Origin of the sequence: Streptomyces sp. NPDC059989, assembly GCF_042736975.1 — a bacterium.
Classification (GTDB): Bacteria; Actinomycetota; Actinomycetes; order Streptomycetales; family Streptomycetaceae; genus Streptomyces.
Window position 1 is genome coordinate 1 of record NZ_JBHWUO010000053.1, and the last position, 47973, is coordinate 47973.

At 73.8% G+C, this 47973-nt stretch carries 44 protein-coding genes; 21 read left to right on the top strand and 23 right to left on the bottom strand.

All coding sequences use genetic code 11. The annotated features are described in order from the left end of the window. Window positions 1–370: 370 nt before the first annotated feature. A complete protein-coding gene (locus tag ACFWBN_RS32590) occupies window positions 371–883 on the bottom strand; it encodes an NUDIX domain-containing protein (protein ID WP_385182949.1) in 513 nt (170 codons plus the stop codon). 44 nt (window positions 884–927) lie between these two features. Here ACFWBN_RS32590 and ACFWBN_RS32595 point away from each other — a divergent pair, with 44 nt between their 5' ends. From ACFWBN_RS32595 to ACFWBN_RS32610, 4 genes are all read left to right on the top strand, one after another. Then, entirely contained in the window at window positions 928–1596 is a 669-nt protein-coding gene (locus ACFWBN_RS32595) for a M15 family metallopeptidase (RefSeq protein ID WP_385183058.1), read from the top strand. 13 nt (window positions 1597–1609) lie between these two features. Then, window positions 1610–1948 (top strand): Mpo1-like protein, encoded by a 339-nt coding sequence (locus ACFWBN_RS32600; protein WP_385182952.1) that lies wholly within the window; start codon window positions 1610–1612, stop codon window positions 1946–1948. A 70-nt stretch (window positions 1949–2018) separates the two neighbouring features. Further along, complete coding sequence (locus tag ACFWBN_RS32605) at window positions 2019–2474, top strand: Zn-ribbon domain-containing OB-fold protein (RefSeq protein WP_385182955.1); 456 nt, start codon at window positions 2019–2021, stop codon at window positions 2472–2474. Further along, window positions 2471–3661, top strand: a complete 1191-nt coding sequence (locus ACFWBN_RS32610) for a lipid-transfer protein (protein WP_385182958.1) — start codon at window positions 2471–2473, stop codon at window positions 3659–3661. The genes ACFWBN_RS32605 and ACFWBN_RS32610 overlap by 4 nt, the downstream gene beginning before the upstream one ends. 182 nt (window positions 3662–3843) lie before the next feature. On the opposite strand, the gene ACFWBN_RS32615 is transcribed toward ACFWBN_RS32610, so the two are convergent. The 4 genes from ACFWBN_RS32615 to ACFWBN_RS32630 are packed head-to-tail and all read right to left on the bottom strand — an operon-like array spanning window position 3844 to window position 8170. Further along, on the bottom strand, window positions 3844–4470 hold the full coding sequence (locus tag ACFWBN_RS32615) for an ATP/GTP-binding protein (RefSeq protein WP_385182961.1): 627 nt from the start codon (window positions 4468–4470) through the stop codon (window positions 3844–3846). Next, on the bottom strand, window positions 4451–4891 hold the full coding sequence (locus ACFWBN_RS32620) for a DUF742 domain-containing protein (RefSeq protein WP_385182964.1): 441 nt from the start codon (window positions 4889–4891) through the stop codon (window positions 4451–4453). The genes ACFWBN_RS32615 and ACFWBN_RS32620 overlap by 20 nt, the downstream gene beginning before the upstream one ends. A 10-nt stretch (window positions 4892–4901) precedes the next feature. Continuing rightward, on the bottom strand, window positions 4902–5339 hold the full coding sequence (locus ACFWBN_RS32625; RefSeq protein WP_385182966.1) for a roadblock/LC7 domain-containing protein: 438 nt from the start codon (window positions 5337–5339) through the stop codon (window positions 4902–4904). Next, on the bottom strand, window positions 5336–8170 hold the full coding sequence (locus ACFWBN_RS32630) for a nitrate- and nitrite sensing domain-containing protein (protein ID WP_385182968.1): 2835 nt from the start codon (window positions 8168–8170) through the stop codon (window positions 5336–5338). Before ACFWBN_RS32630 ends, ACFWBN_RS32625 begins: the two co-directional genes overlap by 4 nt. Window positions 8171–8542: 372 nt before the next feature. Here ACFWBN_RS32630 and ACFWBN_RS32635 point away from each other — a divergent pair, with 372 nt between their 5' ends. After that, the gene (locus ACFWBN_RS32635; protein WP_385182971.1) at window positions 8543–8965 is read left to right on the top strand and encodes a hypothetical protein; all 423 of its coding nucleotides are present in this window, start codon (window positions 8543–8545) and stop codon (window positions 8963–8965) included. A 132-nt stretch (window positions 8966–9097) separates the two neighbouring features. Here the strand turns inward: ACFWBN_RS32635 and ACFWBN_RS32640 are convergent, their stop codons facing one another. The 3 genes from ACFWBN_RS32640 to ACFWBN_RS32650 form a co-directional block, all read right to left on the bottom strand. Further along, a complete protein-coding gene (locus tag ACFWBN_RS32640; protein ID WP_385182974.1) occupies window positions 9098–13786 on the bottom strand; it encodes a hypothetical protein in 4689 nt (1562 codons plus the stop codon). Window positions 13787–13838: 52 nt separating this feature from the next. Next, a complete protein-coding gene (locus tag ACFWBN_RS32645) occupies window positions 13839–14738 on the bottom strand; it encodes a hypothetical protein (protein ID WP_385182976.1) in 900 nt (299 codons plus the stop codon). Window positions 14739–15066: 328 nt separating this feature from the next. After that, entirely contained in the window at window positions 15067–16572 is a 1506-nt protein-coding gene (locus ACFWBN_RS32650; RefSeq protein WP_385182979.1) for a hypothetical protein, read from the bottom strand. A 100-nt stretch (window positions 16573–16672) separates the two neighbouring features. On the opposite strand from ACFWBN_RS32650, the gene ACFWBN_RS32655 reads away from it, so the two are divergent. From ACFWBN_RS32655 to ACFWBN_RS32675, 5 genes are all read left to right on the top strand, one after another. Continuing rightward, on the top strand, window positions 16673–17467 hold the full coding sequence (locus ACFWBN_RS32655) for a LamB/YcsF family protein (RefSeq protein WP_385182982.1): 795 nt from the start codon (window positions 16673–16675) through the stop codon (window positions 17465–17467). Then, a complete protein-coding gene (locus ACFWBN_RS32660; protein ID WP_385182985.1) occupies window positions 17464–18081 on the top strand; it encodes an allophanate hydrolase subunit 1 in 618 nt (205 codons plus the stop codon). Before ACFWBN_RS32655 ends, ACFWBN_RS32660 begins: the two co-directional genes overlap by 4 nt. An 8-nt stretch (window positions 18082–18089) precedes the next feature. Next, window positions 18090–18986, top strand: coding sequence for a biotin-dependent carboxyltransferase family protein (locus ACFWBN_RS32665; RefSeq protein WP_385182988.1), 897 nt, complete (start codon window positions 18090–18092; stop codon window positions 18984–18986). 120 nt (window positions 18987–19106) lie between these two features. After that, window positions 19107–19691, top strand: a complete 585-nt coding sequence (locus tag ACFWBN_RS32670) for an RNA polymerase sigma factor (protein ID WP_385182991.1) — start codon at window positions 19107–19109, stop codon at window positions 19689–19691. Next, complete coding sequence (locus tag ACFWBN_RS32675; RefSeq protein ID WP_385182994.1) at window positions 19688–20413, top strand: hypothetical protein; 726 nt, start codon at window positions 19688–19690, stop codon at window positions 20411–20413. The genes ACFWBN_RS32670 and ACFWBN_RS32675 overlap by 4 nt, the downstream gene beginning before the upstream one ends. A gap of 98 nt (window positions 20414–20511) precedes the next feature. Here the strand turns inward: ACFWBN_RS32675 and ACFWBN_RS32680 are convergent, their stop codons facing one another. Beyond that, entirely contained in the window at window positions 20512–21909 is a 1398-nt protein-coding gene (locus ACFWBN_RS32680; protein ID WP_385182996.1) for a HEAT repeat domain-containing protein, read from the bottom strand. Window positions 21910–22241: 332 nt separating this feature from the next. Continuing rightward, window positions 22242–22664 (bottom strand): ankyrin repeat domain-containing protein, encoded by a 423-nt coding sequence (locus tag ACFWBN_RS32685; RefSeq protein WP_385182999.1) that lies wholly within the window; start codon window positions 22662–22664, stop codon window positions 22242–22244. 303 nt (window positions 22665–22967) lie between these two features. Between ACFWBN_RS32685 and ACFWBN_RS32690 the strand changes: the two genes are divergently transcribed. Beyond that, window positions 22968–23162, top strand: coding sequence for a hypothetical protein (locus ACFWBN_RS32690; protein WP_007262923.1), 195 nt, complete (start codon window positions 22968–22970; stop codon window positions 23160–23162). A 72-nt stretch (window positions 23163–23234) separates the two neighbouring features. Next, window positions 23235–24878: a hypothetical protein gene (locus ACFWBN_RS32695; RefSeq protein WP_385183002.1), complete on the top strand. Its 1644-nt coding sequence runs from the start codon at window positions 23235–23237 to the stop codon at window positions 24876–24878. Window positions 24879–25060: 182 nt separating this feature from the next. On the opposite strand, the gene ACFWBN_RS32700 is transcribed toward ACFWBN_RS32695, so the two are convergent. Beyond that, window positions 25061–26563 (bottom strand): PLP-dependent aminotransferase family protein, encoded by a 1503-nt coding sequence (locus ACFWBN_RS32700; protein WP_385183004.1) that lies wholly within the window; start codon window positions 26561–26563, stop codon window positions 25061–25063. A 193-nt stretch (window positions 26564–26756) separates the two neighbouring features. Here ACFWBN_RS32700 and ACFWBN_RS32705 point away from each other — a divergent pair, with 193 nt between their 5' ends. The 3 genes from ACFWBN_RS32705 to ACFWBN_RS32715 all read left to right on the top strand — a co-directional run bounded on the left by ACFWBN_RS32705 (window position 26757) and on the right by ACFWBN_RS32715 (window position 29657). Next, window positions 26757–27527 (top strand): glycerophosphodiester phosphodiesterase family protein, encoded by a 771-nt coding sequence (locus ACFWBN_RS32705; protein WP_385183007.1) that lies wholly within the window; start codon window positions 26757–26759, stop codon window positions 27525–27527. Window positions 27528–27595: 68 nt separating this feature from the next. Next, window positions 27596–28969: an MFS transporter gene (locus ACFWBN_RS32710; protein ID WP_385183010.1), complete on the top strand. Its 1374-nt coding sequence runs from the start codon at window positions 27596–27598 to the stop codon at window positions 28967–28969. A gap of 313 nt (window positions 28970–29282) precedes the next feature. Further along, window positions 29283–29657: an RNA polymerase-binding protein RbpA gene (locus ACFWBN_RS32715; protein WP_007262928.1), complete on the top strand. Its 375-nt coding sequence runs from the start codon at window positions 29283–29285 to the stop codon at window positions 29655–29657. 115 nt (window positions 29658–29772) lie between these two features. Here the strand turns inward: ACFWBN_RS32715 and fxsA are convergent, their stop codons facing one another. The 4 genes from fxsA to ACFWBN_RS32735 all read right to left on the bottom strand — a co-directional run bounded on the left by fxsA (window position 29773) and on the right by ACFWBN_RS32735 (window position 33766). Then, the gene (gene fxsA, locus ACFWBN_RS32720; RefSeq protein ID WP_385183013.1) at window positions 29773–30357 is read right to left on the bottom strand and encodes an FxsA family membrane protein; all 585 of its coding nucleotides are present in this window, start codon (window positions 30355–30357) and stop codon (window positions 29773–29775) included. Between the two features lie 101 nt (window positions 30358–30458). Further along, window positions 30459–31298, bottom strand: a complete 840-nt coding sequence (locus tag ACFWBN_RS32725; protein ID WP_385183015.1) for a polyprenol monophosphomannose synthase — start codon at window positions 31296–31298, stop codon at window positions 30459–30461. A 302-nt stretch (window positions 31299–31600) separates the two neighbouring features. Beyond that, on the bottom strand, window positions 31601–33226 hold the full coding sequence (locus ACFWBN_RS32730) for an amidohydrolase (protein WP_385183018.1): 1626 nt from the start codon (window positions 33224–33226) through the stop codon (window positions 31601–31603). Between the two features lie 99 nt (window positions 33227–33325). Beyond that, the gene (locus ACFWBN_RS32735; RefSeq protein ID WP_030011705.1) at window positions 33326–33766 is read right to left on the bottom strand and encodes an Lrp/AsnC family transcriptional regulator; all 441 of its coding nucleotides are present in this window, start codon (window positions 33764–33766) and stop codon (window positions 33326–33328) included. Window positions 33767–33983: 217 nt separating this feature from the next. Here ACFWBN_RS32735 and ACFWBN_RS32740 point away from each other — a divergent pair, with 217 nt between their 5' ends. Beyond that, window positions 33984–34442 carry a hypothetical protein gene (locus tag ACFWBN_RS32740; RefSeq protein ID WP_385183021.1) on the top strand — a complete coding sequence of 153 codons (459 nt, stop codon included), beginning with the start codon at window positions 33984–33986 and terminating at the stop codon, window positions 34440–34442. A gap of 32 nt (window positions 34443–34474) precedes the next feature. On the opposite strand, the gene ACFWBN_RS32745 is transcribed toward ACFWBN_RS32740, so the two are convergent. The 5 genes from ACFWBN_RS32745 to ACFWBN_RS32765 all read right to left on the bottom strand — a co-directional run bounded on the left by ACFWBN_RS32745 (window position 34475) and on the right by ACFWBN_RS32765 (window position 39962). Then, window positions 34475–35566, bottom strand: coding sequence for a phosphotransferase family protein (locus ACFWBN_RS32745; protein WP_385183023.1), 1092 nt, complete (start codon window positions 35564–35566; stop codon window positions 34475–34477). A 44-nt stretch (window positions 35567–35610) separates the two neighbouring features. Beyond that, window positions 35611–36744 carry a hypothetical protein gene (locus ACFWBN_RS32750; protein ID WP_385183026.1) on the bottom strand — a complete coding sequence of 378 codons (1134 nt, stop codon included), beginning with the start codon at window positions 36742–36744 and terminating at the stop codon, window positions 35611–35613. An 822-nt stretch (window positions 36745–37566) separates the two neighbouring features. Further along, complete coding sequence (locus ACFWBN_RS32755; protein ID WP_385183029.1) at window positions 37567–37947, bottom strand: GNAT family N-acetyltransferase; 381 nt, start codon at window positions 37945–37947, stop codon at window positions 37567–37569. Next, window positions 37948–39120, bottom strand: coding sequence for an acyl-CoA dehydrogenase family protein (locus tag ACFWBN_RS32760; RefSeq protein WP_385183032.1), 1173 nt, complete (start codon window positions 39118–39120; stop codon window positions 37948–37950). A gap of 146 nt (window positions 39121–39266) precedes the next feature. After that, window positions 39267–39962, bottom strand: a complete 696-nt coding sequence (locus ACFWBN_RS32765; protein ID WP_385183035.1) for a TetR/AcrR family transcriptional regulator — start codon at window positions 39960–39962, stop codon at window positions 39267–39269. A 168-nt stretch (window positions 39963–40130) separates the two neighbouring features. Between ACFWBN_RS32765 and ACFWBN_RS32770 the strand changes: the two genes are divergently transcribed. The 3 genes from ACFWBN_RS32770 to ACFWBN_RS32780 are packed head-to-tail and all read left to right on the top strand — an operon-like array spanning window position 40131 to window position 42576. Further along, window positions 40131–40679, top strand: a complete 549-nt coding sequence (locus ACFWBN_RS32770) for a DUF6230 family protein (protein ID WP_385183062.1) — start codon at window positions 40131–40133, stop codon at window positions 40677–40679. Beyond that, window positions 40670–41653: a DUF6114 domain-containing protein gene (locus ACFWBN_RS32775; RefSeq protein ID WP_385183038.1), complete on the top strand. Its 984-nt coding sequence runs from the start codon at window positions 40670–40672 to the stop codon at window positions 41651–41653. The genes ACFWBN_RS32770 and ACFWBN_RS32775 overlap by 10 nt, the downstream gene beginning before the upstream one ends. Beyond that, window positions 41650–42576 carry a hypothetical protein gene (locus ACFWBN_RS32780; protein ID WP_385183041.1) on the top strand — a complete coding sequence of 309 codons (927 nt, stop codon included), beginning with the start codon at window positions 41650–41652 and terminating at the stop codon, window positions 42574–42576. The genes ACFWBN_RS32775 and ACFWBN_RS32780 overlap by 4 nt, the downstream gene beginning before the upstream one ends. On the opposite strand, the gene ACFWBN_RS32785 is transcribed toward ACFWBN_RS32780, so the two are convergent. The 3 genes from ACFWBN_RS32785 to ACFWBN_RS32795 all read right to left on the bottom strand — a co-directional run bounded on the left by ACFWBN_RS32785 (window position 42554) and on the right by ACFWBN_RS32795 (window position 44725). After that, window positions 42554–42703, bottom strand: a complete 150-nt coding sequence (locus ACFWBN_RS32785) for an SCO1431 family membrane protein (protein WP_385183044.1) — start codon at window positions 42701–42703, stop codon at window positions 42554–42556. The genes ACFWBN_RS32780 and ACFWBN_RS32785 overlap by 23 nt on opposite strands. A 141-nt stretch (window positions 42704–42844) precedes the next feature. After that, complete coding sequence (locus tag ACFWBN_RS32790) at window positions 42845–43279, bottom strand: SPW repeat protein (protein WP_385183047.1); 435 nt, start codon at window positions 43277–43279, stop codon at window positions 42845–42847. A gap of 84 nt (window positions 43280–43363) precedes the next feature. Continuing rightward, a complete protein-coding gene (locus ACFWBN_RS32795) occupies window positions 43364–44725 on the bottom strand; it encodes a peptidase C39 family protein (RefSeq protein ID WP_385183049.1) in 1362 nt (453 codons plus the stop codon). A gap of 187 nt (window positions 44726–44912) precedes the next feature. Here ACFWBN_RS32795 and ACFWBN_RS32800 point away from each other — a divergent pair, with 187 nt between their 5' ends. Then, window positions 44913–45548: a uridine kinase gene (locus ACFWBN_RS32800; RefSeq protein WP_385183052.1), complete on the top strand. Its 636-nt coding sequence runs from the start codon at window positions 44913–44915 to the stop codon at window positions 45546–45548. 391 nt (window positions 45549–45939) lie between these two features. Further along, entirely contained in the window at window positions 45940–47859 is a 1920-nt protein-coding gene (locus ACFWBN_RS32805) for an AAA family ATPase (protein ID WP_385183055.1), read from the top strand. The last annotated feature ends 114 nt before the right edge of the window (window positions 47860–47973 follow it).

Genomic DNA, 47973 nt, shown 5'->3' on the forward strand with positions numbered 1-47973 from the left:
ACGTACTTGCGTGGTCCGACAACGCGGCGAGGTGCCGTGCCTGGGGGTACCTCCCAGCGGTAGCTGGGGGAGCGCCGCAACCCGGTGAACCTTCCGGTCACAGCACTAGCGGCGGGCCGGGCGGGGCTCGGGGTGGCTGGGCCGGGTGGGCAGGTGCGGCTTCGCGATCGGGGCTCCGCCTCGCGCCCCGCGCCTCAAACGCCGGCGGGGCTGAGAAGTCGCCCGGCGGGGCTGAGGGGTGGCCCGGCCGAGGGGGCGGGTGCGGCTTCACGATCGGGGCTCCGCCCCGGACCCCGCGCCTCAAACGCCGGCGAGGCTGGATTTGCCCCCGGCGGGGCTGAAGGGTGGCGCGGCGGGGCTGACGGGTGCCCTAGGCGGTGTACTGGCCCGCGAACCAGGCGTTGGCGGCCTGGGTGTGGAGGGGGAAGGCCAGTTCGGTGGGGGCTCGGAGGATGTGCCAGCCCGTGGTTTCGTCCGTGGGGACCGGAGTGGGGAGGGTGGCGGTCGGGCGGGGTGGGAGGAGGCCGAAGAGGAGCAGGTGGCCGGCCGGGGAGCTCAGGGCGTCGGCCAGGGTGACCTCCGAGGCCGGGGCGGTGATGCCGGTTTCCTCGCGGAGTTCGCGGACGACCGCTTCGCGCCAGTCCTCGCCGAAGTCGATGAAGCCGCCGGGCAGGGCGACACCGCCGAGGGCCGGCTCGATGGTGCGGGTGATGACCACGAGGCCGGTGTCGTCCGCGTCCTCGACGGGGAGGAGGGCGATGGCCACCGGGAGCGGGTTGCGGTAGGCGGTGGCGCCGCACGCGGGGCAGGTGCGGGGCCACGTGGGGGTGGAGTACAGCGCTCCGCAGGTGGAGCAGTGCGAGTCCTTGAGTTGTGCCGGCATGGGGGGATGGTATGCCAAGGGGTATGAGGACAGCGGCTGTTGTGATGTGTGTGGGGCTCCTGACCGGCGGGGCGGCGGCTCCGCCGGAGTTCAGGGCTTTGGCGGATGTGGATCCGACCGTGCGGCAGGACATGCGGTATGCGGGTGCCCGGAATTTCATGGGCAGGCCGGTCGAGGGGTACGAGGAGCCGGTCTGCCTGCTCGCGCGGCCCGCCGCCGAGGCGTTGCGGCGGGCGCAGCGGCGGCTGCTGCGGCGCGGGCTGTCGCTGAAGGTGTACGACTGCTACCGGCCGCAGCGGGCCGTCGATCAGTTCGTGCGGTGGGCGAATGACGCCTCCGATCAGGGGACCAAGGCGGAGTTCTATCCGGATGTCGACAAGGACCGGCTGATTCCGGAGGGGTACATCGCCGAGAAGTCGGGGCATTCCCGCGGGAGCACCCTCGACGTGACGCTCGTGGCGCTCGTCGGTGGCCGGGAGCTGGACATGGGGACGGCTTTCGACTTCTTCGATCCGCGGTCGCACACCGACAGCCCCGCCGTGTCGGAGGCGGCCCGTGCGAACCGGCGGCTGTTGCGCGATGCGCTCGGCGACGCGGGTTTCGTCAACCTCCCGGAGGAGTGGTGGCACTTCACCTTCAAGCCCGAGGCGTTTCCCGATACGTATTTCGACTTTCCCGTCTCCCGCGCGTCTGTCGGCTCGGTGTGGCCGTGAGTAACGTGCCCGCATGACTTTCAGCTCGTACGAGGAATTCTGGCCCTACTACGTCGCCATGCACTCCCGCGCCGCCACCCGCTGGGTGCATCTCACCGGCACCCTCACCGGGCTCGCCCTGACCGTCTACGGGGTGGTGCGGGGGCGTAAGCGGTATCTCGCCGCACTGCCCCTGATCGGGTACGGGACCGCCTGGCCCGCGCATTTCCTCATCGAGAAGAACAATCCCGCCACCTTCGGACATCCCGGGTGGTCGCTCCGCGGGGACGCTCAGATGATCCGGATGATGCTGGCCGGGCGGGACGCGGAGCTGGCGGAGATCGCGCAGAAGTGGCTCGCCGAGAACCGGTGACCGCGCAGCCCGCCCGTGCCAGACTTCTGACGATCCGTCAGTTACTCGATCGTCTGGCTTGGGAGGGGTTTTGGCACGCACACGCACACCCGTCGTGAGCGGGTGGTTCACCGAGGACGGGCCGGGTGGCGGCTTCCGGCTGCTCGGCACCCGGTGTTCCGCCTGCACCGCGGTGTTCTTCCCGCGCGAGGACGCGTACTGCCGCAATCCGCACTGCCCCGGCGGCGGCGAGCTCGCCGAGGTGCCGCTGTCCCCGCGCGGGCGAGTCTGGTCCTACACCGACGGGCGCTACCGGCCGCCCGCGCCGTACGTGTCCGATCCGGATGCGCCCTGGGAGCCGTACACCCTGGTCGCGGTGGAGCTGGAGGCCGAGGGGATGGTCGTGCTGGGGCAGGCGGCGCCCGGGGTGGGGGTCGCCGATCTCGCGGTCGGGATGGAGGTCGAGGTGGTCGGCGGCGTGCTGAACGAGGACGCCGGGACGGCCTGGACCACCTGGCGGTTCAAGCCCGTGGGAGGGGTCGCGTGAGCGCCGACATCGCCGTGCTCGGCGCCGGGATGCACCCGTGGGGCAAGTGGGGCCGCAGCTTCGTCGAATACGGGCGGGCCGCCGCGCGGGCGGCGCTCGAAGACGCCGGACTGGACTGGACGGACGTGCAGTCCATCGTCGGCGCGGACACCGTGCGCTCCGGCTACCCGGGCTACGTCGCCGGGGCGACCTTCGCGCAGGCGCTCGGCTGGCAGGGCGCGCGGGTGACCAGCGTGTACGCGGCCTGCGCGTCCGGGGCGCAGGCGATCGGGGCCGCCCGGGCGCAGATCCTCGCCGGTCTGGCCGACGTGGTGCTCGTGGTGGGCGCGGACGCGGCGCCCAAGGGGTTCTTCGCGCCGGCGGGCGGCGACCGGCCCGACGACCCGGACTGGCTGCGCTTCCGGGTGCTGGGCGCCACCAACCCGGCGTACTTCGCGCTGTACGCCCGCCGCCGGATGGCCGTCCACGGGGACACCCCGGAGGACTTCGCCCAGGTCAAGGTGAAGAACGCGGCGGCCGGCGTGCTCAACCCGCATGCCCGCTACCGGAAGGCCGTCACGGCCGAGGAGGTCGCGGCCTCGGCGGTCGTCGCCGATCCGCTGCGGCTGCTCGACATCTGCGCCACCTCGGACGGGGGCGCGGCCCTGGTGCTCTCCAGCATGGATTTCGCCCGGTCGCGGGGCGTCGCCGACCCGGTGCGGATCCGGGCGGTGTCGACGGTGACCCCCACCTATCCGCGTACGGTGCTGGACCTGCCGGACATCGCCACCGATGCGGCGGTGGCGGTGGAGCCGGCGGCCGGGTCCTTCCGGGCCTCGATCGCGCGCGCCGCCTACGAGGAGGCGGGGCTCGGGCCGGACGAGCTCTCGCTCGCCGAGGTGTACGACCTGTCCACGGCGCTGGAGCTGGAGTGGTACGAGGACATCGGGCTCTGCGGGGAGGGCGAGGGGGCCAAGCTCGTACGGGAGGGCGCGACGGCCCTCGGCGGACGGATCCCCGTCAACACGAGCGGCGGCCTGGCCTCCTTCGGGGAGGCGGTGCCGGCGCAGGCCATCGCGCAGGTGTGCGAGCTGACGTGGCAGTTGCGCGGTACGGCCGGGGACCGGCAGGTGCCGGGGGCACGGGCCGGGATCACCGCCAACCAAGGGCTGTTCGGGCACGGCTCGGCCGTCGTCGCGGTGCGCTGAGCGGCGGCTACCGGCGGGTGTTGTCCGAACGCTTGACGGCCCCCTGTGCCGGGTTCACACTCGCTCCACAGTCCCGCGCCGCGACCGGGACCCCGAATCCCCCCATGAGAGCTGCGGCCCGTACCCCAGTCGGCGGGGGTACGGGCCGCCTCCATGTCAGGCCTCTGCGCGGGGCCTCCGTGTCAGGCGCCCGCCGTGAGGCTCCGGCGGCGTTCCCGGGCCATCGACATCGCGTGTTCGACGACCCCGACCAGCACGTCCTTCACGGACTCCCGGTCGCGCGCGTCGCACAGCAGCACCGGCACCTCGGGGTCGAGGTCGAGTGCCTCCCGTACGGTCACCACGGGGTGCCGGTCGGCGCCGTCGAAGCAGTTCACGGCGACGACGAACGGGATCTCGCGCCGCTCGAAGTAGTCGATCGCGGCGAAGCAGTCGGCGAGGCGGCGGGTGTCCGCGAGGACCACCGCGCCGAGCGACCCCTGGGCCAGCTCGTCCCACAGGAACCAGAACCGGTCCTGCCCGGGCGTGCCGAACAGGTACAGCACCAGGTCCTCGCGGAGCGTGATGCGCCCGAAGTCCATGGCCACGGTGGTGGTGCTCTTGCCCTCCACTCCCCCGGTGTCGTCGATGGCGGCTCCCGGCTCCGAGAGCCGTTCCTCGGTCCGCAGTGGTCTGATCTCGCTTACCGCACTGACCAGGGTGGTCTTGCCCACCCCGAAGCCGCCCGCGACCAGGATCTTCAAGGTCAGCGGTTCGACCGGTGACACGGCGTGCATGGCACCGGTGCGGCTAGAGCGCCCGAAGGCCATCGATCACCTCACGCAGAATGGATTCGTCGGGCAGTTCGGCCGGCGGTACCGGCCGGGTCACATGGACCAGTTCCTCGTCGACCAGGTCCCCGATCAGGACCCGTACGACTCCGACCGCGAGGTCGAGGTCGGCCGCGAGTTCGGCGACCGACTGCGGCCGCGCCAGGCACAGGCCGAGGATGTGGGTGTGTTCCGGGGACAGGGTCATGTCCCAGACCGGATCGTTCGCCGCCGCTTCGGCGACGACGAGGGCGATCAGGTCGAGTCGGTGCTGGCCCGCGTGGCTGGTCCGGCCGCGCGTCATGGCGTACGGGCGTACGACGGGACCCGCGTCGTCGTCGAACCAGTGCGTGGGGTCGGGGGCGGGGGCTCGGTCTGCGACCGGGGTGTCGGCGGGGTGGTCCTGGCCTGGATCGCTCATGCCTTACGACTCACCCTCCGGCTGGCAGCCCGGTGCGCGGGGCGGTCGCCAGGTGGTCGCCGACGCGCTTGACCATCAGCGTCATCTCGTACGCGACCTGGCCGACGTCGGAGTCGGCGTCGGCGAGCACGGCCAGGCAGCTGCCGTCGCCCGCGGCCATGACGAACAGGAAGGCCTCGTCGAGCTCGACGACGGTCTGGCGGACCTTGCCCGATTCGAAGTGCCGGCCGACGCCCTTGGCCAGGCTGTGGAAGCCGGAGGCCACCGCGGCGAGGTGCTCGCTGTCCTCGCGGGTCAGGTCCTTGGAGCTGCCGGTGGGCAGGCCGTCGCCCGAGAGGACCACCGCCTTGCGGATGGATCCGACCTTGTCGACCAGCTCGTCGAGGAGCCAGTTGAGCGGGCCGGAGCCGCGGCCCCTGGTGTCGTTGCCGGTCTGCGGTGCGGTCATCGACCGTCCCCTTCGTTCTCGATCGCGGGACCCGTGGCGGCGGAGGTGCCGGCCGCGGTCTCCGACTGCTGCTGTGCGTGCTGGTTGCGGCCCGCGGTCCAGCCGCGCTGGAGGGCGGACATGCGCGTCCGTACGTCCTCCGCGTCCCGGTCGGCCACCTGGTCGGCGGCGGCGTCGTCGGGAGCGGGGGCCGGGGGGTTCTTGAGCTGCGGGGCCAGGTTGGCCTGGCGGACCCGGCGGGGCAGGCCGCCCGGGCCGGTGCCCGTGCCGTTGCCCGGCACGGGCTTCGAGAGGGCCCTCGGCGCCGGGGCCGGCGCCGGGGCGGGCTGCGGCGGGACCACGTGCACCGGGCGCGGCTCCACCCGGCGGCCGTGTTCGGCGACCAGGGTCGGGGTGGGGCGGCGGCGGGGCAGCGGCACGGCTCCCGAGGAACGGGAACCGTCGGGGCGCGGGGTCTCCAGGCGCTGGGTGTCCAGGCGGACCGGGCCGGTGGGGGCCAGCGGCTCGCGGTCGCGGTCCCGGTCGCCCTTGCGGGCGCCGTGGCGCTCGGTGTGCCGGTCGGTGTGCGGCCGGTCCGCCGGGCGCAGCCCGAACAGGGCGCTGCGCGGGGTGCCGTTGGGCGGGGTCTCGTCGTCCAGCGTCGCCATGGCCGGACGGCCGCCGATGCCGTCCAGGACGGCGGGGTCGTCGAGGCCGTCGAGGACCTCGACGACCTCCGTGCCGTCGAGGCCGAGGACGTCGAGCGGGGCCTCCAGCTCGACGGGGCCGCGCAGTTCGGCGGCGGGCAGCGAGCGGCCGATGGGCGCGCGCTCCACGGCGGCGGGCGCGGGCCGGTCGGTGGGGATCGCGCCGGACCGGGCGGCCCCGGCGCCGGTCCCCGTCCCGGCGGCGCCGGCCTCGGGCCCGTCGAGCCGGATGCCGGTGCCGTTGGTCTCGGGGGCCTCGGTGAGGAGCTCCACGGGGAGGAAGACCACCGCGGTCGTGCCCCCGTACGGGCTGGGCTGGAGGGCGACCTTGACGCTGTGGCGCTGTGCGAGGCGGCTGACGACGAACAGGCCGAGGCGGTCGGTGTCGGAGAGTTCGAACTCGGGGGTCTCGGCGAGCCGGAGGTTCGCGTCGAGCAGTGCGTCCGGGTTCATGCCGAGGCCGCGGTCGTGGATCTCCAGGGTGAAGCCGTTGGCCACGCGCTCGCCGTGCACCTGGACCGCGGTGTGCGGCGGCGAGAACACGGTGGCGTTCTCCAGGAGTTCGGCGACGAGGTGGGTGATGTCGGCGACGGCGGGTCCTGCGATGCCCAGGCGCGGCAGCCGGCGGACCTCGATGCGCTCGTAGTCCTCGACCTCGGCGACCGCGGCGCGTACGACGTCCATCAGCTGGACGGGCTTGCGCCACTGGCGGGAGGGCGCGGCGCCGGAGAGGATCACCAGGCCTTCGGCGTGGCGGCGCATGCGGGTGGTCATGTGGTCGAGGCGGAAGAGGTCGGCGAGCTCCTCGGTGTCCTCGGTGCGGCGCTCCATGGTGTCGAGGAGGGTCAGCTGGCGGTGCAGCAGGACCTGGTTGCGGCGGGCCAGGTTGACGAATACTTCGGAAACGCCGCGACGCAGCTCCGCCTGCTTGACCGCGGCCTCGACGGCGGCGCGCTGAAGGGTGTTGAGGGCCTGGCCGACCTGGCCGACCTCGTCCTTCTCGAACTCCAGGCGGGGCGCCTCGGTCTCCACGTCCACGTGCTCGCCGGCGGCGAGGCGGCGCATCACGGCGGGCAGCCGGACGCCGGAGACCTCGTGGGCCTCCTTGCGGAGGCGGGACAGGTCGCGGACCAGGTCGCGGCCGATGCGGACGGAGAGGATCAGGGAGACGACCAGGGCGATGAAGCCGAGGATGCCGGCGACGGCGGCCTGGACCAGGACGTCCATGGCGACGGGCTCGACGCGCTTCTGGTAGCGGTCGCCGGCGTCGGTGCCCATGGTGGCGAGGTCGTCGAGGACCTTGGTCGAGGCCTCGTCCCACTGGGCGGTGGTGAGGCCGCGCGGGTTCCTGACGGCTCCGGCGTTGAGGAAGCGTTCCTCCGCGTCGCGCAGGGCCTTGGAGTCGACGCCGCCCCAGTACTGCTCGAAACGCTCGCGGTCGGCGGCCGGGAGGATCGCGAGGTTGAAGTCGTAGAGCAGCTTGCGGTTGGCGACGAAGTCGGAGACGTGGCGGATGTCGGCCGTGCTGGTGTTGCGGGCGGCGAGGGCGGAGGCGATCACGGCGTCCTCGCGGGAGAGCGCCTCGCGGGCCCGGGTGATGCCGACGAGGGCGCGGCCCTGCTTGTCCATCTCCACGTTCTCCAGGGCGTGGAGGTTCATGAGGAACTCGTAGCAGGGGTCGACGAGCCGGCCGTAGAGGTCCAGGGCCTGGCTGGGGTCGAGGCTGTTCGAGTCGACGGAGTGGCGCAGGGCTCCGACGCCGCGGAAGGCGGCAAGGATGGAGCGCAGGCGCTCGGCGTTCTGCGGGCTCAGCTCGTCGAGGACTTCGGGTTCCCGGGCGCTGGCGCTGATCTGCTCCACGACGGCGTCGGTCTCGGCGCGGCGCTTGGCGAGTTCGGCGGTGGCGTTGGCGGCGCGGGGGTCGCCGATGACGACGAGGGTCTGGCGGCGTTCCTTCTGGACGACGCGGACGACGTCCTCGATGGGGTAGCCGACCTTGTCGATGACGTAGGCGACGTCGAGGAGTTGGAGGGCCTGACGGCCGGTGATGACCGTGGCGAAGCCCCAGAGGGCGGTCAGGGAGACGAGCGGCACAAGGAGCAACGCCACGATCTTCCGGCGGATGGACTTCCCGCGAAAGCGCATGGCCTCCCCAGCCTCCCCCAGCTCAACCCCGTTGTCGGGGGTCGGTGTTCCGTCATTTAAACGGCGTGAGCCTACTACTGCCACGGAGCGGGATCGAAGGCGTGTCCGGACGTTTTCGGCCGGACCCCTGGACGAAGATCACGAGTTGTCCGATACTTCCGGTGATTAGCGGCCCGATATGTGGCAGATGACACCTGGTGAGGCGTCAGTTCCCGCAACCCGATGGATGGCTGGAATTATTCGTTCCGCGATCAACGGGGGCGGCGGAAGCGTCCGGGATCCGGGAATCTCTCGGCCGTGCGGATCGTCTCCTGTTTGGGGTAGACGTGAGGGGTGGGCACGGCCGACCGCGCGGTGGGGAGGGAGCGGACCATGAGCGGATACGAGGGCGGTGGCGGCGGGGGCCGGAGCGGGCTGTGGGTGGAGGAGCCGGCGCGCCGGCGCCGGCTGCCGGACCCGGTGCGGGCGTCCGCGGTGCGGGCGGTGGTGATCGTCGCCGTGACGCTCACCCAGGCGACGATCACCTTCTTCCTCTCGGTCACCGGCTCGTGGCTGGCCTTCCCGATGGCGCTCGGCGCGGTGGCGGGGACGATCGTGGCCACGTGGGGGGTCCTGGACGTGGTGATCACCCGGCAGACGTGGAACCAGCGGTACGGGGTCTTCTCGGAGCCGAGCAGCACGGCGCGCCCCCGCCGCCGCGACGCGGGTCGCTCGGCGCGTGCGGGGCGGGAGTCCCGTGGCCCCGGCCGCATACGCCGCGAGGACGGCCCCCTCACGGCGTTCGGCCGCCGCTAGGCCTTACGGGACCACCCAGGCGTGCACAGCACCGCTCCTGGGGCTCCGCCCCAGACCCCGCGCCTCAAACTCCCCCAGCTACCGCTGGGAGGGGACCCCAGGTGAGGCTGCATTGTCTGGGGCGGAGCCAGGTCAGGCAGTGGTCGCCCCCCTGCGGAACATGCGGGTTGCCGTGATCTCGCCGTGGATCGCTTCGCCCTCCGGGGACGGCTGCGGCAGGCCCGGGCGGAGGTGTTCCTCGACGCTGATGTACTTCAGGCCCGCCCGCAGGTCCGCGTCGTTGCGCAGGCGGATGACCAGCGGGAACTCCGCCAGGGCCGTGGTGTCGAAGAGGCCCGTCGTGTACAGGAGCTGGACGCCGAGGGCGTCCGAGACGGCCCGCTGGAGCTCCAGCAGGTACGTGGCGTTCGCGCGGCCGATCGGGTTGTCGAGGAACAGCGTGCCCGCGTGGCGGTGCTTGTCGCGGCCGCGGTCGTTGCTGCGCAGCGCCGCCATCGTGCAGTACAGGGCGATGGCGGCGGTCAGCAGCTGGCCGCCGGAAAAGACGTCTCCCATCTGGCCGACGGGGACGCGCTCGGCCCGCAGGACGGCGTCCGGCTTGAGGATCTCCACCGAGATGCCCTTGGGTTCGAGGGCTGCCTGGACACCCCTCAGGAGCAGGGACATGCCGTCGCGGCGGCCCTCGCCGAAGGAGGCGGTGCTGTTCTTCTTCACGGCCGCGCGGGTGGCCTCGTCGATGACCTCGCCGAGTCGTTCCGTGAGCGTGGCCTGGTCCGGCTCCTCGAAGCGGATCCGGAGGAACTCCTGGCCCGACCATTCGCCGAGGCCTTCCGGCAGCTGGGAGAGGCGCTGCGCCGAGCGGAGGGTGGCCAGCGCCGATTCGACCAGGCCGCGCAGGCGGTCGACGATGCTGTCGCGGTTGCGCTCCAGCTGCGCCAGCTCGTCGGTCAGGACGCGCAGGCGCGGGGCGAACGCCGCCGCCCAGGCCGCCGCGTGCTCGGGCAGGGCGGAGGCGGGCAGTTCGCGGATCTGCTGGCGCGCGGGGGTGCGTACCTGCTCGTAGCGGGTGGCGTTGGCGTGCCGGACCAGGATGTCGCTCGCCTCGCGCACGGCGGACTCGGCGGCCGAGAGGTCAGCCGCGCAACCGCGCAGGGCCCGGCGGGCCTCGGTGGCCGACTGGCGGGCCTCCTCCAGCGTCCCGGGGTGCGCCGCCGGCTCCTGTTCGTCGTCGGCGTGGGTGTGGTCGCGCAGGAGGTCCCGCAGCAGGGCCGCGGTCTCGTCGAAGCCGCCGGCGCCGTCCTCCGCCGTGCGGTGGGCGCGCAGCAGGTCCGCGTGGGCGGCCCTGGCGGTCTCCACGGCGGCGGTGTGGGCGGCGAGTTGCGCGGTGGCCGTACGGAGCAGGCCCTGGGCCTGCTCCACGTCCCCGGGGATGAGTTCCTCGGGGAGTTCGGTGTGCGCCTCGCCCTCGGCCGGGGCGTGTCGTTCGGCCTCGCCGCGCAGTCGGCCGAGCTGCTCGCTGGCGGTGGACGCGCGGGTCTCCAGCATCTGGACGAGGGACTCGGCGCGGGCGGCGGCGGCCTGCCGGGAGGGTCCGTCGGCGCCGTCGGTGCCTTCGAGGAGCTGGGCGGCGCGGGTGCGGACCTTGTTGGTGAGGCGGTCGAGTTCGGCGAGGGCGGCGCTCTCGTCGCTCTCGGCGCGGGCCTGTTCGGCACGCAGGTCGGCGCCGACGCCGACCTTCTCGTACAGCTGGGAGGCGGCCCGGTAGGCCTCTCGCAGGTCCGGGAGCGGCGCCTTGAGGGTGCCGTCGCCCGCCGGGAGGGGCTCGGGCGCGCCGGCGATCTCGGCGCGCTCGGCCCGCAGGGCGCGGGCGGTGCGGTGGGCGTCGTCGGCGGCGCGCTGCGCGGCGCGCCGGTCCTCGTCGGCGGCGCGGGCCCGGTCGAGGCAGACCTCGGCGCGGGCCTCGGACTCGGCGGCCTCGTCGGCGAGTTCGCGGAGGCGGGCCTGCCAGCCGGCGCGTTCGCGCAGGCGGAAGGCGAGCCCGGCGAGGGCGTCGGCGACCCGGCGGGCGCGCTGGGCGGTGTCCTGGCGCTCGTCGCGCACGCGGGCGGCGTCGGCGGCGGCCTCGTCGGCCTCGGCGCGTACGGTACGGGCCTCCGCGAGCTCGGCGTCGGCCTCCTCGGCGAACGCCCGGGCGGCCGCGGCCTGCTGCGCCAGCTCGGCGAGGCGGCCGGGCGGGCAGCCGGTGCGCCAGGAGGCGAGGCGGGCGGCGAGCTCGCGGTCGCCGGCGAGGCGGGCGGCCAGGTCGCGGATCTCGGTGTCGCGGGCGGTGGCGCGGGTGCGCAGCGCCTGGCGCTCCTCGTCGGCGGCGTGCTCGTCGTGCATGGCCGGGTTCGGCGAAACGATGAAAATACTGGACACGGCGCTGTCCGGGTCGCCCGCGGGCACCGGCGCCAGCAGGGCGGCGGCCGTGCCGACGGCGACGGTCGAGCGGGGCAGCAGGGCGGCGCCGGAGAGGACCTCGCGGGCGCGGCTGTGGGTGTCGGGGTCGGTGATGACGACGCCGTCGACGAGTTCGGGGCGGGCTGCGAGGACGGCGGCGTGGTCGGCGGGGTCCACGGACTGGGCGAGGTAGCGCCAGCCGGGGAGGGCGGGGATGCCGTGTTCGCCGAGGTACTCGACGGTGGCGAGGACGTCGGGGCCGGGCGGCAGCAGGCCGCCGTCGCCGAGGGCGCCGAGGATGCGGGCGTCGTCGGCGGCGGCGGTGCGCAGCTCGAACAACTGCCGCTCGGCCGCGGCGACTCCGTCGGTCAGCATCTGCCGCAGCTCGTCGGCGCCACGGTCGAGGTCGGCGGGGGTGAGCCCCCCGGGGGCCCCTGCGGAGCCGGGCGCGGGGCCGTCCGTACCCGAATCGGCGGAGCCGGGCACGGAGCCGGAGTCGGACGCCTCCCGCGGGTGGGGGAGGTCGGCGTCCGGGGCGGCCGGGAGGCCCAGGAGGGCTGCCAGGCGGGGGGATTCGGCGAGGAGGGCGGCGGCGCGGTATTCGGCGTCGTGGGCGGCTTCGGCGGCGGCGGTGGCGTCCGCGGCGCGGGCGGCGGTGAGTTCGGCGCGGGATTCGGCGGCCGCGGCCTCGCGGGCGGCTTCAGCGGCGGCCCTGGAGGCTTCGCGGGCCTCGTCCCAGGCGGCCACGGCGGTCTTCTCGGCGTCGGTGGCGGCGAGGGCGGCGCGCGCCGGGTCGGCGTCGGGCGCGGAGTCGTCGAGCCAGCCGGCCCGGACGGCCTCGGCGGTCTCCTGCTGGACCTCGCCGAGCCGGGCCCGGAGGTGTTCGGCCTCGCTGCGGGCGCGCTGGGCGGCCGTGGCGGCGGCGGTGGCGTCGCGGTGTGCGGACTCGCCGGTGGCCTGGAGGACGGCGGACCGCTCCTCCTCCTCGTTGGCCACCCGCTCGCCGTGCTCGGCGGCGGTGTGCAGGGCCCGTACGAGATCGGCGGCGGCCGTCGCGCGGGCGGCGAGCGCCGGGGCGGCGTCCCGCTCGGCTTCCAGGATCGCGGCGGCGACGCGGGCGGAGCGGTCGGCGGCGGCGCGGTGGCGCAGCACCGTCTCGGCGGCCTGCCAGGCGGAGTGCAGCGTGCGGGCTTCGAGGAGCTCGCGGCGCTGGGCGGCGGCGGCCTTGTCGGCGACGGTCAGCGCCAGCGAGGCGTGCCGGTAGGCGAGTTCGGCGGAGACGGCGGCGCTGCGGGTGCGCGCGGACTCGGCGGCGGTGACCTCGTGGGCGGCGCCGGTGACCCGCTGGGCGAGGTCGGCGGCCCGGCCGCGCTCCTCGGTGGCGCGGGCGGACAGCCGCCGGGCGAGGGTGCGCGTACGGCGTTCCGCGCCCGCGTGGACGTCGCGCAGCCGGGAGCGGGTCTCGGCGGCCTCGACGATGCGGGTGAGCAGGTCCACGGAGCCGGCGGTGAAGTCGCGTTCGGCCATGAGCTCGGCGCGGCGGCCGAGCTTGTTGCCGAAGCCGTGGACCAGGTCGGCGAGGCCGTCGGTGTCACGGGTGTCGGTGACGGCGCGCAGCAGGAGGTCGGTGAAGTCGGAGTCCTTCTTGACCGCGAAGAGGCCGGCGGCCTCGCCCTCGTCTGCGTTCATCTCGCGCTGGTAGCGGAAGAGTTCGGGGTCGAGGCCGAGGTCGGTGAGGTGCTCGTTCCAGCGGTCGTGGATCTCCTCGAAGTAGACCTCCAGGTGCGGGTACGCCTTGCCGGCCTCGGTGAGGGCGTCGCGGAAGCCCTTCATGGTGCGGCGGCGGCCCTGGGCGCCGGAGGCGCCTTCGACGGGCGGGCGGACGGCGGTGGCCTCGGCGACGGGGAGGTTGTCGAGGCTCAGGCCCGGGCCGGGACGGAAGGAGTACCAGGCCTCGGCGAACTTGCGCGGGTCGTTGGAGACCTGGCGGCCGCGCCATTCGCTGACCTTGCCGACGACCACGCATTCGCCGGTCTGGGTGTGCTGCCACTCCAGGGCGACGTGGCCGCAGTCGTCGGCGAGCAGGAACTTGCGCAGCACGCCCGAGCTGGCGCCGCCGAGGGTGTTGCGGTGGCCCGGGAGCATGACCGAGAAGATCAGCTTGAGCAGGACGGACTTGCCGCCGCCGTTCTCCAGGAAGAGCACGCCGGCGGGCGCCGGGCGGCGCGGCGGGCCGGTGGGCTCGTCCTCGAAGAACTCCGCCTGGGCGGGCGCCGGGTGGGGCACCGGCTCACCGACTCCGCGCAGGTCGAGCACGGTGTCGGCGTAGCGCGCACCGGCGGGCCCGATGGAGTAGAGGCGGATCCGGGACAGCTCGTACATGGGCGGGGACTCTCGTTGCTTCTCGGTGTGTCTCGGTACGGAGGGCGGTGGCTCAGGCGTGGAACGGGAGTCCGGCGTCGGCCGCGAGCTCCAGGTCGTCGCCCTCGGGCGGCGGCAGCAGGGTGGCGCAGCCGTCGCTGACGGGGACCACGCCCAGTTCGAGGAGTTCGGCCATGGCCGCGCTGCCCGCCATGTCGCGGACCTGCAACTGGTAGCGCGGGGTGGTGCGGTAGGTGCCGCCGGCGTCGTCGCCGGTGCGCTGGAGGAAGCCGGAGTCGGTGAGGAAGGCGGCGGCCTTGCCGACGATGCCGGTGGTGGAGCCGGCGAGACGGCGGGCGTCCTTGGTGGCGCCGGTCGCGCTGCGGCGGGCGTACACGCGCCAGGCGGCCTCCAGGCCGGGGGCGTCGGAGGCGGGGTCGGTGTTCTCGCCGAGCTCGTCGGCGCGCTCCTCCAGGCGGCGGCAGGTCTGGCGGACGAAGGCGTCGACGCCGTTGACGGTGATGCGGCCGATGTAGCCGTCGTCGGCGAGGTCCTCGGGGCGGGGGTAGGCGAGGGCGGCGACGGCGAGGTGGGCGAGGCCGTGCAGGAAGCGGTCTGCGGAGTCGGCGGCGGTGCGGCGGGCGTAGTCGCCCATGCGGACGGCGAAGACGGAGTCCTCGCCGGCGGCCACGGCCATGCCGGCGCGCGGGGACACCTCCAGGACGACGAGGCCGAGGCCGGTGGCGACGGCGTCGGCGAGCCGGCCGAAGGCGGGGTCCTCGCGGTAGCGGCGGAGCAGTTCGGCGTACTCGGCGTCACGGGCGGGGAGCAGCTTGGGCTGCAGCCCGAAGGCGACGAGCCGGGCCGCGTCCGCGGCGTCGGCGGGGGTCACCGCCGGGTTCGCGGCCGCGACGGGGGTGGCGGGAGGCGCGGGCTCGCTCCACGCGGGGGGTTCGGCGTGGTGGTCGCTCACGGGTGGATCTCCTCGGCGGTGCGGGTGGTACGGGCGGTACGGGTGGTACGCCGCGCGGGCGGCTCCGGCCAATTCAGCCTCGCCTGGGGGTCCCTCCCAACGGTAGCTGGGGGAGTTTGAGGCGCGGGTCCGGGCAGAGCCCGATGCCCGGCGGAGCCGGGTTTCCTGGGGCTCCGCCCCAGACCCCGCGCCTCAAACGCCGGCGAGGCTGGGTTTGGCTCCGGCGAGGCTGGGTTCGGCCCGGCCAGCGCTGGGTTCAGCCCGGCCAGGGAAGGGTTCGGCCCAGGCGAGGCTGGGTTCGGCCCGGCCAGGGCAGCGGCAGCGGCGGTCATGCCGCCTCCGCGCGGTCCGCGGCCATGCCGGCCGCGTCGAGGAGGGCGGTGCCGACGATCAGGTCGGCGCCGCCGAACTCCGGGTCGTCGAGCTGGGTGCCGTCGTCCACCGCGAAGAGCAGCCGCTCCTCGCCCTGGCGGTAGGCCGTGCCGACGGCCGGGCTCGCCGCGTGGACGGCGAGCAGGGCCACCAGGTACGGCAGGTCCGGGTCGCCGCGGCGGGCCTGCGCCAGCAGGCCGGACAGCCGGCGCGGGGCGTCGTGCGGAAGGTCCAGGAGCTCCATCGCGGCGGCGAGCTGCTCCTCGCTGAAGCGGCTGTCGTCCGGGGTGGCGATCAGGTCGGGCTCCGGCATCTCCACGCCGAGGTGCTCCCGCTCCACCGGCGGGGTGAGCAGGATGTCCACCAGGTCGGCGACGCGCACCGAGACGGGGGTGCGCAGGCCCGTGCCGGCCGCGAAGAAGGCGTCCGTGACCCGGCGGGCCTGGGCGACCGGCAGCGGCAGCAGGGGCGCCACGAGCTGCCCGTAGAGGTCGATGCCCGAGCGCGGCGCGGGCGCGGCGAAGGCCTGGCGGTCCTGTTCGGCGCGGAAGAGCGGGCCGGCGTCCAGGAGCCGGGACTGGAGCTGGGTGTGGCGGCGGATGCAGTCCTTGACGATGTCGACCAGTTCGGCGGCGCGCCGCTTGCTCTCCGGCTCCTCCGCCTCGTCGCGCGCCTTGCGGATGTTCGTCAGGATCGCGTTCTCGTGCCGGTAGCGGTCGGCGACGTGATCGAGGGCCTCCGCGATCATGTCGGGGACGGCCTGGAGCCAGTCCACCGCCCGGACGTTGCGGCGGGTCGCGTCCAGCGTCCGCCGCAGGGTCTCGGCGTACTGGACCGTGCGGTAGCGGGCCTGTTCCGCGGCGAGCTGGGCGTCGGCCAGCCGGCCCCGGCTGATCAGGACCTCCAGCTTCACCTCGGCCGCGATCTGCGCGCTGGTCACGTCCGTGTCGAGGGCGCCGACCAGGACGTTGACGGCCTCGTCGGTCGTGCGCAGGTACACCGCGCCGCCGTACCCCGGCACCTCTTCGATCAGCTTGAAGTCGTAGTCTCGCCGGACGTAGACGCCGTCCGGGCCGAACGTGCCGTAGATCGCGCGGAATCCGCGGTCCACGCTGCCCACGTTGATCAGGTTCTCCAGCACCCAGCGGGCCACCCGCTCGTGCTCGGCCGCGGGCCGGGCCGGGGCCTGGGCGGCGACGCGCGGCAGCAGCCTGGCCACTATCTGCTCGTGGTCGGCGCCCGTGTCGAAGTCCATGTTGAGCGTGACCAGGTCGATCGCGGCCAGCGCGACCTCCGCCATCGCGTAGACCCCGTACTCGCCCGCCAGATTGGCCTTGCGTACGTCGAGGTCGTGCAGCGGGGCGGTGCAGGCGAGGGCGCGCAGCCGCCGGGCCAGGCCCTCGTCGGCGGCCGGGCCCGGCGCCGGGGACGGAAGGGTCTTCGCCGGGGCAGGGAGAGTCACGGACAAAGACTAGGCGCTGACCCTGACAACATCCCAAACGGCATGGTTCGGCCGGATCGTCCCCGCCTTCGTCGCGGGTGGCCTGTTCTACGCTCGCCGCATGGCTTCCATGATCGCACCCACCCCGGTGATCGACCTCAACGCCGACCTCGGCGAGGGCTTCGGCCGCTGGACGCTCACCGACGACGAGGCGCTGCTGTCCGTGGTGACGAGCGCCAACGTCGCCTGCGGCTTCCACGCCGGGGACCCGTCCATCATGCGCCGGGTCTGTGAGCTGGCGGCCGAGCGCGGCGTACGGATCGGTGCTCAGGTCTCCTACCGCGACCTGGCCGGCTTCGGGCGGCGCTCGATGGACGTGCCGGCCGGGGAGCTGGCGGCCGAGGTGGCCTACCAGATCGGGGCGCTGGAGGTCTTCGCGCGCGCGGCCGGCTCCCGCGTGTCCTATGTGAAACCGCACGGCGCGCTGTACAACCGCACCGTGCACGACGCCGACCAGGCCGCCGCGGTCGTCGCGGGCGTCCGCCTCGCGGCCGGGGCCGGTGCCACCGGAGGCCTGCCGGTGCTGGGGCTGCCCGGGTCGCTGCTGCTCGCCGCCGCCGAGGAGGCCGGGCTGGCCCCCGTCGCGGAGGCCTTCGCCGACCGGGCCTACACGCCCGCCGGAACGCTGGTGCCGCGCGGCGAACCGGGCGCGGTGGTGCACGACCCGGACGCGGTGGTCGCGCGGGCGGTCGGGATGGCCGCGCGGGGCGAGGTGACGGCGGCCGACGGCTCCCGGGTGGCGGTGGCCGCACGCTCGCTGTGCCTGCACGGGGACACCCCGGGCGCCGCGGATCTCGCGGGCCGGGTGCGGGCGGCGCTGGGCGCGGCCGGGGTGCGGGTGGAGGCCTTCGCGTGAGGACCCTGGTGGTGGGCGGCGAGGCGCTGCTCGTCGAACTGGACTCGGCCGCCGAAGTGGCCGCGCTCCACGCCGAACTGCTGCGCCGCCGGGACGCGGGCGAGCTGGGCGCCGTACGGGACCTGGTGCCCGCGGCCCGGACCGTGCTGCTCGACGGCGTCCGCGACCCCGCCGCGCTCGGCGCCCGGATCGCGCGGTGGGAGGTGCCCCCGCTCCAGGAGACGCAGGGTCCGCTGGTGACCGTCCCGGTGCGCTACGACGGCCCGGACCTGGCGGAGGTGGCCCGGCTGTGGGGCGTGGCCCCCGAGGAGGTCCCGGCCGTCGTCGGCGACACCGTCTTCCGGGTGGCCTTCTGCGGGTTCGCCCCCGGCTTCGGCTACCTGACCGGGCTCCCGGAGCGCTTCCACCTCCCCCGCCGCGCCACGCCCCGTACGGCCGTCCCGGCGGGCTCGCTGGCCCTGGCGGGCGAGTACGCGGGGGTGTACCCGCGCTCCTCCCCCGGCGGCTGGCAGCTGATCGGGTCCACGGACGCCGTGCTCTGGGACCCGGACCGGGAACCGGCGGCGCTGTTCGCGCCGGGGGTCCGGGTGCGGTTCACGGAGGCGGGCCGATGACCGGGCCGATGACCGCGCCTGTGACCGGGCCGACGACCGGCGCGTCGCTGGAGGTGGTCCGCCCGGGGGCGCTGACCACGGTCCAGGACCGCGGCCGCCCCGGATACGCGCACCTCGGGGTCCCCCGCTCGGGAGCCCTCGACACGGCGGCGTACGCGCTGGCCAACAGGCTGCTCGGCAACGCCCCGGACGCGGCGGCGCTGGAGACGACCTTCGACGGGGTCGGGCTCCGGGCCCTGGCTCCGGTCACCGTGGCGGTCACGGGCGCGCCCTGTTCCGTACGGGTGTCCGGCCGCCCGGTGGCCTGGGGAGCCGCGGTCAGGCTGCCGGCCGGGGCGGAGCTTGAGGTGGGCCGGGCGGAGTCGGGGCTGCGCGGCTACGTCGCGGTGTGGGGAGGCCTCGGCGTCCCGCCGGTCCTGGGCAGTCGCTCGACGGACCTGCTGTCCGGCCTGGGCCCGCCCGTCCTGTCGGCCGGGATGCTGCTGCCGGTGGGCCCCGCCGGTCCGGATCCGGCCCCCGGGGCGGACGCCTGCGGGCTGCCCGGGGCGCCTTCGGAACTGCTCCTCCCGCTGCGGCTCGGCCCGCGGGCGGACTGGTTCACGCAGGCTTCGCTCGCCGGGCTGTGGCGTGCGGCGTTCCGGGTCTCGGCGATGTCCAACCGCATCGGCCTGCGCACGGAGGCGGGCGCCCCGCTGGTCCGCGGCCGGGCGGGCGAACTGCCGAGCGAGGGCATGGTGCTGGGCGCCGTCCAGGTCCCGCCCGACGGCCTGCCGGTGGTGTTCCTGGCCGACCACCCGGTGACGGGCGGCTACCCGGTGGTGGGGGTGGTCCCGCCGGGCCCGGCCCTGGACGCGGCGGCGCAGGCCCGGCCGGGGGTCCCGGTCCGGTTCGTGCGGAGCCGGTGACGGCCCGCGGAACCGCGACCCGCGGGGCTCGGCTCCGCGGCCGATGAAACGTTTCGCGCGCCGGGCGCCAAGTACGGGTGAACGGGGTCACCGGGGCCCCGCACACAGGGGAGGAACCGGGTGCGCAACCCACCACGGAAGGCCGGGCCACCGGATCTCACCACGCCCGAGGGGTTCGGCAGGTTCTACGAGGAACACGTCGACGCCGTCCTCGGCTTCGTCACCCGCCGGGTCGCCGACCCGCACCTGGCGGCGGACCTGACGGCGGACGTCTTCCTCGCGGCCATGGGCTCGGCGGCCGGCTACCGGCGGGACCGGGGCGTGCCGGTCGCCTGGCTGTTCGGGATCGCCCGCAACGTCCTGTCGGGGCACGCCCGCGGCCTGGCCCGCGAGAGCGGCGCCCTGGCCCGGCTCAGCGGCCGCCGGCTCCTCGACGACGGGGACGTCGCCGCGCTGGAGGAGCGGATCGACGCCGAGCGGGCCTTCCGGGCCGTCGCCGAGCGCCATGCCGCCCTGTCAGAGCCGCTGCGCGCGGCCCTCGACCTGGTCGTCGTCGACGGCCTCACCCCGGCGGAGGCCGCGCAGGCCCTGGGCGTCACCACGACGACGGTCCGCGTCCGCCTGCACCGCGCCCGGCGTGCCCTGCGCGCCGCCGACCCCGCCCCGCGTCCCGCCCGGGACCCGCACCTGGAGGTAGCCCGATGAGCAGCAGGCCCAGCGCGTTCGAGGAGCGGCTCAAGGCCGAGCTGATGGCGATCGCCGCGGAGCAGCCGCCCGCGGCCGCCCCGGTCCGGTCGCCGGCCAGGCGCTACCGGATGCCGCTCGCCCTCGGCGCGGTGGCGGCGGCGGTCGCGGGGCTGGTGGCCCTGCCGGTGCTCGGCGACGGCGGCGGTACGTCGCCCGCCTACGCCGTGTCCCGGAACGACGACGGCACGATCTCGGTGCACATCTACCACCCGGACGGGGTCGCCGGAACGGTCCGGGAGCTGCGGGAGCTGGGGATCACGGTGGCGGTGGTGCCGCGCAAGCCGTCGGAGCAGTGCCCGTCGAGCGTGGCCTACCCGCAGGGGCTCACTCCCGGGGAGGGCGGGGGCGTGTTCGCCGGCGCCCAGGACGAGTCCGCGCAGATGATGATCACCCCGAAGACGGTGCCGCCGGGCCACACCCTGGTGGTGAGCACGCCCGTGGACGCCTCGGACGTGCATCCGGTCGGCTTCGGAGCCGTCGAGACGTCGAAGGTGCCGTCCTGTGTGCCCGTCTACGCCGACCCCGCCGAGGCCCCCAAGCGGACCCTGAGCCCGGAGGAGGCCGCGCTGCTCAAGGACAAGCAGCGGGTCTCGCAGGAGGAGCGGGAGAAGGAGGCCCGGACGGGCGGTTCCGCCACGCCGAGCCCCTCGCCGAGCGCTCCGCGTCCGCGCAAGCCGTAGCCGCCGGTCCGCAACCGACAGCGCGCCCCCGGTCCGTTCTTCGGACCGGGGGCGCGGTGCGTTCCGGAGGGGGCGGTGGCCCCTGGGCGGCTACGCGGCTACACGGCCGATTCCGGGGCGATGCGGCTGCGTACGGCCGACTGCACGTCCTCTTCCTCCGCGGGGTCCGCCGCCAGCCGGCGCAGCCGGGGCGCCACCCGCGCGTCGGCGGTCTCGGCGTGGCGGGCCGCCACCTCGCGGGTGGTCTCCTCGCAGTCCCACAGGCATTCGACGGCGAAGCCCGCCGCGAAGGAGGGGTCGGTGCTGGCCAGGGCGCGTGCGGCCCGGCCGCGCAGGTGGGACGAGGCCGTCTCGCGGTAGATGTGGCGGAGCACCGGGGCGGCGCAGCCGATCGCGAGGCGGCCCGCTCCGTCCACCAGGGCGTAGAGCCGGCGGGTGTCCGGGCCCTCGCCGCGGACGGTGGAGCGCAGGGCCCCCAGGACCAGGCCGGCGTCCTCGGCTCCGCCCCGGGAGGCGAGGATGGCCGCGGCGGCCGCGCCCAGGGCGTCGGGGCGGTGGATCCAGCGGCGGGCCCGTTCGACGGCCTCGGGGCCGCACATGCGCTCGTAGGCGGCCACGGCGGGCTCGTCGGCGGCGGCTTCGATGAGGTCCAGGACGGCCGGGTTGTCCGGTTCGGCGAGGACCAGGTGGTGCAGGGCGGTGGCGCGGGCGGCGTCACCGGAGGCGCCGGCGGCGGCCGCGAGGATCGCGGGACGGTCCTCCGGCGCGGCCACGGCGGCGAGGCAGCGGGCGGCGGGCACGTGCAGCGGGGTGCCGCGGCGCAGCCCGTCGGCGGCCCAGTCGAAGACGGCCTGGACGCCCCAGCCGGGGCGGGGGCCGCTCGGCGTGAGCTGGCGCTGCCAGCGGTCGAAGGAGCCCTGCTGACGGGCGGCGCGCAGGCGCTCCCCGTACACGGGTGACTCCTCCCACAGGCACCAGGGCCGGGGCTCGTAGGCGTCGCGGACGGCGGCGGCCAGCCGCGCCTCGCCCTCCGCCGTGGCGGGGAAGCGGGCGATGACGGACGCGCCCAGGGAGCGCAGTCCTTCGTCGTCGTCGCGCAGGGCGAGCTCGTCCAGGGCCCAGGCCCAGTTCGCGCCGGAGGCGGCGTAGCGGCGCAGCAGCATGAGCGCGTCGTCGCGGCCGTACGAGGCGAGGTGGCCCAGGACGGACAGGGCGAGGCCCGTGCGGTGGTCCTCGTCGTCGACGAGGTCGTCGGCGCTGAAGAGGTGGTTCTCGATCTCGCCCAGGGGACCGTTGAGGTCCAGGTAGAGCCGGGCGTAGTACAAGGAGCGGTTCTCGACCTGCCAGTCCTGGCGCGGATCGCGGAGCACGCACTGGTTGAGGGCCGCGACGGCCTCCGCCCTGGGTGCCGCGAGTGCGTGCAGCGTGCCGTCGCCGCGGCCGCGCTGGAGGAGCCCGAGCAGGGTACCGCTCGGTGCTATGACTGGTTCGAACATGGGAATGGCCTCAAATCAAGCTGGGGACGCAACCGGGAATCGGGATTCACAGGGCCGCGTAACAGCATGTGAGGACGTCCGCCGTCATGTTCCGCTCGATGTAGACCATTGCCTTCTCACTCTCGTCAGTTCTTCGTGACCATGGTGGCCGGGCCGGACAGGGACACCCTTCGTGTCCTACCCGCTCCGGCCCGCCCCCCGTGCTCGCGAATCGAATCCGACGCCATGATGACCCAGCCGGTTTGTGCACCGCGACCACATTTACGGCCGCCGTGACCAACCTGTGAGGTCGGGAACCGGCCGCGCACGGCCAGATCGCAGGCGAAAGCGGACTAGTTGGCTCCGAAAAGCTCCAGCAGGTCGGCCTTGGCGAACATGCGCGCCGTGTCCACGGCGGAGGGGGTTCCGGCGTTCGGATCGGCCCCGCCGACGAGCAGCGCGCGGATCACGGCCTCCTCGCCCTTGAAGACGGCGCCGGCCAGCGGGGTCTGTCCGCGGTCGTTGGCGCGGTCGGCCTCGGCGCCGCGGGCCAGCAGGGCCGAGACGGTGGCGGCGTGGCCGTGGTAGGCCGCCAGCATGACCAGGGTGTCGCCGCGGTCGTTGGTGAGGTTCGCCGGGACCCCGGCGTCGAGGTACGCGGTGAGCGTCTCGGTCTCGCCCTGGCGGGCCAGGTCGAAGATCTTGGTGGCCAGTTCGATGACGTCCTCGTCGGGGACGTCCTGGGAACCGGAGCCGCCCTCGGTGTGCTCGCTCATCGTTCGTACCGCCTCTCACTCGCTGCTCGCGTGAAGTTTCCCCAGGCCGTGCGGGCAGGGGGGTGCACGGCGCTGCGTCCGTACGGGTGAATCGCCAGGGTAGCGCCCGGACCTGCACATGGCCGGGCCGGGCCGCGGCAATGATCACCCTTGACCCCCTGCGCGCCGGACGCGCCAGTCAGGGTGGGCCGGTCAAGTGAAAAACTCCAGGATTCACCCGTATGCACCTTTTGTCGCATTGATACTTCCTGTGAGCCTGGAAGAACTGATGGTGACTGTCCCCACCCACCAGGAGAACCTCTCATGGTCCTGTCCATCTCAGGTGTCGTCCTACTCGGCATCATCTGCTTCCTGTTCTTCAAGAAGGACGGGATGAAGCTGACGCACGCGTTCGTGTGCGCGCTCTTCGGCTTCTTCCTCGCCGGCTCCGCCATCGCCCCGAGCATCACGGCGAGCACCGCGAGCCTCGCGAGCCTGCTCGGCGGGATCAAGCTCTAGGCCGGCCGAAGCGGCAGCCACACCCAGCCCCACCCGAAGTACCCGAAGCACCCACAACTCCAGGAGACGCCCGTGGCCCGGCGCCCACTCCCCCGCATCCTCAGCAGCGGCACCGCGTCGCTGTCCCGGGGCCGCGACTTCGCTCGCACGGCCGCCGACAGCGCCACGGACGTCCTCCATCCGCTCCTCACCATCGGACGCGGCCTGCGCATCCTGGCCTCGGCCGGGCGGCGCAAATGGTCCGAAACCCCCAAGGACAAGCGTGGTCCCGCGCTGTTCCTGGGAGCCGCCTGCGTCCTCGTGGTCGCGCTCGTCCCCTACGGCCCGCTCCTCGCCCTGATCACCCTCATGGCGGCGGCGGCCTGGCAGGGACGCGACCGCACCCCGGTGAAGACCGGGCCCAGCGAGGCCGAGACCGAACGGCTCGGCTCCCTCTACGAAGCCCTCGTGCCGTACTTCTCCATCCCGGAGGACCCGAACCCCCTCTTCGCACACGGCGGGGACTGGGACAAGGCCTTCAGCGGCTACGAGTTCGACGAGGCGGGCCGCGTCACCCGGCTCCACATCCGCTACCCGGCCTACTTCACCGATGGCGAGGCCGCCTCACGGGCCCGGATCGAGGCACTGCTGCACGCCAAGTCCGGGCGCGGACGGGAGTATCTCTTCGACTGGGACGAGGAGGGCAACCAGCTCGACCTGAGCGTGCTGGCGGCGCTGCCGACGGGCATCGCCGCCCAGCCTTTCGTGACCTCCCCCGGCGAGACCGTCCTCGGCTTCACCGACGCCGGCAGCGTGCAGCGCACCCTGCCCGTGCTGGAGGGCGACGATCCCCGGGACGTGCCGCCGGTGATCTGGCGCACCGGGCCCCGCTCCACCGAGCCCCACCTGCTGGCCGTCGGCCAGCCCGGCAGCGGCACCTCCACCCTGCTGCGGTCCATCGCCCTGCAGGCCCTGCGGCACGGGGGCGACGTACTGATCGTCGAGGGCGGCGGCAGCGGCGAGTACTCCTGCCTGTCCGGCCGCAAGGGCGTCCTCGCCGTGGAATGCGGGCCGAGCGGGGCGCTGGCCACCCTGGAATGGGCCGCGCAGGAGACCGAGCGGCGCCTCATCGCCACCCATCGGTCCCGCGAGGCGGGCCGGCCCGCGCCCGAGGACACCCGGCGCCCGCTGTGGATCCTGCTGGACCAGCCGAGCGTGCTGGCGCACCTCGTGGTCGCCGAGGGGGGACCCGATCCGCTGGCCCAGCTCCAGGTGCCGTTGCGGCACGGGCGGGCCGCGCACGTCACGGTGGTGGTGGCCGAGCAGTTCGACCACCTGGAGCTGCTGAACGATGCCGTCTGGCAGCACACCCGGGCCCGGGTCGTCCTCGGGCCCGCCGCGATCCAGCAGATCGCCGACGTGCTGGGGCTGCCGCCGCACACCACGCCGACGGCGCTGGTGCCGCCGGGGCGGGGGTACGCGCGGCTCGGGACGGGTCCGGTGCACCGGCTGCAGGTGCCGGCCACGCCGGACCCGTACGACGACGCCACGCATCCGGGGTTCAGGCAGGCGGTACTGGAGCTGCTGCCGGAACGGCTGGCGCCTGGCGTGGGCGGCGGGCCGGGGCCGGGGCCCGGGCAGGTCACGCCGGCCAAGCCGCTCCAAGGGCAGCCGCCCGCGCAGGGCTCGGCCATCGACGCCTCGGAGATTCCGGAGGTACCGGCCGAGACGCCGTGACCCCGGCGGCGGCTGGGCTGAGCACCTGTGCCGGGGACGGGGCCGGGGTGGGGTGCCGTCCGGGACTCATGATTTATGGCGCCCGGTGCCAGTCGGCTCGCACGGGCTCGGTTCGCGCCACAAATCACGTTTTACGTCCCGGACAACACCCCACCCCGTCCCCGTCCCCGGCGGGCTCGGTGTTACGCCACGAACGTGCGCGGAGGTTCCGACGTGCTGCCCGCGGCGCCCGTGCCGACCAAGGCGGCCGCCGAGGCCAGGCGGGCGGCGGCTTCCTCGGCCACCGGGCCGCCCACCGTGAAGGGGAGGCGGACGTAGCCCTCGAAGGCCCCGTCCACGCCGAAGCGGGGGCCCGAGGGGACCCGTACGCCGACCCGCTCGCCCACCTCGGCCAGCCGGGAGCCGGAGAGCCCGCCCGCGCGGGCCCACAGGGTGAGGCCGCCCTGCGGGACCTGGAACTCCCAGTCCGGCAGCTGCCTGCGCACCGCCGCCACGAGCGCGTCGCGGTTCTCCCGGGCCTGGTCGCGGCGGATCCCGACGGCTTCCTGCCAGCCGCCGGTCCGCATCAGCCAGTTCACCGCGAGCTGTTCGAGCACGGGGGTGCCCAGGTCGGCGTAGGCGCGGGCGGCGACCAGGCTGCGGATGACGTCGGGGGCCGCACGGACCCAGCCGATCCGCATGCCCGCCCAGAAGGCCTTGCTGGCGGAGCCGACGGTGATCACCGTGCTGCCGGCCGGGTCGAAGGAGCAGACCGGGCGGGGCATCTCCAGATCCGGGTCCAGCTTGAGCTCCAGCATGGTCTCGTCGGCGACCAGGACGGTGCCCGCGGAGCGGGCGGCCTCGACCATCGCGCGGCGCTGGTCCTCGGAGGCGAGGGCCCCGGTGGGGTTGTGGAAGTCGGCCACGACGTAGGCGAGGCGCGGGGCGGAGTCCCGCAGGACCTGGCGCCAGACGTCCATGTCCCAGCCCGCCAGCCCGTCGGCCATGGCCACGGGTACGAGGCGGACCCCGGCGGCGCGCATGAGCTGGAGGATGTTGGCGTAGGACGGGGATTCGACGGCGATCCGCTCCCCGCGCCCCGCGAAGAGGCTGCAGATGGCGTCGATGGCGCCCATCGCCCCGGTGGTGACCATGATCTGCTCGGGCATCGTGGGGATGCCCTGCTCGGTGTAGCGGTCGGCGAGCATCCGGCGCAGCGCGGGCAGGCCGGCCGGGTAGTCCCCGTGGGTGTGCGCGTACGGGGGCAGTTCCTCCAGGGCGCCCTGGACCGCCTTGGTGAGCCACGGCTCGGGGGCGGGCAGGGCGGCGCAGCCGAGGTCGATCATGGAGCCCAGGGATTCCGGGGGCAGCGGTTCCAGTCCGCGGGCGGGGAGCGGGTTCCCCGCGGGTACGGAGGTCCAGCTGCCCGAGCCGCGGCGGGACTCCAGGAAGCCCTCGCCGCGCAGGGCCTCGTAGGCGGCGGCGACGGTGGTGCGGCTGAGGGAGAGGGCGACGGCCAGCTCCCGCTCGGCGGGGAGCCGGGCGGCGACGGGGATGCGGCCCTCCAGGACGAGGAGGCGGATCCCGTCGGCGAGGGTGCGGTACGCCGGCAGCTTGCGGGAGCCGGGCGCGGCGGCGCGGTCCTGCTGGGAGGTGATGAGGCGGGCCAGCTGTGCGGCACCGACCGCTGAGGTCCATTCGGCCATGGCGTCCGGTCCACCTTCATCGAATTGGCCTCGACGGGGTGCGTCGGGGGCCTGGATTGGATTGATGTCTGGGGACACAGACTGTCACGGACCAGTCCACCCGCACCAGGGGGCGTCGGCGCCCGCTGCGGACGGCCGGCCGCGGTCGTCCGCCGTTCACCCGCCGGACCGCGGCGCGGGGGATACTGCCGCCGTGACACACGTACGCCTTCGCCATCCGTATCTGGACCACCCGGCTCCGATCCCCTTCGCACACCGGGGAGGAGCCGCGGACGGACTGGAGAACACCGCCGCCGCCTTCCGCCGGGCCGCCGAGGCCGGCTACCGGTACTTCGAGACCGATGTGCACGCCACGGCCGACGGGAAGCTCGTCGCCTTCCACGACTCCACGCTCGACCGGGTCACCGACGCACAGGGCCGGATCTCCGAGCTGCCCTGGAAGCGGATCCGCGAGGCCCGGGTGGGCGGCACCGAGCCCCTCGCCCTCTTCGAGGAGCTGCTGGAGGAGTTCCCGGACGCCCGCTGGAACATCGACGTCAAGGCCGAGTCGGCGCTCCACCCGCTGGTCAACCTGATCGCCAGGACCGGGGTCTGGGACCGGGTCTGCGTGGGCTCCTTCTCCGAGAGCCGGGTGGCCCGGGCCCAGAAGATCGCCGGGCCGCGGCTGGCGACCTCGTACGGGGTGCTGGGGGTGCTCGGCCTACGGCTGCGCTCGTACGCGATCCCCGCCGCGCTGCGCGTGGGGGCGGTGGCGGCCCAGGTTCCGGAGACCCAGGCGGGCATCCGCGTGGTCGACCGTCGCTTCGTGCGGACCGCGCACGAGCGGGGTCTCCAGGTGCACGTCTGGACCGTGAACGAACCGGAACGTATGGAGGCTCTCCTCGACCTGGGTGTCGATGGCATCATGACCGACCGGATCGACATCTTGCGCACGGTGCTGGACCGTCGCGGCGCCTGGGCCTGACGTGCCCGCACGGGCCGCCGCACGGCTGCGGCGGCCCGTGCGGTACGGGGACGAGCGAGGGGGCACCGATGAGTGCGCAGACGACCGACGAAGCGGAACCGGGGGCGGAGGACGGCAGAGCCGCGGCGGCCGCGCGCAAGCGCGAGCAGCGGGGCTGGTACTTCTACGACTTCGCCGTCTCGGTGTACTCGGCGAGCGTGCTCACCGTGTTCCTCGGGCCGTATCTCACCTCGGTGGCCAAGGCCGCGGCCGACGCCGAGGGCTTCGTGCACCCGCTGGGCATCCCGGTGCGGGCCGGATCCTTCTTCGCCTACGCGGTCTCGGCCTCGGTGATCCTGGCCGTGTTGCTCATGCCGCTCGTGGGGGCGGTCGCGGACCGGACCGGGCGCAAGAAGCCGATGCTCGCGGTGGCCGCCTACACGGGGGCCGCGGCGACGGCGGGGATGTTCTTCCTGGGCGGTGAGCGCTACCTGCTGGGCGGGCTGCTGCTGATCGTGGCCAATGCCGCGCTGTCCGTGTCGATGGTGCTCTACAACGCCTATCTGCCGCAGATCTCCACACCGGACGAGCGGGACACCGTGTCCTCGCGGGGCTGGGCCTTCGGGTACACCGCGGGCTCGCTGATGCTCGTGGCCAACCTGGTGCTCTACATGGGCCACGACTCCTTCGGCCTCTCCGAGGGCATGGCGGTACGGATCTGCCTGGCCTCGGCGGGTCTGTGGTGGGGGGCCTTCGCGCTGATCCCGCTGCGCAGGCTGCGGGACCGTGCCGTGGTCCGGGAGCCGGGGGCGGGTCCGGCCGTCAGCGGCTGGAAGCAGCTCGTCGCCACGCTGAAGGACATGCGGCGCTACCCGCTGACCCTGTCGTTCCTCCTGGCGTACCTGATCTACAACGACGGCGTGCAGACGGTGATCTCCCAGGCCTCCATCTACGGCTCGGAGGAGCTGGAGCTGGAGCAGTCCACCCTGATCGGGGCGGTGCTGCTGGTGCAGGTCCTGGCGGTGGGGGGCGCGCTGGGGATGGGGCGGCTGGCCCGGATCTACGGTGCCAAGCGGACGATCCTGGGCTCGTTGGCCGCGTGGGCGGTGACGCTGGCGGTCGGATACTTCCTGCCGGCCCGGACCCCGGTGTGGTTCTTCGCACTCGCCGCGATGATCGGACTGGTGCTGGGCGGCAGCCAGGCGCTGTCGCGCTCGCTGTTCTCGCACCTGGTGCCGGCGGGCAAGGAGGCCGAGTACTTCTCGGCGTACGAGATGAGCGACCGCGGGCTGAGCTGGGTGGGGCCGCTGGTCTTCGGCCTGACGTACCAGCTCACGGGCAGCTACCGGGACGCGATCATCTCGCTGGTGGTCTTCTTCGCACTGGGTTTCGTGCTCCTGGCGCGAGTGCCGGTGCGGCGCGCGGTGGAGGCGGCAGGCAATCCTGTACCCGAGCGGATCTGAGAGCGGATCCGCGAGTGCGCCCGGCCCGGATCCGCGAACGAATTCCGAACGAATTTAGACGTTGAAGCAAAGGGCCGGTAGTGTACGCCTTTGGCCTGCCAGGCGGACCGTTACTGCGCGCTTAAGAAGTGTAGACGTTGGGTGACATCTGCTGCCAGATGTGACAAAACGGGCATTGGTGGGTACAACAAGGGGCGGCACGACGGGCGACGCATGACCCGGAGCGGGAATCTATACCGCCGACCGGACGTTGACCGGATGACGACGACAGCGACACCTGTCCTGTGGGCGACAAGCCCGGGAGGCACGATTCATGAGTGAGCGAGCTCTCCGCGGTACGCGCCTCGTGGTTACCAGCTACGAGACGGACCGCGGCATCGATCTGGCCCCGCGCCAGGCGGTGGAGTACGCATGCCAGAACGGACATCGATTTGAGATGCCGTTCTCGGTTGAGGCAGAAATTCCGCCGGAGTGGGAGTGCAAGGCGTGCGGCGCCATGGCACTCCTGGTGGACGGGGACGGGCCCGAAGAGAAGAAGGGCAAGCCTGCGCGAACGCACTGGGACATGCTCATGGAGCGACGCACCCGCGAGGAGCTGGAGGAAGTGCTTGCCGAGAGGCTGGCGGTCCTTCGTTCCGGCGCCATGAACATTGCCGTGCATCCGCGGGACAGCCGCAAGTCCGCCTGACAGCCGGACGAGATTCAAAGCCGAGGGGCCCCGCCACACAGTGTGGCGGGGCCCCTCGGCTGTTGTGTTCTTCGTGCTTCTTCGTGCGGGGCGTCTCGCGCGTCCGCGCGGCGTTCTACGGGGCCAGCGGCGGGCGGTACGCCGTGTCCGGGCCCTGCGGCCCCTGAGGCCGGTCCTCGCGGATGACCTCGCCCTGGACGACCTTGCCGTCGGGGTAGTGGATGCGGGCCTGCTGGAAGGCGTCGCCGAAGGTGCCGGCGGGAGCCGAGGCCATCTTGCGCTCCAGCGAGCGGGCCGCGCGGCGGCCGATCCAGGACCGGACCGGCGGGAGGAGGAGGAACAGGCCCGCCACGTCGGAGATCAGCCCCGGCATCATCAGGAGCAGGCCGGCCAGCATGGTGAGGCCGTTGCCCTGGCCCTGGCCCGGCTGCTGCGGGGTGGGCGCAACGCCCTGCTGGGCCTGCTGGAAGGTGTCGGTCAGATTCTTGAAGGCACGTCGCCCGGCGCGCTTGATGACCACCGCGCCCAGGACCATCCCGCCCGCGAGCAGCGCGGCCACGGTGAGCCCGCCGCCCACGCCGGCGACCAGGCTGAGCAGCCAGATCTCCAGGATCAGCCAGGCGGCGACCGCCAGGGGAAGGAAGGTACGGGCGGGCGAGCGCCGCCGGGGGGCCGTCGAAGTGGGAACGCCGGTCGTCATACCCCCAGTGTGCCCGGACCGGCGTAAGAGCGGCCTCAGCCGAAGGTACCGGGCCACCCCTAGGGGGCGGCCGGGCACATCGGGCCGGGTGGCTGCGGCGGTCAGGCCTTGCCGTCGCCCCTGGCTTCGCCCTTGCCGTCGCCCTTGTGCGGGCCCTTGCCGGGGAGCAGCTTGGCCGCCTGGGCCTTGAGGCCCCACTGGGTGACCCGCCACAGGGCCTCCACCACGATGTCCTTGCTCATCTTGCTGTCGCCGAACTCACGCTCGACGAAGGTGATGGGCACCTCCACCACCCGGAAGCCCTTCTGCACCGCCCTGCGGGCCAGGTCGACCTGGAAGCAGTAGCCCGCGGAGGCCACCTCGTCCAGGCCCAGGCCCTCCAGGGTCTCGCGGCGGAAGGCCCGGTAGCCCCCGGTCACGTCGCGGATCGGGACGTCCAGCATCAGCCGGGAGTACGTGGAACCGCCGCGCGAGAGGATCTCCCGGCTCTTGGGCCAGTTGACCACCCGCCCGCCCGGCACCCAGCGGGAGCCCAGCACCAGGTCCGCACCGGCCAGCGCGGTGAGCAGGCGCGGCAGCTCCTCCGGCTGGTGGGAGCCGTCGGCGTCCATTTCCACGATCACGCCGTAGCCGGCCTCCAGGCCCCACACGAAGCCCGCCAGGTAGGCGGCGCCGAGCCCCTCCTTGCCCTTGCGGTGCAGGACGTGGACGTGGTCGTCGCCCACCGCCAGCTCGTCGGCGAGCTTGCCCGTGCCGTCGGGGCTGTTGTCGTCCGCGACCAGGATGTGGGCCTCGGGCACCGCCGCCCGGACGCGGCCGACGATCAGCCCGATGTTCTCCGCCTCGTTGTAGGTCGGAATGATCACCAGGGCCGTTCCGAGCGGTCCGTAGGTCCGCTGTCCGCCGTCGCTCACTGAGTCCCCTTTTGTGCTTCTGCACATCCTGTACGTCTGGTCGCAGAGAACGACTCTAGAACAGTGGTCGGGGCCCACGGTCCTTCGGGCCGATCGGACTCCCGCTGGCTGCGGGCCGCCACGACCGTTGTCTACTGGACCGCCGGGCCCCGACCTGGGGCCACCGTCCCCCAACGACCGCTGGGGGTGCCCCCACCGGCGAAACCTTCCCTCGCCCCCGAGGCGCGGGCGCGCTGAGCAGACGGATCCGTCCGGCACGGACGTCCTGTGGTGGACCCGGCCGAACCTATCCGGGTCCGGGCGCCCGCACCGAACCGAGGCCCGCCGGATCACCCCTGTGGGCGTACGAATACCTCCCGCCCGCCGACGACCGTCGCGAGGCATACGGGAAGCTCGGCGCCGGGGGTCAGGTCGGGCAGCCCGGGGGTGCCCGAGCGGGGGTCCGTGGACCAGCGCGCGACCCGGTCGTCGGGGGTCTGGACGACCAGTTCGGCGGTCTGCCAGACCGCGTAATCGGCCGGTGCGCCCGGGACGAGGACACCCGCGTCGTCACGGCCCAGCGCCCGCCAGCCGCCCCGGGTGTGGGCCGTGAAGGCGGCCCGCACGGAGATGCGGTGCTCGGGCGTCCGGTGGAAGGCGGCCGCCCGGACGGTGCCCCACGGGTCGAGCGGGGTGACGGGCGCGTCCGAGCCGAAGGCCAGCGGGACACCGGCCTTGAGCATGGCCGCGTACGGGTTCAGGGTGCGGGCGCGCTCGGCTCCGAGCCGGTCGGCGTACATGCCGTCCTCGCCGCCCCAGGCCGCGTCGAAGGCGGGCTGCACGGAGGCGGTGAGGCCCAGCTCCGCGAAGGCGGCGATGGTGGCCGGGGTCATCATCTCGGTGTGCTCCACCCGGTGCCGGGCGGCCCGGACGCGCGCCAGGCCGACCTGCTCGGCGGCCGCCCGGACCCCCTCCACGACGGCGGTGATCGCGGCGTCCCCGATGGCGTGGAAGCCGGCCTGGAGGCCCGCCTCCGTACAGGCGGCCACGTGTTCGGCGACCGCCCGGGCGTCGAGGTAGCCGGTGCCGGTGTGCGAGGCGTCCGCGTACGGGGCGTGCAGGCAGGCGGTGTGCGAACCGAGGGCGCCGTCGACGAACAGGTCACCGGCGGCTCCCACCGCCCCGAGAGCCTTGGCCTGGTCGAGGTCCCGGTCGGCCCAGTAGCCGAAGACCCGCGGTCCGGGCCGTTCGGCGGCCAGGTCCAGCAGGGCCGTGAAGTCCTCGGCGGAGGAGATGTCCGGCCCGCCGCACTCGTGGACGGAGCCGATCCCGAGGGACGCGGCCCGGTCGAGGGCGGCCCGCTGCGCCTCGGCGCGCTGGGCGGGGGTGACGGCGGCGAGGGCGGCCCGGCGTACGGCGTGGTGGTCGTCGCGGGTCAGCGGCTCGTCGCCGTCGGGCCGCACCCCGGGGACGAGGTCGAGCAGGGCGGTGGTGACCACCGCCGAGTGGACGTCGATGCGGCTGAGGTAGAGCGGGCGACCGGCGGCGGCCTCGTCGAGCTCGGCGCGGCGCGGGGCGCGGCGCTCGGGCCAGCGGGCGGCGTCCCAGCCGTGCCCGAGGAGCACCCGGTCGGCGGGACGGCTCGCGGCGTACGCGCGTACGAGGTCCAGCGCGGCGGCCAGCGACCGGGCTCCGGTCAGGTCCAGCCCGGTGAGGGCGAGGCCCGCGGAGGTGGTGTGGACGTGGGCGTCGGTGAATGCGGGCGTGACGAGCGCCCCGTCGAGGTCGACGACCTCGTCCACGCCCTGCGCGAAGGCGTCGGCCGCGCCCTCGGAGCCGACCCAGGCGATGTGCCCGCGCTCGACCACCATCGCCGTGGCGAAGGGGTCGGCGGGGCTGTGGACCTCGCCGCCGCGGAGGAGGACGGTGCGGGTGCCTCCGGCGGCGTCGGCGGAGTTGGCGGTGCGGTCTGTCATGGGGAACAGTCTCGCCCCTCGGACGGGCGGGGGCGGACGCGGGTGCGGCTCAAGGATCGGGGCTCCGCCCCGGACCCCGCGGCTCGAACGCCGGCGGGGCTACACCCGGGGCGGGCGGGCCTCGTACGGGGTGGACAGGACCACCGTCGTGCGCGTCGAGACGTGCGCGAGGGCGCGGAGCCGGCCGAGGAGGTCCTCCAGCTCCAGCGGGGTGGCCACGCGGACCTTGAGGATGTAGTTCTCGTCGCCCGCGACGCTGTGGCAGGCCTCGATCTCGGGGACTCCCGCCAGCCGGTCGGCGATGTCGTCCGGGGCGCTCGGGTCGAAAGGCTTGACCGAGATGAAGGCCGTAAGCGGAAGGCCGACGGCCTCGGGGTCGACCACGGCCGCATAGCCGCGGATCACACCGCGCTGTTCCAGCCGGCGTACTCGCTGATGGACTGCCGATGTGGACAGTCCCGTGGCCTTGCCCAGATCCGTGTAGCTCATCCGCCCGTCCCGCACGAGCAGATCCACGATCTGGCGGTCCAGCTCCTCCATTGCGCTCATAGCCGCACAACCTAAGGCCCAAGGGCGCTCCAGGCCCAGCGCTGTCCACCCACTGGTGGCATCTGCGGCGGGCATGTGACCAAGGCCACAGGGGTATGCAGGCGTACGGAGTGCTGTTGTGGTTACTCGTGCCGCGCGGCGGGAAGTGCTTGGTGTGGCCGAGGCCGAAGAACCTGCCCGCCCGGCCCACCCAAGGGGGAGTACATCCATGCTGAACACCAAGCGCGCCGGTCGCACCGAACCGGAGCCCCTGGAACTTCTCGATTCCGGGGACGGCGGCTACCTCGAAGACACTGAATACCTCGACGACAGCGAGGGCTTCGAGATCCACCACGCCGTCTGCCCCGACTGCGGCCAGTCGATCGCCCTCGTCGCCGACGAGGAGTTCCTGCCGCAGCACGCGCTCTGCCTGACCCCGTGGAACCCGTTCGGGCTCACGGTGTGCGCGGGCACCGGGCGGCCCGCCACCGACGCGCTGCCGACCGTCGGGATGTTCCAGCCGGCGGAGGCGCAGGAGCTGGAGCCCGTGGTCCACCTGAGCCTGCCCCAGGGCCTCGACTGGCGGACGCAGCCCTTCTCGCACGTCGGCGGTCCGGGCTCGCGTCCGGTCCGCATGGTGAGCCCCGAGCTGCCGCAGACGCGACAGCAGCACGCGCAGGCGGCCTGACGGGCCGTCGCCGTCGGGGCCCCTTTCCGCAGTTACCAGTACGTTCCCTGCACCATGGCGGCCAGGCTGGCATGGTGCAGGATCAGGCTGTCGGGATCCGCCGGGATCTCGACCTCGCCGAAGTGCGCCTGCCGGTAGGCGATGCGCAGCATCACGATCCCGTGCCGCAGGGCGGCGTACAGGGTGTGGAACTCCATGTCCCGCGGGGTGTGGCCGGTGAGTTCGGCGTACCGCCGCTCCAGGTCCTCGCGCCGCAGGAAGTCCGGCAGGCCGGGCTGTCCGAAGCCCACCGTGAGGTCCTGGAAGAACCGGTGGAGGTAGACCGTCCAGCCGAGGTCCACCTCGCGCGGGGCGTAGGCCGCCATCTCCCAGTCGAGGACGGCCACCGGCGTGAAGCCGTCGTAGATGACGTTGCCGATGCGGGCGTCGCCCCAGTTGAGGACCGCCTGCCCCTCGTCCGCGGGCCACAGCTCCTCCAGGCGGTCGAAGGCCCGCTCGATGAGCGGGGAGGGGGCCAGTCCGGCAACCACCCAGGAGTAGTAGGCGCGTTGGGCGTCCACGTGCCGGCGCAAGGGGGTGCCCTCGCCCTCGCCGAGCAGGAACTCCGCCTCCTTTCCGGGGAACTGGTCGTGCAGCCGGGCCAGCAGGGAGATGCTCGCCTCCTGCAGTCCGGCGCGCTCGGCGTCGGTGGCGGCGTGCAGCCAGTTGCCCTCGTAGGTGTAGGGCATGACGTCGGGCGGCACCCGGCCCTCGGCGCGGGCCATCACGAAGAAGGGCGCGCCGAGCGGCTCCGGATCCTCCTCCAGCCACTGCACGCGCGGGACGGGCAGGTCCGTGTACTGGGCCACCAGGCTCATCACGCGGTGCTGGCGCGGCATGTCGTACGTCGGGAAGACGGTGTAGGCGGCCGGATCGGCGGCGAGCCGCAGCGCGCAGGCACGGATCGGGGCGTCGGGGTGCTCCATGTCGAAGAGCAGGGTCTCGCTGGACATGCCGTTGGACCCGGGGACGGACACGTTGGTGACCTTGGCGCCGGGGAGCCGGGTGTCCAGCCAGGCGGCGAGGCGCCGGCCGAGCTCTTCGGGCTCGCGGGTGGAGGTGCGCGGACGTGGTGCTGTGGCCATGGGTACCCCTTTCCTACGGGAACTGCCTGGTGGGAGCGGAGCGCCTACGGGGCGACGGAGGAGTAGTCGGCGAAGCCGCTCGGGTCGTGCCGGCCGAAGCTGCCGTGTTCGAAGATGCCGTGGCCGGTCTGCCCGTCGAGGGTGAAGCGGGCCGAGTGATCGGTGACCCCGAAGGCGGCCATGGGGTGGGCGGCGGGGTCGGAGAGGTCGTAGACGCGGCGGTCGGTCCAGCCGCGCCCCTGCCAGGTGCCGTGCTGCCAGTCGGTGGCGGGCGGGTAGCCGGCGCCGACGGCGAGGGGGGAGGAGCCCAGAATCTCCACGCCGAGTTCGAGGGGCTTGCGGGCCGGGTCGGTGAGGTGGACGACGGCGGTCTCGGGGTGCCGGGTGCCGGGCCGGTAGCGGATCTCGGTGTGCGGCCAGCCGAGCTGGACGTCGTGCCGGCCGCTGCCCTCGGGGAACACCTGGACGGCCTCGCTCAGCGTGCGGTGCCCGTCGGCGTCCTCCTGGGCGATGACCATGAGGAACCGGTCCGCGAAGCGGACGGGGATCCAGAGCCAGTGGAAGCCCTCGGGGCGGTGTTCCTCGGCGGCCCGGCCGCCGTCCTCGCCGGGGATCGGCCGGACGCCCCAACTGCGGTCGCGGGTGCCGGTCCACTCCCCCGGCGTGAGGGTGAAGTCCTCGCCCTTGGCGCGGATGGTGCCGGTGACCTGGCCGGCCTGCACGAACCGGCGGCCCTCCAGCATGAGCCGGTCGCCGCGCCGCTGGACGTGGTGGGGCTCCCACACGGCCGGGAACTCGGCGGTCCAGGTGACGTCGTACGAGAGCCCGTCCGGGTCGTCGGGGTCGGCGGCGCAGCGCAGGGTGAGCTGCTTGAGCGGAACGTCGACGGTGATGCTGAGCGGGCCGACGGAGAGGTTCATCCGGTCGTCGGTGAGGGCGTCGGAGGCGCGGACGGCGAGCAGTTCGTCGCCGACGCGCAGGGTGGCGTAGGCGTCGATGACCCCGGCGTTGGGGTAGACCCCGAGGCCGAGGATGAGGACGGCGCGGCCCGCGTGGTCGAAGACGTGGAAGATGCAGCGGTCGTAGGCGTTGCGGTCCCCGCTGACGAGGTGCTTCATCGACAGGGGGGCCTGGTGGATGGGGTACTCGTCAAGGCCGATGGGCCGGTCGGCGGACATGGCGAACCTCCTGGACGCGGGGGCACGGGGCGCGAGCGTCGCGCGGACGCGGGAGCGCGTGGGCGCGGGCGCGCGTCGGCACGAACGCGCGCGCGGGCGCGCGGGCTGAACCGGGGCGGCTCAGGCGGATATGACGGTACGTCAGAAACAGCTCCCGGGGCCAGGGTTCTGGCACGACCTGACAGGTCGGCAGGATGCGTCGGGGGGGTGGGGTGGGGGGTGGCGCTTCGGCCGGGCGGGACGACGGCGGGGGTCGGGACCGGGGAGGGCCTACTCCCACTCGGGCAGGCCTGCCCGCGGGTCGGGACCGGGGGCGGGGACGGCCTGCGGGCGAGCCGGCCGGCAAGGCGGCGCCGGGGACGGAGATCCCTGAGGCGGGGGCGAGATGTGGGGTCGGTGGCTTCGGGGGTCGGGACCCAGCTACCCGGCCCCGCCTGGCGGTCTTCCGTCCCCGTCCCCGCCCCACCCCATAGACCCCGCCCAGCCGGCCCCCCGCCCCCCACCCCCGGGTACCCCTCGAACGGATCCCCGGGGCGTCGAGGCGGTTACCCGTGGGTGTGGTGTCGCGTTGCCCCGGCATGACCACGGTTGAGACTTCCACGCCACGGACGGGGCGTCGTCGGCGGCAGACGCCGCCCGGTTACGAAGAATCGGTTCAGCATGGGGGACGGCAGCGGTATCCCGACCCGCCCATCTACAGTGCGCTGATCGCCCGCTGGGCCGAGGACGGCCGGACCGTGCCGGGGCGGCGCGATCCGGAGTGGTCCCGGATCGCCTCCTCCCCCATCTGGCCGAACGGGCCGCTCTTCGGGAGCTGAGCCCTCAGAGCGCCAGCAGCCCCGCCGCCGTCCCGCGGAAGCCGCACTCGGCGTAGAAGGGCTCGAGGTGCGGCTCGTAGTCCACGTGCAGCCACCGCGCGCCGCGCTCCCGCGCCGCCCCGGCCGCCGCGCGCACCAGCCGTACGCCCAGTCCGCGCCTCCGCTCATCGGGGTGCACGGTGGTGTCCAGGACGAAGGCGTGCACCCCGCCGTCCCAGGCCACGTTGACGTAGCCCACCAGGCGGCCGTCCCTGCGGGCGGCGACCCAGGCCAGGCTGCGCTCCAGGACGGGCCGGAAGGACACGGGCACGTGCCCCGGCCAGGCTTCGGCGAACAGTTCGTTCAGTTCCGCGTCCATCAGGGCCGGGCGCACCTCCAGGTGCATCTACCGCGTCTCCGGACCCGCCAGATGGCGGGCGATGACCATGCGCTGGATCTGGTTGGTGCCCTCCACGATCTGGAGCACCTTGGCCTCCCGCATCAGGCGCTCCACGGGGAAGTCCGCGGTGTAGCCGTAGCCGCCCAGCACCTGGACCGCGTCCGTGGTGACGGCCATGGCGGCGTCGGTGCAGAACAGCTTGGCCATCGCCGCCTGCCGGGAGAAGGGCTTGCCCGCGTCCCGCAGCCGCGCCGCCGCGAGGTAGAGCGCCCGGCCCGCCTCGATCTTGGTGGCCATGTCGGCCAGCATGAAGCGCAGCCCCTGGAAGTCGGCGATCGGGTGTCCGAACTGCTTGCGGTCCAGGGCGTAGGTCAGCGCCTCGTCGAGCGCGGCCTGGGCGACGCCGATGGCGCAGGCGGCGATGCCGAGCCGGCCCGCGTCCAGTGCGGCCAGGGCGATGGTGAAGCCCTGCCCCTCCTCGCCGATGCGGCGCGCGTCCGGCACCCGTACGCCGTCGAAGTGCAGCTGGGCGGTGGGAGAGCCCTTCATGCCCATCTTCTTCTCGGGCACGGCGGCGGTCAGGCCCTCCGCGTCGCCGGGGACCAGGAAGGCGGTGATGCCCTTGGCCCCCTCGCCGCCGGTGCGGGCCAGGACGGTGTAGAAGTCGGCGACTCCGCCGTGGGTGATCCACGCCTTGGTGCCGGTGATGATCCAGTCGTCGCCCTCGCGCACCGCCTTGGTCGTGAGCGAGGCGGCGTCGGAGCCGGCGGCCGGCTCCGAGAGGCAGTAGGCGCCGAGCAGGCCGCCGCCGAGCATGGCGGGCAGGTGGGCGCCCTGCTGCTCCTTGGTGCCGTAGCCGGCGAGGCCGTGGCAGGCCAGGGAGTGCACGCTGACGCCGAGGCCGACGGTCAGGCGGGCCGCGGCCAGCTCTTCCAGGACCTGGAGGTAGACCTCGTACGGCTGCTCGCCGCCGCCGAACTCGCCGGCGTACGGGAGGCCGAGCAGGCCCGCCTCGGAGAGCAGGGTGAAGACCTCGCGGGGGAACCGTCCGGAGTCCTCCTCCTCGGCGGCTCGGGGGCGGATCTCCCGCTGCGCGATCTCTCGTACGAGCGCGAGGAGGTCCCGGGACTCCTCGGTGGGCAGCTGTCGGTCCACCGGCTGCGGGGCGCGGTCTGTCATGGCGGCGCTCTCCTCCCTCGTCGGGCACGGCGGCGACGCGTGAGGTGTGGTACGCGCCACCGGGTCTCGGTGCTCTTACAACCGATGTTGCCCTTCCGGATCACGAAAGGGCTGTTCAGCGGCTGCGGCGGGTCGAGTATGCACGATCAGGGGCTTCCCGTCACCGGGGCAAGATCATCTCGCGGGCGGTCCACCTCCTCGGGGGCGGGCGGAGCGGGACACTCCGGGACGAACTCCTCGATGACCGTGAGCGTCGCGCGCAGCTGCCGTACGAGCAGGGCGCCCAGCTCGACGCGTCCGGGCTGGCCGGCGGGGTCCGCGGCGAGGCCGCCGATCCACTCCAGGGCGATCCCCTCGACCGAGGAGAGCCAGCCGACCAGGGCGAGCCGGGCGACGGCCGGGAGGGTGCGGCGGCCGTAGGCGCCTTCGGCGATGGTGGCGACCAGTTCCTCGCGGACGGCGTCGCGGATGGCGAGCACCTCGGAGTCGGATCCGACACCGCCGGTGACGATGGTGCGGTAGGCGGCGTGGTGGTGCTCGGCGTAGTGGAGGTAGCCGTCGATGGTGCGCCGGACCCGTTCGGCGTTGGGGAGGTCGGTCTCCCCGCCGGCGCGGGCGACGAGCTCGGACACGGAGTCTTCGACGATGGCGAGGTAGTAGCCGCGCTTGCTCTTGAAGTAGTAGTAGATCAGCCCCTTGGCGACGCCCGCGTGCTTGGCGATGTCGTCCATGGAGAGGGCGTCGTACGAGGTGTCGGCGAACAACTTGCGTCCGGTCGCTATGAGTTCGGCCCTGCGGACCTGCGAACGCTCGGTCGTACCGCGCTGTTGACTATTATTCAAATTCAGCCCTAGCCTCGAACTGCCACAAGATGCCTGAAGTATGGCAGCACTTCCCCTGCGCACCGGACGACGTACGGGAGGAAGACCATGAGCAGCGACAGCACGCGCAAGGGCACGGGACGGCCCGCCGAGGGGCGGGTCCACTGGAAGAAGACGGCCGTCGTCGCGATGCCCGCGGTCGTCGCGGTCGGGGCGATGGCCATGGTCATGGCGCAGGGCGCGCTCGCCGCCTCCTTCGCCGTCTCGGGGACCAGTTTCCAGGTCTCCTCCTCAAAGCTGACCAGCAAGGGACTGGCCTCCTACGTGCAGACGGACCGCTCCGTCGACGGCAAGGGGCATCCCGTCGCGCTGCTCGGCATCGGCGAGGCCACGCTCTCGGACATCTGCCAGGCCGCCGAGGTGGGCACCCCGCTCGGGACCGTGGTCTTCAAACTGACGGCCGGCGGCCCGGCCGGGCAGGTCACGGCCAGCAACCTGGTGATCGACGGCGAGGACCTCGACGGCGACGCCACCTTCGGCACCGCGCAGATCGGCCGGGACGCCTCGACCCTGGACGAGGTCGGCGGGGTCAAGGGCGAGCCGGGTAAGTTCGGCCTCCAGGCCGGGGACATCGAGGTGGTGGGCGTGAAGTCCCACGCCTGGTCCGCGACCGGCGGCAACTTCAAGCTCAAGGGCATGAAGCTCAACGTCAGCCTGGACGGCAAGAAGTGCTTCTAGGCATCCGGCGGGGATGGCTGGAACGGCGCCTCCCGCTTCCGGAGCACCGGCGGCGGCTGCGCGCCTGGCGCCGGACCCGGCCGTTCTGGGGCGGGCTGCTGCTGGTGCTGGGCGGGACCGAGCTGCTGCTCGTCCCGCTCTCCCCGCTGACGGTGCTGGTCAGCCTGGGTCTGGGCGGCATCGCGGCCATCGGGATCGGCGTCGCGCTGATCCTGGCGGGGCTGTTCCTGTGGTTCCTGCCGCAGGCCCGGGCGTACGTCTCCCTGCACGCGCTGCTGCTGTCGGTGCTGTCCTTCGTGGCGACCAACCTGGGCGGGTTCCTGGTCGGGATGCTGCTCGGCATCGCGGGGAGTTCGCTGGCCTTCGGCTGGACCCCGCTGCCGGACGAGGAGGCGGGCGAGGAGGGACCGTACATCCCGAGGCTGGACGGCAGCGGTCCGCGGACGCTGGCCGCCGCGCTGCCCGTGGTGCTGCTGGCCGCGCTGGCGACGGGCGCGCCGCAGGCGAGGGCCGCCGCCCCGCGCGCCGCCGCCCCGGAGGCGAAGGCCGCGCCCGCGGCGGGGCCGCCGATGGCCGCGCGTACTCCCCCGACCGTCACCACCTCGCTGTTCGCGCCGCAGGGCTTCGCGTTCGCGGGCGTGACGCACGTGCCGACGGTGGACGGGCCGCTCAAGGTGCTGGTGCTGAAGATGCGCGCGGCCTCGCTGCGCGACTACCGGCTGCGCACGCGCGACGGCGCCGACGAGTACGGGCTCGCCGCCACCTCCCTCGACCTGCGGGGCGATGTCACCTTGTACCTCACGAGGTTCAGCGGCTGCATCGAGGGGCTGCTGTGCGTCACCTTCAGTCCGGACGGGCTGCCCGCTCCCCCGGTGATCCCGCCGTTCGTCTTCATGACCCAGGTCCGTGCCGAGCAGGCGCTCGTCACCTCCGATGTGATCGTCACCGACGGACTGCGGCTGGAGGCCTCGTGATCCCGGTGCAGGCGGCGCCGCTGTGGGCCTACGGGATCGGTGCGACCTTCGCGGTGGCGGCCGGGCGCCAGCTCCAGTGGTGGGAGCGCTCGGTCCGGGGCGAGGCCCCTCCCTTTTGGGCACGTCGTACGAGGAGCCGCGCGGCCAATCCGTACCTGGCGCTGACCGTGCTGTACGCGGCCCTACTGCTCGCCCCGACCGGGATGTACCTGCTGTGGCAGAACCCCGCCTGGGCCACGATGCACGTGGCGCGGGACCACGGCGGGGTCTGGGCGGGCTTCGCGCTGTTCCACACCGGTTCGGTGGTGGTGGGCGCGCTGCTCGGTTTCCTGGCGGCGCGGCTGTTCGTGCTGGTGGGAGCCGGGTACTGGGGGTATCTGCAGGCGGTCGCCGGGTACTTCCTGCTGTTCTTCACCCTGGTCCACGGGTGGGACGGCAGCGGGTACCGGCGGCTGCTGAGCGCCGATCCGCGGGCCTACGCCGGCTGGTCCGCGGACAGCGTGGTCAACCACTGCCTGGACTTCGCGACCTCGGGGACCTTCCTGGCCCTCCTGGTCTTCGGCACGGCCGTGATCGGCACGATGCTGCTGGCCGAGATCGGCTGGCTGGTGGAGGGCTGGCGGCTGCCGGGTGCGGCGGCGGACCTCAAGGTGCCCCGGGCGCTCGCGGTGGTGATCGCGGGGGCGGGGGTGTACGCGCTGCCGCTCGGCGGGGCGCTGGGCGCGAGTGCGCTCGTACGGCTGCTGGGGTGGTGGCCGGGCCTGGCCGTGTTCGCGGGGGCGGCCGGGCTGGTGCTGCTCCCCGCGCGCTCACCCGTGCGCAGGCTGTACGGGCTGGTGGGGATCCCGGACCGGCACTGGCGGGTGGAGCCCGAGGAGGCCGCTGCTGCGGCCTCCGGGACTAGAGCCAGCCGACCTGGGTGACGAACATGGCCACGACGACCACGAGGGTCCAGCCGAGGACGTGCTCCAGCCAGGAGGAGTCCTTGGGGCCCCCGGTGCGGACGAGGTCCCGGGCGCGGGTGGTCAGGGCGGCGCTGTTGGCTGTCATGCCGTCCAATGTGCCAGCGTTCGCGGCTTTCGCGGTAGAGACGATGGTCACTGGTGGCGCGCGTCACGCCGCCGGGCCCCGACCGCACCCTCCGTCGCGGGAGGAGCGGTCGGGGCCCGGCGGCCGGGTTCGTTGTCGTCGTCAGACGCGGGTTTCGCGCTGGCGGCCGGCCATCGCCGCCATGGCGAGGCCGAGGCACAGGGCGACCGCGCCGGTGATCACGTTGCTGACCACCGTGCGGGTCGTGTCCATCTCTCCGGCGATGGCCCACGGGGCGATGATCGTCCACGCGCCGAGTGCGACGGCCGTCCAGGCCATCGCGTGGGTGCGTTCGTAGGCGGACCCGAGACCGCCCATGCACAGGCAGAACGCCAGGCCGGCGATCAGGTTGTTGATGGCCAGCGGGGTCAGGACGCTGAACCCGGCGATCCATGGCGAAGCGGCCAGGTACAGGCCCGTGATCAGGGCCAGTGCCTCGACGGCCTGCGCGGCAGGGGTGCTGGTCACCCGCTCGAACCGAGTGCGCATCTCGGCAAGGTCCGGGTGGTGCTCGATGCTGCTGGGATGAGTGGTCATGGCGGGCTGCCTCCTATGAGAAGCCTTATATGCCCTTTATGCCCATATTCCGCCGGTTAAGCCGTTCGAACCAGCCGAGCTTTCTCAGAGCACACCGACCGCCGTCAGCGCCGCGATCCGGGCCGCTCCCGGGGTGGCCGGGGCGTACAGGTAGCAGATGCCTCCGGTGCCCGAGACGACCTTGCCGGCCGCGTTGTGGCGCTTGGTCCGCAGCCAGTTGGTCTCAAATTCGCGCCGCTTGTAGACCCGGCGGACGGACGGGTTGTCGGGCGAATGGGGGTCGTTGGCGATGACGTCCCCGGCGGCCGTGAAGCCGATGACGGTCATCAGGTGGCCCGCGGTGCCGTAGCCCGCGCCCGTGAGCTCCTCGGTGCGGAAGGACTGCGAGGTGATGGCCGGGATGCCGGCCCGGATCAGCAGCTCCAGGTCGGTGAGGGAGGTGAGCCGGGTGACGACTCCGGCGAGCCCGGGGTAGGTGGCGGCGTAGGCGGCGTTGAAGGGCCAGTTGCCGCAGCCCTTGTAGGCGGCGTCGTAGGTGGAGCGGGCGGCGTGGCACACCTGCGGGTCGGAGTACTTCGGATTGACCCAGGTCAGGGACGAGGAGCCGGCGCGGCCGCCCCAGAACTCGATGATCATCTGCGAGGAGGTGGGGCTGCACCAGGCCTCGCCCCCGTTGTCGTACTCGGGATAGCGGCCGGCGTGGACCTCCTGCGAGTACCGCGGCACCTTCAACTCGTGCCCCCGGCCTGAGGGGGCGGAGGCCGCCACGGTGAACCGGTCCGGGACGTCGGATGCCATCGCTCCGGCCAGCCAGACGGTGGGGCCGCGGTCGGCGCCGGGCTTGCGGTGGAGGGTCAGGCGCAGCTGCCAGTGGGTGAGGCGCAGGCCGCTCGCGGGGGCGTCGACGGCCAGGGTGTCGGTCCAGACGGTGGACCGGCCGTCGGTCTGGCCGTCCACGGAGGTGCGGCGGATGTCGCCCTCGCCGGAGGCCCAGCGGCCCATGACGTACCAGGGGGTGGCGGTGCCGTCGGTGTAGGTGCCGCGCAGTTCGGTCTGGATCCAGGTGCCGGCGGGGGTGCGGGCGTTCCAGGAGGCGATGGCCTCGGTGGCGGGCACGGTGGAGCGGTGCACCGGGGAGGTCCAGGCGGCGTACTCCCAGGTGCTCTTCTTCCCGGTGTGCGGGTCGGTGTACTCGGTGCGGCCGGCCGCCGTCCCGATCTCCAGGCCGGGGCGGGCGCCGCCCACGGCGGTGGTGCCCTGGTGGGTGCCGGCCCGCCAGTGGTCGCGGGAGAACCAGAAGCGGTTGTCGACGGTCCGGCCGGGGCCGCGGGGGGCGGGCGGGACGGCCGCGGAGGCGCTGCCGCCGGAGACGGAGGCGGCGGTCGCCGCGGTGGCGGCCGCGAGTGCGGCGACGAGTACGGCCCTGCGCGGAGTGGGTGCGGTCATCGCGGGCTTCCCCCAGGGGTGGGTCGGTGCCGGTGCTTGCCGGCCTCACCCTTCCAGTTCCCGGCCGCCGGAGGCCGAAGCCGGGGGCCCGTGTCGGGCATGACGACCGGTCCAGCCGCAGGGGACGTACAGGGGATGCCGGGCGGATCGGATCCCGACCCGCCGGGCACCCCCTAGGCTGGGCCGCGTGGAGCCACACCGGTCACTTGAGTCACTCGCGCGGGAGCTCGCGGCGCTGCCGCCCTCCCTCGGACCCGTTCGCCTGATCGGGATCGACGGGCACGCCGGATCCGGGAAGAGCACCTTCGCCGGGCGGCTCGCGGAGGCGCTCGGGGACGCCCCGGTGCTGCACCTGGACGACGTGGCCACCCACGGGGAACTCTTCGACTGGGAGCGGCGGCTGCGCGCACAGGTGCTGGAGCCGCTGGCCGCGGGACGGCCCGCGCACTGGGCCCCGTACGACTGGGTGGAGCGCCGCTTCGGGCCTGCGCGGGTGCTGGAGCCGGCGCCGGTGCTGCTCGTCGAGGGGGTCGGGGCCGGCCGGCGGGCGCTGCGCCCGCATCTGGCGCGGCTGCTGTGGATGGAGACGCCGCGCGCGCAGTCCTGGGGGCGCGGGCGCGACCGGGACGGGCGTGAACTTTCCGATTTCTGGGACGGATGGGAGCGCGCGGAGCTCGCGCACTTCTCGAACGACCCTTCGCGCCCCTTCGCCGACACGCTGGTACGCCAGAGCGGTACGGGATACGAGTGGTCTTCCGGGGCGGATGCGGCCTCGGGAACACCCGCTTCCGTCACCGAGGGTGACGAACTCCCCCGGGCCTGAGCGGCCGCGGAAATCCGGCTCCGTCGGGCCTCCACCGACCCGCTTGACCTGGGGCCCGCAGCGGCCTTACGTTCTCAATGCGCGGCCTTCAGCGGCCGCCGCGGACACGAAGCCCCCGATTGTTCCCCCGTGATCGGGGGCTTCGTTCTGCCCGCGGACCCCCTCCGCACCCCCGTCACACGAGGCGAATCGCCTCCGTTCCTTCACCCTGAGTCACCGCGTGCGCCCGGGGCGCACACGCGAACCGGGCCCGCCGCGCCCTACGTAAGGTGCGAAACCGCAGGTACGATGCAGCCCTGATTTCAGCGACGCCGGCCGGGGGCACCGGGCAACTCGCGCGCTCGAAGCGGGGGTTGCCGCGCACCACGGGGGCAGGCTTGTGGGGGACGTGATGGATTTCGGCACGCCGGGCAGCACACACGCCCCGGCCGAGCTCGCCTGGCTCCGCGGAGTCGACGCCTGCACCATGGGCGCCTATCCGCAGGCCGAGGAGGAGTTCCGGGCCGCCGTACGACTCGATCCCGCGATGGCCGACGCCTGGCTGGGCCTGCACGCGCTCCGGGTCGACACCACCAACGCGTTATTGCGCATGTACGCCCACCGGGACCGCTTCGGCGAACAGCGGGCCCGGCACCGGCGGACGCTGAACTCCTGGTACTGGCTGGGCTGGTGGGTGCAGCCGGTGCTGGAGAGCCGGCGGGACCTGCTGCTGGCGCACGCCTCGCACTGGCTGGACGGCCGCCACGTGCCCGAGCTGGACCAGGCGCTGGCCGCGCTGCCGCCGGTGGACACCGACCCGCAGGTCCGGTTCCTGCACGCCTGCCGGGCCTACCTGGTCAAGGACTGGGAGCAGCTGGTCCGGCACACCGAGCCGCTGGTGGACGATCCGCTGCTGGGCATCGAGGCGGGCCTGTTCGGCGGGATGGCCCGGGTGCGCCTCGAGATGTACGGGCAGGCGGAGCCGCTGCTGTCGGCGGCGCTGATGCGCTGCCGCAGCGAGCAGCCGCAGCGCAAGGAGCTGCGGTACTGGCTGGCGCGGGCGCACGAGGGCACCGGGCGCAGCGCGGCGGCGCTGCCGCTGTACCGGGCGGTGCACCGGGTGGATCCCGCGTTCATGGACACGGCGGCCCGGCTGACGGCGATCGAGGACGGGGACGACACCGACGGCATGGCCGACATGGCGGGCATGGCGGGGTACTCCGGGTACGGCACGTACGGCGGGCACGGCCCGTCCCCCGCCGGCGGGAACTTCGCGGCGCTGGCGCTGGGCGGCGGGCCCGTCCAGGACATCGCGGCGGACGGCCAGGCGGAGTCCGACCCGCTGACCTCGCCGCCGCCCTCCTCCGGCCGGGTCGAGGGGGCACGCCGCAAGGTGGCCGTCCCGCCGCAGGGCGCGCCGGAGGGGCTGCCGGCGGGGCCGGCCGATCCCGACGCGCTCGCCGAGGCGCTGGCGGAGCTGGAGCGGATGGTGGGCCTGGAGCCCGTCAAACGGCAGGTGAAGGCACTGTCCGCGCAGCTGCACATGGCGCGGCTGAGGGCGGGTCAGGGACTGCCGGTGCAGCCGCCGAAACGCCACTTCGTCTTCTCGGGGCCCTCGGGAACGGGCAAGACGACGGTGGCGCGGATCCTGGGACGGGTCTTCTACGCGCTGGGGCTGCTGGGCGGGGACCATCTGGTGGAGGCCCAGCGGGCGGACCTGGTGGGCGAGTTCCTCGGCCAGACCGCGGTGAAGGCGAACGAGCTGATCGATTCGGCGATCGGCGGGGTGCTGTTCGTGGACGAGGCGTACTCGCTGTCGAACTCGGGCTACAGCAAGGGCGACGCGTACGGCGACGAGGCGCTCCAGGTGCTCCTGAAACGGGCCGAGGACAACCGGGACCACCTGGTGGTGATCCTGGCCGGGTATTCGGCCGGGATGGACCGGCTGCTGGCGGCCAATCCGGGGCTGTCCTCCCGGTTCACCACGCGGGTGGACTTCCCCAGCTACCGGCCGCTGGAGCTGACCGCGATCGGCGGGGTGCTGGCGGACGCGAACGGGGACCGGTGGGACGAGGAGGCGCTGGAGGAGCTGCGGAGCATCAGCGGGCACGTGGTGGAGCAGGGGTGGATCGACGAGCTGGGGAACGGGCGGTTCCTGCGGACGCTGTACGAGAAGAGCTGCGCGTACCGGGATCTTCGGCTGTCGGGGTTCGCCGGGGAACCCTCGCGGGACGACCTGGCCACGCTGCGGCTGGCGGACCTGATGCAGGCCTATGGCGAGGTCCTGTCGGGGCGGGGCCCCCAGGAACGGCCGGAGCCGCCGCCGCTGTAGCGGGGTCCGGCCGCTGCGCGGGGCCTCCTGGGGCTCCGCCCCAGACCCCGCGCCTCAAACGCCGGCGGGGCTGGATTTGGCTCCTGCCGCCTGCTTGGTGCGGCTGGATTGCCC

What these genes read in the sequence shown, in the direction of transcription:
- ACFWBN_RS32590 (WP_385182949.1), bottom strand. Translation starts at nt 883, where the DNA reads ATGCCGGCACAACTCAAGGACTCGCACTGCTCCACCTGCGGAGCGCTG.
- ACFWBN_RS32595 (WP_385183058.1), top strand. Translation starts at nt 928, where the DNA reads ATGTGTGTGGGGCTCCTGACCGGCGGGGCGGCGGCTCCGCCGGAGTTC.
- ACFWBN_RS32600 (WP_385182952.1), top strand. Translation starts at nt 1,610, where the DNA reads ATGACTTTCAGCTCGTACGAGGAATTCTGGCCCTACTACGTCGCCATG.
- ACFWBN_RS32615 (WP_385182961.1), bottom strand. Translation starts at nt 4,470, where the DNA reads ATGGCCTTCGGGCGCTCTAGCCGCACCGGTGCCATGCACGCCGTGTCA.
- ACFWBN_RS32620 (WP_385182964.1), bottom strand. Translation starts at nt 4,891, where the DNA reads ATGAGCGATCCAGGCCAGGACCACCCCGCCGACACCCCGGTCGCAGAC.
- ACFWBN_RS32625 (WP_385182966.1), bottom strand. Translation starts at nt 5,339, where the DNA reads ATGACCGCACCGCAGACCGGCAACGACACCAGGGGCCGCGGCTCCGGC.
- ACFWBN_RS32630 (WP_385182968.1), bottom strand. Translation starts at nt 8,170, where the DNA reads ATGCGCTTTCGCGGGAAGTCCATCCGCCGGAAGATCGTGGCGTTGCTC.
- ACFWBN_RS32635 (WP_385182971.1), top strand. Translation starts at nt 8,543, where the DNA reads ATGAGCGGATACGAGGGCGGTGGCGGCGGGGGCCGGAGCGGGCTGTGG.
- ACFWBN_RS32640 (WP_385182974.1), bottom strand. Translation starts at nt 13,786, where the DNA reads ATGTACGAGCTGTCCCGGATCCGCCTCTACTCCATCGGGCCCGCCGGT.
- ACFWBN_RS32655 (WP_385182982.1), top strand. Translation starts at nt 16,673, where the DNA reads ATGGCTTCCATGATCGCACCCACCCCGGTGATCGACCTCAACGCCGAC.
- ACFWBN_RS32665 (WP_385182988.1), top strand. Translation starts at nt 18,090, where the DNA reads ATGACCGCGCCTGTGACCGGGCCGACGACCGGCGCGTCGCTGGAGGTG.
- ACFWBN_RS32675 (WP_385182994.1), top strand. Translation starts at nt 19,688, where the DNA reads ATGAGCAGCAGGCCCAGCGCGTTCGAGGAGCGGCTCAAGGCCGAGCTG.
- ACFWBN_RS32680 (WP_385182996.1), bottom strand. Translation starts at nt 21,909, where the DNA reads ATGTTCGAACCAGTCATAGCACCGAGCGGTACCCTGCTCGGGCTCCTC.
- ACFWBN_RS32685 (WP_385182999.1), bottom strand. Translation starts at nt 22,664, where the DNA reads ATGAGCGAGCACACCGAGGGCGGCTCCGGTTCCCAGGACGTCCCCGAC.
- ACFWBN_RS32690 (WP_007262923.1), top strand. Translation starts at nt 22,968, where the DNA reads ATGGTCCTGTCCATCTCAGGTGTCGTCCTACTCGGCATCATCTGCTTC.
- ACFWBN_RS32700 (WP_385183004.1), bottom strand. Translation starts at nt 26,563, where the DNA reads ATGGCCGAATGGACCTCAGCGGTCGGTGCCGCACAGCTGGCCCGCCTC.
- ACFWBN_RS32710 (WP_385183010.1), top strand. Translation starts at nt 27,596, where the DNA reads ATGAGTGCGCAGACGACCGACGAAGCGGAACCGGGGGCGGAGGACGGC.
- ACFWBN_RS32715 (WP_007262928.1), top strand. Translation starts at nt 29,283, where the DNA reads ATGAGTGAGCGAGCTCTCCGCGGTACGCGCCTCGTGGTTACCAGCTAC.
- fxsA (WP_385183013.1), bottom strand. Translation starts at nt 30,357, where the DNA reads ATGACGACCGGCGTTCCCACTTCGACGGCCCCCCGGCGGCGCTCGCCC.
- ACFWBN_RS32725 (WP_385183015.1), bottom strand. Translation starts at nt 31,298, where the DNA reads ATGTGCAGAAGCACAAAAGGGGACTCAGTGAGCGACGGCGGACAGCGG.
- ACFWBN_RS32730 (WP_385183018.1), bottom strand. Translation starts at nt 33,226, where the DNA reads ATGACAGACCGCACCGCCAACTCCGCCGACGCCGCCGGAGGCACCCGC.
- ACFWBN_RS32735 (WP_030011705.1), bottom strand. Translation starts at nt 33,766, where the DNA reads ATGGAGGAGCTGGACCGCCAGATCGTGGATCTGCTCGTGCGGGACGGG.
- ACFWBN_RS32740 (WP_385183021.1), top strand. Translation starts at nt 33,984, where the DNA reads ATGCTGAACACCAAGCGCGCCGGTCGCACCGAACCGGAGCCCCTGGAA.
- ACFWBN_RS32745 (WP_385183023.1), bottom strand. Translation starts at nt 35,566, where the DNA reads ATGGCCACAGCACCACGTCCGCGCACCTCCACCCGCGAGCCCGAAGAG.
- ACFWBN_RS32750 (WP_385183026.1), bottom strand. Translation starts at nt 36,744, where the DNA reads ATGTCCGCCGACCGGCCCATCGGCCTTGACGAGTACCCCATCCACCAG.
- ACFWBN_RS32755 (WP_385183029.1), bottom strand. Translation starts at nt 37,947, where the DNA reads ATGCACCTGGAGGTGCGCCCGGCCCTGATGGACGCGGAACTGAACGAA.
- ACFWBN_RS32760 (WP_385183032.1), bottom strand. Translation starts at nt 39,120, where the DNA reads ATGACAGACCGCGCCCCGCAGCCGGTGGACCGACAGCTGCCCACCGAG.
- ACFWBN_RS32770 (WP_385183062.1), top strand. Translation starts at nt 40,131, where the DNA reads ATGCCCGCGGTCGTCGCGGTCGGGGCGATGGCCATGGTCATGGCGCAG.
- ACFWBN_RS32785 (WP_385183044.1), bottom strand. Translation starts at nt 42,703, where the DNA reads ATGACAGCCAACAGCGCCGCCCTGACCACCCGCGCCCGGGACCTCGTC.
- ACFWBN_RS32790 (WP_385183047.1), bottom strand. Translation starts at nt 43,279, where the DNA reads ATGACCACTCATCCCAGCAGCATCGAGCACCACCCGGACCTTGCCGAG.
- ACFWBN_RS32795 (WP_385183049.1), bottom strand. Translation starts at nt 44,725, where the DNA reads ATGACCGCACCCACTCCGCGCAGGGCCGTACTCGTCGCCGCACTCGCG.
- ACFWBN_RS32805 (WP_385183055.1), top strand. Translation starts at nt 45,940, where the DNA reads ATGGATTTCGGCACGCCGGGCAGCACACACGCCCCGGCCGAGCTCGCC.